This is a genomic window from Brevibacillus sp. AG, from assembly GCF_028369215.1.
Taxonomy (GTDB): domain Bacteria; phylum Bacillota; class Bacilli; order Brevibacillales; family Brevibacillaceae; genus Brevibacillus; species Brevibacillus porteri.
Genome location: NZ_JAQMYO010000001.1, coordinates 634,387 through 692,057 on the forward strand (window position 1 = coordinate 634,387; position 57,671 = coordinate 692,057).

Annotated in this window: 56 protein-coding genes and 1 pseudogene (2 of these 57 only partly in view); 12 read left to right on the plus strand and 45 right to left on the minus strand. The window is 46.9% G+C overall.

All coding sequences use genetic code 11. The annotated features are described in order from the left end of the window. Nucleotides 1-611, plus strand: partial view of a LysR family transcriptional regulator gene (locus POF51_RS02680; RefSeq protein ID WP_069845138.1) — the 3' portion only. 292 nt of this gene lie to the left of the window's left edge; only the last 611 of its 903 coding nucleotides appear in the window; the start codon falls outside the window, past its left edge; it ends in the stop codon at nucleotides 609-611. A 91-nt stretch (nucleotides 612-702) separates the two neighbouring features. Beyond that, entirely contained in the window at nucleotides 703-1,137 is a 435-nt protein-coding gene (locus POF51_RS02685) for a VOC family protein (RefSeq protein WP_069845490.1), read from the plus strand. Between the two features lie 52 nt (nucleotides 1,138-1,189). Here POF51_RS02685 and POF51_RS02690 read toward each other — a convergent pair whose 3' ends face one another. Genes POF51_RS02690 through POF51_RS02735 form a run of 10 tightly spaced genes read right to left on the minus strand, consistent with a single transcriptional unit; the run spans nucleotide 1,190 to nucleotide 9,505 of the window. Next, entirely contained in the window at nucleotides 1,190-1,708 is a 519-nt protein-coding gene (locus POF51_RS02690; protein ID WP_069845139.1) for a GNAT family N-acetyltransferase, read from the minus strand. Nucleotides 1,709-1,735: 27 nt separating this feature from the next. Further along, nucleotides 1,736-2,578 (minus strand): MetQ/NlpA family ABC transporter substrate-binding protein, encoded by an 843-nt coding sequence (locus POF51_RS02695; protein WP_271753687.1) that lies wholly within the window; start codon nucleotides 2,576-2,578, stop codon nucleotides 1,736-1,738. Nucleotides 2,579-2,619: 41 nt separating this feature from the next. Continuing rightward, nucleotides 2,620-3,288 (minus strand): methionine ABC transporter permease, encoded by a 669-nt coding sequence (locus POF51_RS02700; protein ID WP_271753690.1) that lies wholly within the window; start codon nucleotides 3,286-3,288, stop codon nucleotides 2,620-2,622. After that, nucleotides 3,285-4,070 carry a methionine ABC transporter ATP-binding protein gene (locus POF51_RS02705; protein ID WP_069845142.1) on the minus strand — a complete coding sequence of 262 codons (786 nt, stop codon included), beginning with the start codon at nucleotides 4,068-4,070 and terminating at the stop codon, nucleotides 3,285-3,287. Before POF51_RS02705 ends, POF51_RS02700 begins: the two co-directional genes overlap by 4 nt. 4 nt (nucleotides 4,071-4,074) lie before the next feature. Further along, a complete protein-coding gene (locus tag POF51_RS02710; RefSeq protein WP_271753694.1) occupies nucleotides 4,075-5,232 on the minus strand; it encodes a M20 peptidase aminoacylase family protein in 1,158 nt (385 codons plus the stop codon). 4 nt (nucleotides 5,233-5,236) lie between these two features. Further along, a complete protein-coding gene (locus tag POF51_RS02715) occupies nucleotides 5,237-6,586 on the minus strand; it encodes an LLM class flavin-dependent oxidoreductase (RefSeq protein ID WP_271753698.1) in 1,350 nt (449 codons plus the stop codon). Between the two features lie 24 nt (nucleotides 6,587-6,610). Continuing rightward, nucleotides 6,611-7,453, minus strand: a complete 843-nt coding sequence (locus POF51_RS02720; RefSeq protein WP_271753702.1) for a MetQ/NlpA family ABC transporter substrate-binding protein — start codon at nucleotides 7,451-7,453, stop codon at nucleotides 6,611-6,613. 30 nt (nucleotides 7,454-7,483) lie between these two features. Further along, nucleotides 7,484-8,134, minus strand: a complete 651-nt coding sequence (locus tag POF51_RS02725) for a methionine ABC transporter permease (RefSeq protein ID WP_069845146.1) — start codon at nucleotides 8,132-8,134, stop codon at nucleotides 7,484-7,486. Nucleotides 8,135-8,136: 2 nt separating this feature from the next. After that, nucleotides 8,137-9,156 carry a methionine ABC transporter ATP-binding protein gene (locus POF51_RS02730; RefSeq protein ID WP_271754188.1) on the minus strand — a complete coding sequence of 340 codons (1,020 nt, stop codon included), beginning with the start codon at nucleotides 9,154-9,156 and terminating at the stop codon, nucleotides 8,137-8,139. Nucleotides 9,157-9,214: 58 nt separating this feature from the next. Further along, on the minus strand, nucleotides 9,215-9,505 hold the full coding sequence (locus POF51_RS02735) for a glutaredoxin family protein (protein WP_069845492.1): 291 nt from the start codon (nucleotides 9,503-9,505) through the stop codon (nucleotides 9,215-9,217). A gap of 346 nt (nucleotides 9,506-9,851) precedes the next feature. Here POF51_RS02735 and POF51_RS02740 point away from each other — a divergent pair, with 346 nt between their 5' ends. After that, a complete protein-coding gene (locus POF51_RS02740) occupies nucleotides 9,852-10,868 on the plus strand; it encodes an LLM class flavin-dependent oxidoreductase (RefSeq protein ID WP_069845147.1) in 1,017 nt (338 codons plus the stop codon). A 76-nt stretch (nucleotides 10,869-10,944) separates the two neighbouring features. Here the strand turns inward: POF51_RS02740 and POF51_RS02745 are convergent, their stop codons facing one another. Then, nucleotides 10,945-11,235, minus strand: a complete 291-nt coding sequence (locus POF51_RS02745; protein WP_069845148.1) for a VOC family protein — start codon at nucleotides 11,233-11,235, stop codon at nucleotides 10,945-10,947. Between the two features lie 698 nt (nucleotides 11,236-11,933). Between POF51_RS02745 and POF51_RS02750 the strand changes: the two genes are divergently transcribed. The 5 genes from POF51_RS02750 to POF51_RS02770 are packed head-to-tail and all read left to right on the plus strand — an operon-like array spanning nucleotide 11,934 to nucleotide 14,251. Continuing rightward, entirely contained in the window at nucleotides 11,934-12,179 is a 246-nt protein-coding gene (locus POF51_RS02750) for a hypothetical protein (protein WP_017247078.1), read from the plus strand. 13 nt (nucleotides 12,180-12,192) lie between these two features. Next, entirely contained in the window at nucleotides 12,193-12,561 is a 369-nt protein-coding gene (locus POF51_RS02755) for a spore coat protein (RefSeq protein ID WP_271753712.1), read from the plus strand. 17 nt (nucleotides 12,562-12,578) lie between these two features. Next, nucleotides 12,579-13,715 carry a zinc-dependent alcohol dehydrogenase gene (locus POF51_RS02760; RefSeq protein WP_017247080.1) on the plus strand — a complete coding sequence of 379 codons (1,137 nt, stop codon included), beginning with the start codon at nucleotides 12,579-12,581 and terminating at the stop codon, nucleotides 13,713-13,715. A 31-nt stretch (nucleotides 13,716-13,746) separates the two neighbouring features. Next, complete coding sequence (locus POF51_RS02765) at nucleotides 13,747-13,941, plus strand: hypothetical protein (RefSeq protein ID WP_017247081.1); 195 nt, start codon at nucleotides 13,747-13,749, stop codon at nucleotides 13,939-13,941. 16 nt (nucleotides 13,942-13,957) lie between these two features. Next, nucleotides 13,958-14,251 (plus strand): spore coat protein, encoded by a 294-nt coding sequence (locus POF51_RS02770; RefSeq protein ID WP_017247082.1) that lies wholly within the window; start codon nucleotides 13,958-13,960, stop codon nucleotides 14,249-14,251. A gap of 731 nt (nucleotides 14,252-14,982) precedes the next feature. On the opposite strand, the gene POF51_RS32155 is transcribed toward POF51_RS02770, so the two are convergent. The 5 genes from POF51_RS32155 to POF51_RS02795 all read right to left on the minus strand — a co-directional run bounded on the left by POF51_RS32155 (nucleotide 14,983) and on the right by POF51_RS02795 (nucleotide 19,125). After that, nucleotides 14,983-15,126 carry a hypothetical protein gene (locus POF51_RS32155; protein ID WP_170831553.1) on the minus strand — a complete coding sequence of 48 codons (144 nt, stop codon included), beginning with the start codon at nucleotides 15,124-15,126 and terminating at the stop codon, nucleotides 14,983-14,985. Between the two features lie 74 nt (nucleotides 15,127-15,200). After that, the gene (locus POF51_RS02780) at nucleotides 15,201-15,992 is read right to left on the minus strand and encodes an SDR family NAD(P)-dependent oxidoreductase (protein ID WP_069845149.1); all 792 of its coding nucleotides are present in this window, start codon (nucleotides 15,990-15,992) and stop codon (nucleotides 15,201-15,203) included. A 188-nt stretch (nucleotides 15,993-16,180) separates the two neighbouring features. Beyond that, nucleotides 16,181-17,206, minus strand: a complete 1,026-nt coding sequence (locus POF51_RS02785; protein ID WP_069845150.1) for an AraC family transcriptional regulator — start codon at nucleotides 17,204-17,206, stop codon at nucleotides 16,181-16,183. Nucleotides 17,207-17,282: 76 nt separating this feature from the next. Then, a complete protein-coding gene (locus POF51_RS02790) occupies nucleotides 17,283-18,263 on the minus strand; it encodes an ABC transporter substrate-binding protein (protein WP_069845151.1) in 981 nt (326 codons plus the stop codon). Between the two features lie 145 nt (nucleotides 18,264-18,408). Then, nucleotides 18,409-19,125 carry a helix-turn-helix transcriptional regulator gene (locus tag POF51_RS02795; protein ID WP_318533222.1) on the minus strand — a complete coding sequence of 239 codons (717 nt, stop codon included), beginning with the start codon at nucleotides 19,123-19,125 and terminating at the stop codon, nucleotides 18,409-18,411. A gap of 386 nt (nucleotides 19,126-19,511) precedes the next feature. On the opposite strand from POF51_RS02795, the gene POF51_RS02800 reads away from it, so the two are divergent. Next, complete coding sequence (locus tag POF51_RS02800; RefSeq protein WP_069845153.1) at nucleotides 19,512-20,336, plus strand: hypothetical protein; 825 nt, start codon at nucleotides 19,512-19,514, stop codon at nucleotides 20,334-20,336. Nucleotides 20,337-20,376: 40 nt separating this feature from the next. Here the strand turns inward: POF51_RS02800 and ybaK are convergent, their stop codons facing one another. From ybaK to POF51_RS02880, 16 genes and pseudogenes are all read right to left on the minus strand, one after another. Beyond that, a complete protein-coding gene (ybaK, locus tag POF51_RS02805; RefSeq protein ID WP_069845154.1) occupies nucleotides 20,377-20,856 on the minus strand; it encodes a Cys-tRNA(Pro) deacylase in 480 nt (159 codons plus the stop codon). 115 nt (nucleotides 20,857-20,971) lie between these two features. Then, nucleotides 20,972-22,549 (minus strand): annotated as a pseudogene (locus tag POF51_RS02810) (ABC transporter substrate-binding protein). 173 nt (nucleotides 22,550-22,722) lie between these two features. After that, nucleotides 22,723-22,959 (minus strand): hypothetical protein, encoded by a 237-nt coding sequence (locus POF51_RS02815; RefSeq protein WP_069845156.1) that lies wholly within the window; start codon nucleotides 22,957-22,959, stop codon nucleotides 22,723-22,725. Nucleotides 22,960-23,051: 92 nt separating this feature from the next. Continuing rightward, nucleotides 23,052-24,992, minus strand: a complete 1,941-nt coding sequence (locus POF51_RS02820; RefSeq protein ID WP_069845157.1) for an AraC family transcriptional regulator — start codon at nucleotides 24,990-24,992, stop codon at nucleotides 23,052-23,054. Between the two features lie 144 nt (nucleotides 24,993-25,136). Next, nucleotides 25,137-25,427 (minus strand): hypothetical protein, encoded by a 291-nt coding sequence (locus tag POF51_RS02825; RefSeq protein WP_017248341.1) that lies wholly within the window; start codon nucleotides 25,425-25,427, stop codon nucleotides 25,137-25,139. A gap of 24 nt (nucleotides 25,428-25,451) precedes the next feature. Further along, complete coding sequence (locus POF51_RS02830; RefSeq protein WP_069845158.1) at nucleotides 25,452-27,110, minus strand: hypothetical protein; 1,659 nt, start codon at nucleotides 27,108-27,110, stop codon at nucleotides 25,452-25,454. Between the two features lie 2 nt (nucleotides 27,111-27,112). Next, nucleotides 27,113-30,580, minus strand: coding sequence for a DUF4132 domain-containing protein (locus POF51_RS02835; protein WP_271753721.1), 3,468 nt, complete (start codon nucleotides 30,578-30,580; stop codon nucleotides 27,113-27,115). A gap of 19 nt (nucleotides 30,581-30,599) precedes the next feature. After that, entirely contained in the window at nucleotides 30,600-31,739 is a 1,140-nt protein-coding gene (locus POF51_RS02840; protein ID WP_017248338.1) for a VWA domain-containing protein, read from the minus strand. Further along, complete coding sequence (locus POF51_RS02845; protein ID WP_069845160.1) at nucleotides 31,724-34,126, minus strand: DUF5682 family protein; 2,403 nt, start codon at nucleotides 34,124-34,126, stop codon at nucleotides 31,724-31,726. Before POF51_RS02845 ends, POF51_RS02840 begins: the two co-directional genes overlap by 16 nt. Then, a complete protein-coding gene (locus POF51_RS02850) occupies nucleotides 34,087-35,187 on the minus strand; it encodes an ATP-binding protein (RefSeq protein ID WP_170831554.1) in 1,101 nt (366 codons plus the stop codon). The genes POF51_RS02845 and POF51_RS02850 overlap by 40 nt, the downstream gene beginning before the upstream one ends. Nucleotides 35,188-35,386: 199 nt before the next feature. After that, the gene (gene kynA, locus POF51_RS02855) at nucleotides 35,387-36,247 is read right to left on the minus strand and encodes a tryptophan 2,3-dioxygenase (RefSeq protein WP_069845162.1); all 861 of its coding nucleotides are present in this window, start codon (nucleotides 36,245-36,247) and stop codon (nucleotides 35,387-35,389) included. Nucleotides 36,248-36,327: 80 nt separating this feature from the next. Then, a complete protein-coding gene (locus tag POF51_RS02860) occupies nucleotides 36,328-37,323 on the minus strand; it encodes an aliphatic sulfonate ABC transporter substrate-binding protein (RefSeq protein WP_069845163.1) in 996 nt (331 codons plus the stop codon). 30 nt (nucleotides 37,324-37,353) lie between these two features. Next, nucleotides 37,354-38,109, minus strand: coding sequence for an ABC transporter permease (locus POF51_RS02865; RefSeq protein ID WP_020477521.1), 756 nt, complete (start codon nucleotides 38,107-38,109; stop codon nucleotides 37,354-37,356). Continuing rightward, nucleotides 38,042-38,884, minus strand: coding sequence for an ABC transporter ATP-binding protein (locus POF51_RS02870; RefSeq protein ID WP_069845164.1), 843 nt, complete (start codon nucleotides 38,882-38,884; stop codon nucleotides 38,042-38,044). Before POF51_RS02870 ends, POF51_RS02865 begins: the two co-directional genes overlap by 68 nt. Nucleotides 38,885-39,072: 188 nt before the next feature. Continuing rightward, complete coding sequence (locus POF51_RS02875; RefSeq protein WP_271753730.1) at nucleotides 39,073-40,557, minus strand: amidohydrolase family protein; 1,485 nt, start codon at nucleotides 40,555-40,557, stop codon at nucleotides 39,073-39,075. Nucleotides 40,558-40,739: 182 nt separating this feature from the next. Beyond that, on the minus strand, nucleotides 40,740-41,351 hold the full coding sequence (locus tag POF51_RS02880; protein WP_017248330.1) for a DedA family protein: 612 nt from the start codon (nucleotides 41,349-41,351) through the stop codon (nucleotides 40,740-40,742). A gap of 246 nt (nucleotides 41,352-41,597) precedes the next feature. Here POF51_RS02880 and POF51_RS02885 point away from each other — a divergent pair, with 246 nt between their 5' ends. After that, nucleotides 41,598-42,425, plus strand: coding sequence for a hypothetical protein (locus tag POF51_RS02885; protein WP_069845165.1), 828 nt, complete (start codon nucleotides 41,598-41,600; stop codon nucleotides 42,423-42,425). Between the two features lie 74 nt (nucleotides 42,426-42,499). Here POF51_RS02885 and POF51_RS02890 read toward each other — a convergent pair whose 3' ends face one another. After that, on the minus strand, nucleotides 42,500-43,012 hold the full coding sequence (locus POF51_RS02890) for a GNAT family N-acetyltransferase (RefSeq protein WP_069845166.1): 513 nt from the start codon (nucleotides 43,010-43,012) through the stop codon (nucleotides 42,500-42,502). A gap of 279 nt (nucleotides 43,013-43,291) precedes the next feature. Between POF51_RS02890 and POF51_RS02895 the strand changes: the two genes are divergently transcribed. Then, nucleotides 43,292-45,037, plus strand: a complete 1,746-nt coding sequence (locus POF51_RS02895; protein WP_083261557.1) for a cysteine desulfurase-like protein — start codon at nucleotides 43,292-43,294, stop codon at nucleotides 45,035-45,037. 40 nt (nucleotides 45,038-45,077) lie between these two features. Here the strand turns inward: POF51_RS02895 and POF51_RS02900 are convergent, their stop codons facing one another. The 5 genes from POF51_RS02900 to cyoE all read right to left on the minus strand — a co-directional run bounded on the left by POF51_RS02900 (nucleotide 45,078) and on the right by cyoE (nucleotide 52,138). Continuing rightward, a complete protein-coding gene (locus POF51_RS02900; RefSeq protein WP_069845167.1) occupies nucleotides 45,078-46,685 on the minus strand; it encodes a SagB family peptide dehydrogenase in 1,608 nt (535 codons plus the stop codon). 22 nt (nucleotides 46,686-46,707) lie between these two features. Further along, nucleotides 46,708-48,648: a TOMM precursor leader peptide-binding protein gene (locus tag POF51_RS02905; protein ID WP_069845168.1), complete on the minus strand. Its 1,941-nt coding sequence runs from the start codon at nucleotides 48,646-48,648 to the stop codon at nucleotides 46,708-46,710. Then, entirely contained in the window at nucleotides 48,645-50,588 is a 1,944-nt protein-coding gene (locus POF51_RS02910; protein ID WP_069845169.1) for a putative thiazole-containing bacteriocin maturation protein, read from the minus strand. Before POF51_RS02910 ends, POF51_RS02905 begins: the two co-directional genes overlap by 4 nt. 154 nt (nucleotides 50,589-50,742) lie before the next feature. Continuing rightward, nucleotides 50,743-51,039 carry a heterocycloanthracin/sonorensin family bacteriocin gene (locus tag POF51_RS02915; RefSeq protein WP_082192166.1) on the minus strand — a complete coding sequence of 99 codons (297 nt, stop codon included), beginning with the start codon at nucleotides 51,037-51,039 and terminating at the stop codon, nucleotides 50,743-50,745. A gap of 181 nt (nucleotides 51,040-51,220) precedes the next feature. Continuing rightward, the gene (gene cyoE, locus POF51_RS02920; RefSeq protein WP_069845171.1) at nucleotides 51,221-52,138 is read right to left on the minus strand and encodes a heme o synthase; all 918 of its coding nucleotides are present in this window, start codon (nucleotides 52,136-52,138) and stop codon (nucleotides 51,221-51,223) included. A gap of 180 nt (nucleotides 52,139-52,318) precedes the next feature. Between cyoE and POF51_RS02925 the strand changes: the two genes are divergently transcribed. Further along, nucleotides 52,319-52,918 (plus strand): TetR/AcrR family transcriptional regulator, encoded by a 600-nt coding sequence (locus POF51_RS02925; RefSeq protein ID WP_017248321.1) that lies wholly within the window; start codon nucleotides 52,319-52,321, stop codon nucleotides 52,916-52,918. Nucleotides 52,919-52,931: 13 nt separating this feature from the next. Here the strand turns inward: POF51_RS02925 and POF51_RS02930 are convergent, their stop codons facing one another. The 7 genes from POF51_RS02930 to POF51_RS02960 form a co-directional block, all read right to left on the minus strand. Beyond that, nucleotides 52,932-54,128 carry an MFS transporter gene (locus POF51_RS02930; protein WP_069845172.1) on the minus strand — a complete coding sequence of 399 codons (1,197 nt, stop codon included), beginning with the start codon at nucleotides 54,126-54,128 and terminating at the stop codon, nucleotides 52,932-52,934. A gap of 23 nt (nucleotides 54,129-54,151) precedes the next feature. Continuing rightward, complete coding sequence (locus POF51_RS02935; RefSeq protein ID WP_069845173.1) at nucleotides 54,152-54,526, minus strand: hypothetical protein; 375 nt, start codon at nucleotides 54,524-54,526, stop codon at nucleotides 54,152-54,154. Nucleotides 54,527-54,584: 58 nt separating this feature from the next. Continuing rightward, on the minus strand, nucleotides 54,585-54,920 hold the full coding sequence (locus POF51_RS02940) for a hypothetical protein (RefSeq protein WP_026043065.1): 336 nt from the start codon (nucleotides 54,918-54,920) through the stop codon (nucleotides 54,585-54,587). Nucleotides 54,921-55,076: 156 nt separating this feature from the next. Continuing rightward, on the minus strand, nucleotides 55,077-55,394 hold the full coding sequence (locus tag POF51_RS02945; protein WP_244521677.1) for a WYL domain-containing protein: 318 nt from the start codon (nucleotides 55,392-55,394) through the stop codon (nucleotides 55,077-55,079). 90 nt (nucleotides 55,395-55,484) lie between these two features. Beyond that, nucleotides 55,485-56,831, minus strand: a complete 1,347-nt coding sequence (gene accC, locus POF51_RS02950) for an acetyl-CoA carboxylase biotin carboxylase subunit (protein ID WP_017248316.1) — start codon at nucleotides 56,829-56,831, stop codon at nucleotides 55,485-55,487. Between the two features lie 14 nt (nucleotides 56,832-56,845). Then, nucleotides 56,846-57,295 carry an acetyl-CoA carboxylase biotin carboxyl carrier protein gene (locus tag POF51_RS02955; RefSeq protein ID WP_271753742.1) on the minus strand — a complete coding sequence of 150 codons (450 nt, stop codon included), beginning with the start codon at nucleotides 57,293-57,295 and terminating at the stop codon, nucleotides 56,846-56,848. A 20-nt stretch (nucleotides 57,296-57,315) separates the two neighbouring features. Next, nucleotides 57,316-57,671, minus strand: the 3' end of a protein-coding gene (locus tag POF51_RS02960; protein WP_069845176.1) for an acyl-CoA carboxylase subunit beta. It continues 1,210 nt past the right edge of the window; 356 of the gene's 1,566 nt are visible here — the last part of the coding sequence; its start codon lies beyond the right edge, outside the window; the stop codon is at nucleotides 57,316-57,318.

Here is a 57,671-nt window from a genome sequence, read left to right on the forward strand (position 1 = left end):
CGAGCAGCCTCGCCGCCAATCCCCTGCCGACGGTCATCTCCGGTTTTCGAGCTCGGTATCCGGACATCGGGTTTCAATTAAAGCAAGGCTCTTATCAGGGACTGATCAATTCGGTCATCAACGGTGAAATCGACTTGGCTTTTCTTGGACCTGTTCCCACTCAGGAAAAAAATGTGCGCAGCCACATCTTCTTTGCTGAAAATATCGTCGCGCTACTGCCCGCGAAGCACCCGCTATCAAAGCAACCGAGCTTGCGTCTCAGTCAGTTGCAGGAAGATACTTTTGTGTTGTTTCCACCCGGTTTCATCCTTCGCAATATCGCTGTCAATGCTTGCTCGCAAATGGGCTTTTCTCCTCAAGTTGCTTTTGAAGGGGAAGACATCGATGCCATTAAAGGGTTGGTGGCGGCAGGGTTGGGCGTCACTTTGTTGCCAGAGCTTACATTAACGGATAACGTTCCTCGTGAGACAGTGAAGATCCCAATCAGTGAACCGTTGGTGACACGAACAGTGGGCATTATCATCCCCAACAACCGTGAGCTCCCCCCTTCTGAAAAGCTTTTTTATCATTTTCTGAAAGAGTTTTTTGATGTGCTGAGTAAGTACAGTTAAGGGGAAAGAATTACAAACTACTGACAGACTGTTGTCAGTAATTGGTCCTTATAATCGGAAGTACCATCCATTTAAAGGAGGAACTTCGATGATGAGTCACAACCAAACCTTGCGGGGCTTTGCTACGATCAGTTATTGGGCGGATGATGTGCAGGCGGCAAAAAAGTGGTACACCGAACTACTGGGCATTGCGCCATACTTCGAGCGGTCTGGACCGGATGGACAGCTCGCCTATGTCGAGTTTCGCATTGGAGACTACCAGCACGAACTAGGCCTCATTGACCGCCGTTTCGCACCTGTTGCTGCGGTACCTGGTCCGGGTGGCGCTGTGATGTATTGGCACGTCGACGATATTGAATCCGTACTCGATAAGCTTTTATCCATGGGAGCAAGAGAGTACGAACCCCTGATCCAGCGTGGTGACGGATTCATAACGGCTTCGGTCCTTGATCCATTTGGGAATGTCCTCGGCATCATGTACAATGCACACTACCTGGAGATTTTCTGTTCGTTCCAATCAAAGTAAGCAAAGACAAAGTCCTGATGAACAGAGGCATCAGGACTTTTGTGTATCTTTCTTACAGTCGCAGCCAGTAGCTTTTCACAAGTGTCTCCCCGTTTGAAAAGTCTTTCTCTATGGCTCTCGTAAATCCCAGGCGTTCGTACAATTTGATTGCAGATGCCATCATGTCTGTTGTATGGAGATGAAGCGTCGTTGCTCCTAGTCTTTGCATGCGATGGATGCTTTCCGCAATTAGCTGTGCCGCAATACCACGCCCCCTCACTTTCGGTGAAACGGCCAGAAACCGTATGATGGGGGAATCGATGCCGAGTTCTGGCTTGGCATAAGCGGCTTCTGAGGAAACAAATAGCTGAACGCTGCCTACTATTTCGCTGTCCAAGACCGCAACGATGAAGGCGAGAGTCCTACTGTTTGTTACGGATTGCCTGATTTCTTCTTTATATCGCTCCCATTTCACGGCGGATAAATGCTGCTCATATTGCTGGTAGGCTTCGAGTAGATGCTCCTCAATCTGATCGCGGTCCTCGACTCTTGCATCACGAATGCATAGATTGCCTATGTGGATTCCTCTCATGTCTCACGCGCACTCCCATTCGATGAGTTAAAAGGCGGGTACGACGGCAACTCCGTATTTGTCCTCGATGAACTTTTTGACCTCGGCTGAAGTCAAGGCAGCGTCCAGCTTTTTGATTTCTTCCCGATTCTCGTCTCCTTTTCGCACCGTAATCACGTTCGCATAGGGGGAATTCGCACCTTCACGAAATAAAGCGCTTTTCGGATCAAGCTTTGCTTCGAGAACGATGTTCGTATTGATGACGGCTCCCGCGAGATCGGGTAGCACCCGGGGTAAGGTAGCTGCTTCTACTTCTACGAATTCCAGTTTTTTCGGATTATCTGCTATGTCTTTCGGAGTTGCGGCGTAATTGGTTAGACCGCCTTTTAACTTGATCCAGCCTTGTTCTTGTAACAGAATCAACGCCCGGTATTCGTTGGACGGGTTGTTTGGAATGCCGATTTTCGCACCTTCCTTGATTTCGTCCTTCGAACCCAATTGGTCCGAATAAAATCCGATTGGCTCCACGTGAACTTTCGTCGTGACGACAAAATCATAGCCTTGTTCGTTTTTGACCGAATCCAAATACGGCACGTGCTGGAAGAAATTCGCGTCGATTTGCTTCTCTTTTAGGGCGGGATTCAGTTGGCCCTCGTCGTCTAGCACGACCACTTCCAAGTTCACCCCTTGCTCTTTGAGCTTTGGCTTGATGAACTCCAATATTTCAGCATGCGGGACAGGCGCGGCTCCAACTTTCACGGTGACTTCTTTCTTCGGTTCTGTCGCTTGACCCGTGCTGTTACTAGAGGAAGCTGATGTTGAGCACCCTGCGACTGCCAAGCTAAATGCGGTAAATAATCCTACAATAATTCCGAGACTCTTTTTCCCCATGCTTTCCACTCCCCTGGTTTCATACAGCTTGAATCCTTGCTTTATTCAAACTTGTAGCGTTTCTTATGGATCGCTTTGACGATCGAATCCCCTGACCATTGAATGACTTGGACAAGCAGAATGATAATGATCACGGTTGCGATGAGAACATCTTCTCGAAAACGTTGGTAGCCAAAGCGAATGGCCAAGCTGCCTAGTCCCCCAGCACCGATTGCCCCAGCTACTGCGGTAAATTCCGTAATGCCGATAATCCCAATCGTGACACCTCGTACTAAGGCTGGCATCGCTTCCGGAATGAGCACGCGGAAAATGATTGTGATGGGCGAAGCTCCGACGGATTTGGCTGCTTCCATCTTCCCTGCACTTACTTCCTTGAGTGAGTTTTCAATGATACGCGCCAAAAATGGTGCTGCACCAATGGATAAAGAGACAATAGCAGCTGTCGGCCCGAGCGAAGTTCCCACAATGAGTCTCGACAACGGCAGTAGCAACACGATCAGAATAATGAAAGGAAAAGACCGAACGCCATTTATTATTGACCCGATCACTTTACTCAGTTTTGGTGATTCGAGAAGGCCGCCCTTTTCCGTCACGACGAGGGTGATTCCCAAAACCATTCCGATCAAAAGAGCGAACAAGGATGACCAAAACACCATGTAAAGCGTCTCAAGTAACCCTTCCCATAGTAAGTCAACCAAATCTGCGTTCATATACCCGCCCCGACTCCTTCCATTACATGGCGCTTGTCACGGTAATAGTCGATAATATGGACAAATCGCTTAGCGGTATCACTTTCCGGATGAAGGAAAAACTTCTCCACACTCCCGGTCTCGACGATTCTGCCGTTTTCGATGACCGCCATGTTGTTGCATACGTGCTGAAGCACATCCAGCTCGTGCGTGATGAGCACAATCGTCAGCTTTAACTGGCGATTGATCTCCTTCAACAGCTCCAGAATCGAATACGTCGTCTGCGGATCGAGCGCGGATGTCGCTTCGTCACTCAGCAGCAAATCAGGGGAATTGACCAGCGCCCTGGCTATCCCGACACGCTGCTTTTGACCGCCGCTAAGCTGGGACGGATATGCGTTTTCCTTGTCTCCGAGTTGTACGAGATCTACTATTTCTCTTACGCGCTGATGAATGTATGGCCTCGGATGTCCAGCTACCTCCAAAGGAAAAGCGACGTTTTGATAGACCGTTTTTGCATCCAGCAGATGAAACTGCTGAAAAATCATGCCGATTTTCTGCCTTGCCTGTCGCAGTTCTTTCTCGGCTAAATCAGTAATCACTCTTCCTCCGATCTCAATCGTCCCAGAATCTGGCTCCTCCAGCCGATTGAGACAACGAATCAGGGTTGATTTACCCGCGCCTGAAAACCCGATGATCCCGAAAATATCTCCTTTTTCAATTTGTAAATGGATGTCCTGCAAAACAGGGATGTCTCCTTTTGAGGTTTTGTATGATTTCGTGAGGTTCTGGATGTTTACCATTCGTTCACCTGTCCTTTAATGCGCTAGCAGCCAGTTCGGCAAAATAATGAGCGCCAGGTAAAAGTGCCCGTTCATCCAGCGTAAATCCGGGATGATGCCATTCCTCGGTACCGGATGTACCGAAAAAAACGAAGGAGCCCGGTATTTTCAATTGATAGTAAGCAAAATCTTCTCCAGCAGCAGACGGATCGGGCGTTACGACTTGCAAGCCTACTTTTTTTGCTACATCGATGGACAGTTTCGTCAGCTTCTCGTCATTGTGAACAGGTGGTGGTCCTGCAAACCAGCGCAGATGAACTCTGGCACCATAGGCTGACGCCACTCCCTCGATAATCGCACGCAAGCGATCGGGAATTCGCGCACGTACCTCCTCTTGAAAAGTACGGATCGTACCGCCAAGAACGACTTTGTCAGGTATCACATTCCAAGTCGTTCCGCCGTGAATGGTCGTCACGCTCACGACAGCGTTATCCAACGGACTTACATTTCTACTGACAATCGATTGCAAAGCCGTGACGATTTGCGAAGCTGCCACGATTGGATCGACCCCGGCATGTGGGATAGCTGCGTGCGTACCGATCCCTTCCACTTCGATCTCGAAGCCATCTACGCTCGCCATCAGCGGTCCCGGTTTAATCCCGATGGTCCCGACTTCCAGATCAGGTTTGTTGTGCAAGCCAAAGATCGCCTGAACCCCTTCCAGCGCGCCCCTCTCCACCAATTGCCTCGCACCTGTTCCCTTTTCTTCTGCGGGTTGGAAAAGAAGCCGCACTGTTCCTGCGAGTGTCTTTTCCTGTTGCTTCAATAAATAAGCGGCTCCGAGGATGACCGCCGTGTGGAAGTCATGACCGCAAGCATGCATTTGCCCTGGGATTTTCGATGCGTACGGCAAGCCTGTTTCCTCTTGAATCGGCAATGCATCCATATCTGCGCGTAGGGCAATGATCGGCCCGCTATTGTTCACGCCTATTTCTGCCACTACGCCTGTTTGCAGCGGGAGATCGATGATACGAATATCCGCTTCCTCTAGCCATTCACGAATAGCGCGAGTGGTTTCGAACTCTTCGTAGGCAACCTCGGGATATTGATGCAATTGTCTGCGTATCGCAATCAGCTTTGACTCCAGTTCGGTTGATCGTAATGCCTCTATACCTGTTCCCACTACGCTATCTCCTTTCTGTCAATTGTTTGTTTCGGACCTGGAACCGATTGAGCGGCTTTTTCAAATGCAGATGATCTCGTAGCGTATCGCCCTCGTAATCGAGGCGATAAAGCCCTCTTTCTTGCAAAATCGGGATGACCTTGTCGACAAACACCTCCAAGCCATGCGGGAGAATCGGAGCGATGAACATGAATCCATCTGCCGCCCCTTGGGCAAACCATTTTTCCATCGCGTCTGCGATTTGTTCAGGGGTTCCGATCCATTCCCGATTGCTTCCTCCTTCTAGTAGCGCATACAACTGGCGCAAGGTCGGATTCTTTTGACGGATCAGCTCTGTCATCCATTCGAAATGACTCTGGATGCCATTCTCTTCTGGAAAAATGACTTCCGCAGCTGGCGTATCGAGCGAATACTTGCTGAAATCGACTTTGCCTAAATAACCTGACAAAAATCGCAAGCCTTGTTCTGGCAGCAATAAGTCATGCAACTGCTCATAAATCGCCTCTGCCTCTTCCTTCGTGTCCGCAATGATCGGGGATATGCCTTGCAAAATGTGCAATTCATCTGGCGTGCGACCGTAATCAGGCATCTTACTTTTCAGGCTGTGATAAAACTTCTTGGCACGCTCGAAATCTTTAACGTGCGAAAAGACGACTTCTGCTGTTCGTGCTGCCAGTCGTTGTCCTGACTCCGATGCTCCCGCTTGCACGATGACAGGCTGTCCTTGCTTGGACCTGCCGATATTCAGCGGTCCTTGTACGCTGTAATGTTGCCCTTTGTAATGAAGTCTGTGCATTTTTTCTGGATCAAAAAACACACCCGTCGCTTTGTCTTGCACAAATGCGTCATCTTCCCACGAATCCCACAAGCCCTGCACGACATCGATGAATTCTTCTGCTTGCACGTAGCGTTGATCGTGTGGAACATGGGACGTACGGCTGAAGTTGCGCCCCGTTTCTCCTGTTGCATCACCCGTTGTGACCATATTCCAGCCTGCGCGACCATTGCTGATATGATCAACAGAAGCGAACAGCCGAGCCAGATTGTAAGGCTCGTGGTACGTGGTAGATGCAGTCGCGACGAGACCGATTTTGGACGTTGCCCCGGCTAGAGCTGCCAATAACGTGATTGGTTCAAAACGGTTGAGAATATTCGGATGCGAAGCTTCATTGACTGCCAAGCTGTCTGCAATAAAGGCGATGTCAAACTTCCCACGCTCTGCCGTCTGAGCCAGTTGCTTGTAATAATCGATGTCGATACTCGCATTTCTTTTCGCTGTCGGTAACCGCCATGACGATACATGTATGCCCGTACCAACTAAGTAAGCGGATAAGTGAATTTGTCGCTTTTCCATCTGCTCTTCTCCCATTCGTTCGCGTTATGACTTAGACTTAAACGATTGTTTAAAATCGTTCAGTTCTTCAACAGTTACTTGCGTCGGGATGTAGTTTCCTTTATACGTCTCCGTGATAAAATCCGATACGATTTGGGACTGGTAGATCGCCACCAGCTTTTTTACGTCCTCCCTGTTTGCCTTTTCTTTTGTCGTCGCAATTACGTTGATGTATGGCTTCGCCGTTTTGCTTTCGTGAAACACAGCGTCTTTTAATAGAAAACCAGCCTCGACTGCTACACCGTTATTGATAATGGAGGCCGCCACATCCTTCATGACACGAGGAGTCGTTGCACCATCGACGGGGACAATTTCTAAATGCTTGGGATTCGCCTTGATCTTATCCGCCCCGCCAAATCCATCGAAATTGTCCACGACTTGAATCAGTCCAGCCTCTTGGAGCAGTAGCAAGGCACGTCCCCAGTTGGAGTCATCGTTCGGTACGGCGATCTTTGCCCTGTCCGGTATTTCTTCGATTTTTTTGAACTTATCGGAGTAGATTCCGAGGGGTGCAATGATCGTGGAACCAACGGGCACGATTTGCGAGTTATTTTTCGTATTGAATTGGTCTAAAAAAGCGACGTGTTGAAATGCATTGGCGTCGATTTCCCCATCGAGCAAGACGGTATTCGGATTGACATTCGCGTTGAATGAAACCAATTCAATTTGCAGTCCTTCTTTTGCCGCCTGCTCCTTCACGAAGTCCCACGTACGGCTTTCCGACCCGCGAATGCCGATTGTAAGCCCTGTCTGTTCCTCTGTTTTTCCGCAACCGACTGCGAGCATGGCTATCAAGGCGCATAGTAGGGTAAGCGCTACATTTTTCATCGATGGTTCTCTCCTGTCTCTTCTGTTGCCTTAGTTCCGGCGAATTTTACGGGCAAGCACGTTGCCGAATGATTGAATCCCTTGGACTAGCACGACGAGGATGACGACGGTCGCAACAATTGTCACGGTGCTGAACCGCTGATATCCGTATGTAATCGCCAAGTCTCCAATCCCTCCGCCACCGATTGCACCAGCCATGGCTGTGGCTCCGATTAAGCCGATGGTAGCTGTCGTGATGCTGAGAATAATCGACCCGAGTGTTTCCGGGATGAGAAAGCGAAAAATGATCTGTAATGGCGTTGCTCCCATCGCTTCTGCGGCTTCGATAATCCCTACGTTTACTTCCAGCAAGGAGTTTTCCACCAAGCGAGCCATGTAAGGTCCGCTGTAGATGACGAGCGGCACAATCGCCGCTGTCGTGCCGATAGAGGTCCCGACAATCAGCCTCGTCAACGGGATAATCGCCACCAGCAATATGATAAATGGAACCGAACGAAGGACGTTGATGATCGGATTCAAGATCGAAAAAATCAACGGATTCTCTAAAATGTGGCCCTTACGCGTAACCACAAGCAAAATGCCGAACGGAAGGCCTATCAATGTCGCAAACACGAGCGATACGCTCACCATGTAAATCGTTTCGTATACGGCTTGGATGACTTGGTCGGATGTGACTTCCATCGTTATGAAATCTCCTTAACCGTGACGTTTTGTTGCAGGATGTATTGGTACGCGCGGGCAATTTCTCGTTCGCTGCCCTGCAATTCGACAATCAAGTTGCCAAATGGCACTCCTTGCAGCTCGGTAATGTTTCCGAATAGGACATGGACGTCACTGGCAAATCGCTTCGCTACTTGCGAGAGCATCGGTTGACCAGAGCTTTCTCCGATAAAACGAATATGGAGGATCTTGGATCTTCCTTGATTCGCTTCAAGAAGCTTGTAAACACTGGATGGAATGTCGTCACGTACCACTGATTTGACAAAATGGCGAGCCGTCTCTGTCTGAGGATTCGCAAATACCTCCAAGACATTTCCTTGTTCCACGACAGCGCCTTGCTCCATGACCGCAACACGGTTGCAAACCTCTTTGATGACATTCATTTCATGGGTAATCATGAGAATGGTGACGTTGTATTCCTCGTTCACTCTTGTGAGTAATTCCAGAATGGACGCGGTCGTTTGCGGGTCCAATGCCGAAGTTGCTTCGTCGCTCAGCAAAATGGACGGATTGGTCGCCAGTGCACGTGCGATCCCGACGCGTTGCTTTTGTCCGCCGGATAGCTGGTTGGGGTAGGTCTGCGCTTTTTCAGTTAAGCCAACAAACGACAAGAGTTCATTGACACGTTCCTTGATTTCCTTTTGCGAAGTGGTTCCGAGCCGCAGCGGCATGGCTACATTTTCAAATACGGTCTTCGTAGAGAGCAAATTGAACTGCTGAAAGATCATCCCGATGTTTTTCTTCAGGCTCCGCAAATGTTTGACCGACAAAACAGACAAATCATTCCCGTCGACAATCACTCTGCCAGATGTGGGCTGCTCCAATCGATTGACCGTGCGAAGCAACGTGCTTTTGCCAGCGCCGCTTAAGCCGATCACACCGAAAATGTCGCCTTTGTGCACGTTCAGCGTAACACCTTTTAATGCCTCAATCGTTGCGCCGCCACTTTCATATGATTTATGGACTTCGTGAAACTCAATCATGCTCTCTATCGGTTCAATCTTCTTCCCGTTGGACGGAAGAGATGCATGTGTCTCCTCCCTAATCGCTTGTACGCTCCCCATGTTGATCCCCCCTACCGACTGACAATCGCGATTGTAACTGATCCAGTTCTGTATGAAGCAATGCTTCGTATTTGCCATCCCCGCCGATTTCCACCACCGGGACCAGGCGCGTGCCGTATTTGACTTCCAGCACATCGCGGAGCACGTCTTTTCCTTCTACATCAATCCATTCGAAAGGGCGTTGATTCGCTTGTAAAATAGCCTTGACGTCTGTACAAAATGAGCACCCGCTTCTTCCCCATACAATCACTTTTTGTTTGGCTGACATGTACAACTCCTCCTTCTCCCAACGCTGTCTTCCGGCGCGATCCAAAAACAAAAAGACCCCCTACCCATTGGCAGGAAGTCTCCAGTTGTCTGGTCGACATTTTTAATTCGCATCGGATTACTTGGGATATTATCATTCGCAGCTTTGCCACGTCAACAGCTAATTTCACTGCATCACGATTACCAAGGATTGAAAAAGTCATTGACAATGAAATGGGGTTACCGATAAAATCCTAGCAAATAACTATGAAATTAGCCGACTGGACATCCAGAGGCCCCCTTTGTACATGAAAACGTACGATCAGGGGGCCTCTATTTTTACTTTACGAATAGGAGCGAACAACAACATGACGCTAAAACTAAGCATTTTGGATCAGAGTCCCATCCAAGAAGGAGAAACGGCAACAGAGGCCTTTTTGCATACCATTGCCTTGGTCAAGAAGGCCGAAGAACTCGGCTATCACCGATTTTGGGTGTCTGAGCATCATGACTTAGATCATGTGGTCGGCTCATCACCAGAGGTGCTCATCGCCCATTTGCTGGCGAAAACAGAACGTATCCGTATCGGTTCCGGTGGAGTAATGCTACAACACTACAGCCCGTATAAAGTAGCTGAAAATTTCCATGTACTGGCTTCCCTGGCACCTGGTCGCGTCGATCTCGGTATTGGCAGAGCTCCCGGTGGGCTTCCGTTATCGACAAAAGCACTGCAACAGGAGAGCACAGGAACCAACCGAACTCTTGCAGAAAAACTCGAAGAACTCGAGCATTTTCTCCACGACGAGCTAATACCTGCGCATTCCCTTTATGGATTAAAAGTCATTCCGACTCCGCCCGAGCCTGCTGATTTATTCTTATTGGGTACCAGTATCGAAAGCGCAGAATTAGCTGCTTCCCGGGGTATTCCATACGTATTTGCCCTGTTTATCAACCATGATGAGACGGTGAGTCAAGCCGCCATGGAAGCCTACCGAAAACAGTTTCGTCCAGGCAGAATCGCCAACCCGCAAGCACTCCTTGCTCTTTCTGTCATCGTAGCCGATACCGAAGAAGAAGCCGCTCAATTAGCAAAGGAAAGCAAAGTCGCCAAAATCCATTTGCAAAGCGGAAAAACCGTAACCGTCACCAGTCTGAAAAAGGCGGAAGAATTCGGGCTTCAATCCGTCGAGCCGTATACGATTGAGGTAAAGGAAGCGAATGTCATTCACGGAACGAAAGACACAGTACGTAAAAAGCTCATCGCCATCCAGGATCAGTACGACATCGAGGAAGTCATCATTACAGCCCCTATCAAAGACTTTCAAAAACGAATGCTGTCATATGAGCGGTTGCGGGAAGCATTTTCGGAACTGACTGTTTCCTGATTGGCGCCAGACAGATTCCAAAATGAATTTATCGTGGCTGACCCGCTTGTGAGGATATAACGGGTCAGCTTTTTTCCTATCCTTCCCTATTATCCCACTCCTCTAGCGTCATCATTTTGAAGGCTTCCTCAAAATCAATTCGTAAGGGTGCGATGAATTCCAATAAGTTACCATCAGGATCTTCAAAGTAAATAGCAGCGTGAGCTTGGGGGTTATTCGGCAATACAAGCGGCTGTTTTTCTGGTGGGAAACCGAAGCTAGTTGTTACCTCTATCCCCTTCTGTTCAGAGATAATAAAGTCTGTCACTAAATAATAGACTTTGTCACTAGGTAATAAAGTCTGTAACTGAGTAATGAAGTTTGTCACTTTGATGTTACGTAAAAAGAACAGTGAAACCAGTAAAAAAGTGTGAAACTGCTTAGTTTAGTCCCGATGATGGAGTTAATGATCATCGGGACTTCTTTTATTCCATCTAGGGGTGATACTATTTTGACTATAGGTAACCGAATAAAGTTTATAAGAAAAGCGAATAAGGTGGACCCAATAAACTCAGCCAGTCTAACACTTAATTATCGTGTTTTGACTGGCTTTTTGTACGGTAAGTTTGGATAGTCTAATACTATATTAGCCTTGAACAGCACAACAGAGCCCGTACAATCTTTAGTTCCCATGGATTAAGTACAAGTATGTCAAAAAGAGTAAGGAAAAAATGAAATATTTCAACGAATAATGATACACATTTTGACATACAGAATACGGTTTGTTTCCTGATGTGTCATAAAGCATGCTTTTTGACAGTGTTCAGAATTATGCTTACTCTTTGCAGCTAAAGATGCTGGTGGATGAACTGCGTGATCTTGAATTCGGATAGGTACCTTTTTCGCTTGTTTCGGCAACGCTTAAGTAGATGATTCGATTGACTAGAAAAATACATCAAATATTGGAGGCAGCCAAGCGAACGTAACTTCTACTAACCATTCCGACACAGTAGTTATCTCTGAATACCAATATACACAAAGGGCAGAATATAAAGGTTCATTTAACTGGAAGGAGGTCGTTACATAATGGATAGACAAACACTGGCTGCACATGAATCACTTGAAATCCATGAAGCACTCAACTTCAAGACACTCTGCCTTGCCAAGTCTAAATTGATGCAAGGCATCGTATTCGATCAGGATCTAAAAGCATTGATGCAAAAAGACGTAGAACAAACTACGCAAGCAATTGCCGAGCTACAGGCAGTCTATCAGAAAGCTCCATTTCAAGCCCCGGTTCCGCAAAATCGCCCTACTCCTATATTGAATTGAAGGTGATACTCGAATGAATAACGATTATCAAGATCCGATTAATGCGTTACACATGCCAGAGATGGCTGATATGACGTTTGCCATGGATTTCCTCGTCCGTTCCAAAGAGGACGTCCGAAACACGGCAATCGCCCTGACAGAAACAGTATCCCCTGAGGCTAGAGCGGTACTTCGCAAGCAGCTCCACCAAGGGATCGCTATCCATCAAGAAATTGCTGAGCTCATGATTAGTAAAAAATGGTTCCACCCTTACGAACTCAATGAACAATATCAATTGGACCAGCTTTCGGCCTTGAACACCATCCAAATTGGACAAATGAAGCTTTTCCCTGAGGATACCTCGCGCAAAGGCATGTTCGATCGGACGCCAGATGAACAATAATATTGGAGGAACAATGGATGAAAGCTGTTACATATCAGGGCATTAAGAACGTCGTGGTAAAAGAAGTTCCAGATCCAAAGATCGAGAAACCCGACGATATGATTATCAAGCTGACCAGCACAGCAATTTGCGGATCTGACCTGCATTTAATCCACGGAATGATTCCGAATTTGCAAGAAGACTATATCATCGGCCATGAACCAATGGGTATTGTTGAAGAGGTTGGCCCGGGCGTAACCAAGCTGAAAAAGGGAGATCGCGTCATTATTCCATTCAATATTGCCTGCGGGGAGTGCTTCTACTGCAAGAACCAGTTAGAAAGCCAATGCGATAATTCAAATGAGAATGGGGATATGGGTGCTTACTTCGGCTATTCAGGCACGACTGGCGGTTATCCTGGAGGACAAGCCGAGTATTTACGGGTGCCCTTCGCAAATTTCACCCATTTCAAGCTCCCTGAAAACTGCGAAGTGGAAGACGAAAAGCTGTGTCTGATCGCCGATGCCATGACGACCGCTTACTGGAGCGTTGATAATGCCGGTGTGAAAAACGGAGATACAGTCATTGTTTTGGGCTGCGGTCCAGTGGGACTTCTTGCACAAAAGTTTTGCTGGCTGAAGGGCGCAAAACGTGTAATCGCGGTCGACTATGTCGATTACCGCTTGCAGCATGCAAAGCGTACGAACAATGTGGAAATCGTAAACTTTGAGCAAGAGAAAAATATTGGAAGCTATCTGAAGGAAATGACAAAGGGTGGCGCTGATGTTGTCATCGACGCTGTTGGTATGGACGGGAAAATGTCCGATTTGGAGTTTCTCGCGAGTGGCCTAAAACTGCAAGGGGGCGCAATGGGTGCGGTGGTTATCGCTTCTCAAGCCGTGCGGAAGGCTGGCACGATTCAAATTACCGGTGTCTACGGAGGACGATATAATGCGTTTCCTCTTGGCGACATCATGCAACGCAATGTCAATATTCGTTCGGGACAAGCCCCAGTCATCCACTACATGCCGTATATGTACGAACTCGTGACGTCAGGCAAAGTGGATCCCGGCGACATCATCACCCACGTTATCCCTTTGAGCGACGCGAAGCGCGGATACGAAGTGTTCGATACGAAGACGGACAACTGCATCAAAGTTGTTCTAAAGCCTTAACTAGAATCGTGGAAAGGGAGGCTGTCCTTCGATGGCATACGGATTGCACGAACAGCTGGAGGTTCATGAGATTGCTGCTTTTAAAACCATTTGCTTGACCAAATCCAAGACCATGCAAGCATTGGTTGCGGACGAAGCATTAAAACAAATTTTAGCCGATGATGTTCATGTATCTACTAGACAGCTTCAGGAGCTGAGCTCGTTGCTAACAAATGCAGCTACATAGGAGGTGAAGACAAGATATGGCTGGTATTCTTCAAGATATGATCGGCATGGGTGGCATGACGGATCAAGTAGTGGCAATGGACTTGCTAATCTCAGCCAAGAGTGGTGTGAGAAATTACGCCATGGCTCTAACCGAAACAGGCACTCCGGAAATAAAAGCTACGCTTACCAAACAATTGGAAGAAGCGATTGATTTGCACGAAAAAATTAGTACGTACATGATCGAGCAGGGCTGGTACCACCCTTGGAATGTTAACGAGCAGATTAAGTTGGATCAACAGAATATCCAAACAGCGTTGAATTTGCCATAAAGCACCCTTCGAAGGGTGCTTTTTCTCACAAGAAGACCAGCATGGGCGTCATTTCTACGGTGGAAGTTGGAAGGGGTGACCCGGAAACCATCCAGGTAAAAAAATGATTTCGGCTTCATTTTATGAGACAGTAACATCCTTTTTATTTCCTTTACAAATGAAGTGAATAATCCCTTCAATTATTACTACCACAATTAAAGAAAGTCCAAATAGCGGCATAATTACCCCCGTTACGCTAACATGTTCATTGGGCAGAAGACATACGCTGTGAAAATGTTAGAGACGCCATGGGCGTCTTTTTTCATTATCGCTGATAATAAAAACACACAACAGAATGTACCTTCTGTCGCGTGATCGTGAAGAATATGACGCCTTATGACGATAATCTTCCTCCATTAATTCACTATTATCGTGGATTATAAAAATCAGACAGTCTGAGATAGGCATGAATAGCGTCTGAAAGTCAAAGTCAGTAGTAGTGACAAAGATTATTATTCGTGAATGGAGAAACTTATTATTATTAGTGACAGACTTAATATTTCAAACAACAGGATGTATTAATGAAAAGTCCAAATAACCATTGGATTCTGGGTGACAAACTTTATTAAACATGAACACCTTCTGTTCCAACCACTTCTTCGCTTCATCCATATCTTTGCGATCAATTTGAAAGGCAACATGACGTAACGAAACGTGATAAGGGGTATCTACACGGTCTGTCTCCCATAACCCTAACCAGCTGCTCCTTTTTCAATCCAAAAGAAAGCAATGGTATCAGTCTGATGAGCGAGTTCCAAATCCAGTTGTTTGTAAAACGCAATGGATCTCAAGAGATTTTTGACAGGTAAATGTGCTTCGTATAATCCTTTAATCATACTGGACATCCTCCCTTGTCTTTTTCAACATTATCGTATCATATGTATGATAATATTGGCAATTCTGATCGCAGTTAAAAAATAGTTGGCACCATGCCCCCGTCTATACGGATTGGTGAACCTTTAAATGCGGTTGCATAAGGGCTGGATACGAATGCTACGAGCCTGCCTATTTCAAAAGGCTTGATAAACCGCTGTAATTCGGATTGGGGCAGGTTTGCTGCCATAAATTGCTTTTCTTTTTCCGAAAATGCCATATCATCAGGAAACAAACGATCGATGATTTGATATACATTTTCGGAAAGCGTTGGTCCTGGCATGATTGTATTGGATGTGACTTCTGTTCCTACCGTTAATTTAGATAGGCTTTTTGATAGTGATAATAGCATCGATTTCGTCATGCAATACTGAGGCATTTGCCCTGAAGGCATGATCGCTTCTTCACTTGCTATAAAGATGATTCTTCCATAATTGTTCTTCAACATGTTCGGTAAGTAAAATTTAGATAATCCATTAGCGGCAAGGACGTTTGTTCGGAAGTATTTTTCCCATACTTCATCGTCCACGTCTTCATAGGACATGATTTCATAAATACCCATATTGTTAACGAGAATATCCACGTTGGGATATTTCTCAAATATAGCTTCTCTTTGCAGCCTATCCACAATATCAGCCGTAGCATTCTGAGGAGAAGTAGCCGGGAATTGCGACTTCAATTCATGTACGATTCGCTCTACCTCATCATTATTTCGTCCATTTACGAGGACATTGACTCCTTCTCTGGCAAGCTCAATGGCAATTGCTTTCCCAATACCTTTCGTCGATCCAGTAACGAAAGCAGTTTTGTTCCTTAATCCCATATCCATAACACTTGTCTCCTTTGTAGCCATTCACGGCAAGCTGACTAGAAGTTAATCTTGGAACATCCTAGTGCTCCGGATTGAGATTATCGTACTTTGTCTGGATCGTTCGGTAACTAGCGTACAACGCCAAATTTCTTGCTTTACCCGCCAAATAGTGAAACCGGGAAAATGGTAGCCCTGCTTGGAACGGGTTAGCTTGGAAATTCTTTGACGGCGGGATTGACCCTAAAGTATTCGGAACGCCAATTGGAAGGTGTATCGCCTTCCCAAAGGCGAAAGGCCCGGTAAAATGAGTTCTGATCTTCGTATCCAATTAAGAAAGCCACTTCTTTTATATCGAGCTTGGGGTCGGCCAAGTATTCTCGTGCCTGTTCATGCCGAGCCTGTGTCAACAGTTGCTTGAACGTTGTGCATTCATCCGTAAGACGGCGCTGCAAGGTACGATCGCTCATGCCCAGCTCGCTGGCAACAGCTCGAATATCAAGGCGGCCTCCGGTTAGGCTTCGCTTCAAGATCCACTTGACCATCTCCGCAATGGAATGACTGCACTGCTCATCCAATGATCGGTTCAATACAGGTGTCAATATCTCCAACAATTCTTTGTTATACGAAAGAAAGAGGCGGTCCAGATCGCGTCGATGGAGTGTTAATCGGTTAACGGTGGCACTAATCCGTATCGGGCAACCGAAGTAAGCTTCAAGAGCAGTGACATCCCCCATCGAGTGAGAAAATTCCACGGACTGTGCAGTTAAACGCGTGCCAGTGCCCCGTCGCCCAAGTTCTAGAAGAAAGGCTAGCGTGGTTCCAACCAAGACTGGTGGACCGGATTGCTCGGTGTGCATCCACTCCAATTCGATTGTACAGCGCTCGCCCTCCTCTGTTATACGCAGCCTTTCCGGAGGGCACAGTTGTTTGTATCGGGCCATTCGATTAAGCGCGTCGCGATAGTCACGAGCATGGTAGGTCGCTAAAACAGTCGGTGGGTATTGTGCCGCTTCAAAGGTGGTAGAAAGCTTGATGATTCCCATAGCAGTGTCACCAATTAGATCGGCGTACGCTTGCCAGATTCTGAAATATTGGGCAGTGGTGACTACAGCTGGTTCTGTAAAAATGGTGAGCGGCAGGCGCGCTCTGCGAGCTAGGTCGAGGGGGGCAATCCCTAGTCGTTGTAATCCCGCCCAAAATCCCGCCGGGAAATTTATACGGTCTGCTTTCATTACGTATGGATCTCCTTTAGTTGCTTACCGATTCGTTCCGATTATGATTAAGTATACAGGAAGGTGATCGTACCCGTTATTTATGCTTTCCCATCGCTTTCATGATTTCTTCAATCCCGTCTATTTTCGCAAGAGCCATCGGTCCAGGTAACGACGGGTCTGCCAATTCATAAACCTGGTTGTTTTTGACGGCGTTCAAGCTATTCCAGACGTTGCTTCCTTTCAAGGCCTCCTTCACTCCACCTTGGATCGGCGCTTGCCAATTATTGATGACGAACAGATGGTCTGGATTTAATTGAGCGAGGCTCTCCAATGAAAGCTGTCCATTTTCATTGGCCCCTTCTGTACGTCTCAATCCAAGTCCATCATAAAATGGATCGAAACGTCCATCGTTCCAAGTAATGAACTGCTCTTTCCCTCTGTACATGATGAACATGACTGACTCCTGACTGCGAAAGGCGAGCTCTTCTTTGTATGCCGCCGATTTTCGATCAAACTCAGCTAGCACATTCGTAGCCTTCTCCTCTTTTCCAATAATGGCTGCCATTTGTTGTATGGTTTCACGCCAATCACCAGCCTGTGTCAAGATGACAGTGGGTGCAATTTGCGATAATTTTTCGTATTGGTCGCGCATGTCATCAGCGGCAATGATGACATCAGGCTGAACAGCCAGCAGCTTCTCCAGATCAACCTCCATCCCCAGATCGATCATATTTTTATCCGCTACTCGTTTACTGAGACTGGGAAAATTCGCTGTAATCGTCGATACACCTTGGGCAGCAATCGGATACTCATCCAAAACGGCCAAATAGTCAACAAAAGCAATATACGGCGTTGCGATTTTTATTGGTTTTTCCTGAATGACCGTTTCACCTGATAGATGCGAGATCGTCCGTGGAAAAGCACTCTCGCTCTTTACAGGCGTTGAGTCTTGGTGTTCCTTTTGTTTGTTCGTAGTTGGTGCAGTTGTTTTTGGGCTCGCTCCTCCACTGCATCCTGCTATCATCAGAACGAAAATGATAGCAAGGGCCATAAAAACAGTACCTTGTCGCTGCATACTCCGTCTTCTCTCCTTTTTGAGGCTCTCCTACATAAAACATTATGTAAATGAGATTCGTTATCAACGCCCCAAATGATACTACTGGTCGGTCATCCATACTACCTGTAGACGGAATAGTTTGCTGGTTATCGGGATACTGAGCCTACCTATTAGAGGAACGTCTCACGAATACGCTTGGATTGACTCCATATTTCTCCCGGAATGCTTCCGCAAAGTAGCTCGTATTCGTATATCCGATAGCACTCGAGGTTTCGGTCACATTCATTTCCCCTTGTTGAAGTAAAAATAAGGCTTTTTCTAACCTCTTTTCTCGCAAGTAGCCAAAAACGGTCGTACCAAACATTGCTTTAAAACCTGTCTTCAGCTTGTAGTCGTTTAAACCAATCATTCGGGACAGCTCAGGTAATGAAGGCGGGTCTACCATGCATTCCAACATGATCACCCTTGCCTGCGCGATCTTTTCTTTGTCTCTTTTCGATAAGGGAACAGACGCCGTTTCGCTATCAAGCAGAAAGGATTGAAACGCCATCGAAAGCAGTCCCAAAACGCCTGTTTCCATCTCAATCTTTTTCGTTCCCGGTTTGGCAACGTACTGCATCACACGCTGGAGGGCAACGGAAGCGGCAGGAGACAGCTTTTCCTGAAAGATACGAAACGATTGTTTTCCAAGAACTTGTCCGAATTCAATGGAACGCTGTCCATTCGACTCCTCCATAAAATGATGAAAGGTCGACACAGGAATACCGATGCCAAGCATGTAGAACGGCTCATTTCCAACATATTCAAACCTTGCTTCCACTTCTGAAATGAATTGAAGCGAGCAAAGTCCTGGCAGCAGCTGGTGCTCTTTGCCTTGCACGCTTATGCCTCTCTCCCCTTTCAAACAAAAATTAAGCTCTACCATAGGGCTTTTCGTAGATAGAGAGATGCTCTGTGATCGGTAAAATGTATAGTCGGATACAACCACTTCCATATCATACCGAGGAAGAAACCGGCGAACATACCCCTCACCCATCTCTGGATGAAGGGTCAGTTTTGTTTTCTGATCCACATTTTGTGATTCCAGATTCATTCTGTCGAAAAAAAGATGAATGTTTTCTTGAATATTTGTAGAACTCAACTCTGTCCACCCCATCCGATGCGTAAAATGCACGTGATAATCATTCTCAAATTATAGCGGAATGAGGAAAGTTTTACTATGATATGGGAATAGTGGCTCATTTCAGCAAGAGAGGTGTTGTTCTAATGTTAGATTTAGCAAGTCCATTATGGGGTAAGCTACAAGGTCCTTATGGTTTGTCTGATCGCGTCCCTGCGCTCATCCAGCATGTTCAGCACGACTATTTTTCCGAAGAAAAAGAAGAGTTGTATTGGGAGCTTCTCTATCATCAAAATACGATTTATCCATGTACATATGCTGCAGTCCCCTATTTAGTAGAGATCGCTTTAAAAACAGAGAGCGCTGATATTCTGTTGGACATCTTCATAACCTGCGGCATGTTCGAAGCCAGTAGCGAAAATGCGCCTCAGATGGATGTACCATCGGAGTTTTTACGAGATCACACACCGTTATTGGATCAAGAGACCATCAGAGAGATCTATCGTGAATACCGACGTGCCATTCTATCACTGACAGAGCAAACAGAATCAATCCTTCACCTAGCACAGATGGGAGAGCATGATGCAGACAAGCGCTACATACTGGCTGCGGACGCTGCGTTTCGTGGGGACAAAGACATTGCCAACATGCTTCTCACCTTTTCAGCGGGAGACGAATATGTAACGGTGTGTCCGACGTGCGATCAGTCTATCTACATATGGCCCGATGAGGAGGAGGAGATCTTGTTCGCTTACGAAGACGATCCCGTTTCTCACGGTACAGCGAAACGATTTTCAATCATCGCCAAAAAACCGGACATGACAAATAACAGCGGACTTCAGAAATTATACCGCCGTGCGCTTGAGATTGAGGATAAAGAGCTGCTTGCCCATCTTCCTTATCTTGCTGGTGAATTGAACTGCTGCTCATGCGACACCCCTATCCAGGTTTGGACGGGACTCTTTCCATAAATAGCAAAAAGGCCACAGTTAATGCCGTGGCCTTTTTGCTTTAGATTGCAGATACATCTGCCAAGGAGCCTTTCGTTGCTTGTAACAAGCCCTCTACTGCCATCTCGATCTGGACGCCAATGTTTCCGCCACTGACGATGATCGTCTCTAACGATTGTGCTCGTTGATCGATCACCGTTGGAAACAATTTCTTCATCCCCACCGGCGAACATCCACCACGAATATAGCCAGATACTTTGGTGATCTCCTTCACGGGAATCATCTCGATCTTCTTCTCTCCGACTGCTTTGGCCGCTTCTTTGAGATCAAGCTCGGCTTCAACGGGAATGACAAACACATAATACGATTTGCTCGACCCTTGCGAAATCAATGTTTTATAGACAACATTCTTTTCGCGACCGATCTTTTGGGCGACGGCAATTCCGTCGATTTTCCCATCATCCGTCGCATATGTCAGCATGGTGTATGCGATTTTTTCTTTATCCAAAATCCGCATCGCATTCGTTTTTCCTTGCTTCACGCTAGTCCACCTCCGCTACACGCTGGTCAACAAAATATAATCTATCTTAGGGGATGGCGTTCTACTTTTCAACCAAAAAACGCCACTGACACAAGCATGTCAGCGGCGTCTCGTATTATTGAATCGTTACTTCATCAATCTCGATATGGCCTGCAGGGCTAATCCATACACCCTGTACATTCTTTTGAATCGCCGCCAAGTTCTCGGAGAATCGGAACGGAATAAGCGGAGCTTCGTTCATTTCGATTTGTTGTGCTTTTTCATAGATTTGTTTGCGTTTTTCTGCGTCTGGTTCTCTGCGTCCTTCGTCAATCAGCTTGTCCACTTCCGGATTGTTGTAAAAGGAATGATTTCCTGGTGCGCCATGTGCTTTTGAGTGATACAGGTTGGCCTGGTTGTAATCGGGATCGCCCGTAGCATTCCCCCATCCACTCATGAACAGGTCTGTCTCCCCTTTGGATGCTGCTTCAATATAAGCCCCGAATTCCATAACATCCAGTTGCAGGTCAATGCCGATTGGCTTTAGCTGTTGCTGCAAAACCTCGGCTACGCTAATTCGTGCTTTGTTGTCATTCAACGCGATTTTTGCTTTGAAGCCGTTCGGATATCCAGCCTCTGCGAGCAATTGCTTGGCTTTCTCGACGTCATACGGAATGTCTTTTACATTCGGGCTGTACCCAACCATCGCTGGTGTAATCGAGGAGTGAGCTGGCGTTCCTACGCTATTGTAAACGCCTTCAATAATGGTTTTCTTGTCGATTGCGTGGGCAATGGCTTGGCGGACACGCACATCGTCAAAAGGCTTTTTCTTTGTATTCAATCCGATGTGATCGACAGAGAACCCAGGGTATCGCCCCAACTGCATCGATGGAGAATTTTGCACGCGATCGATGTCCGTCACAGGCAGGTTTTCTGCCACTTGAACTTCACCTGTCTCAACCATGGCGAGGCGAGTCGTGTCTTCTGGTACGGTTTTGAAAACAACTTTATCCAAATTTGGTGTACCGCCATAGTAGGTATCGTTTCTCACGAGAACCACTTCTTGGCCCGGCGTCCATTTTTCGAACTTGTACGGACCCGTACCGGTTGGATGCTTGCTCAAATCTTTTCCATATTGTTCAATGGCTTTCGGGCTGATGATGCTTCCCTCTGCACTCGCCAAAACAGACAAGAGCGGTGCTTACGGGTAATTCAGAAGAAACTGTACTGTGTACTCATCTACTACTTTCACTTCTTTGATTGCTTCAAACATATTAATCCGGCTGGAGCCAACGACAGGATCTTGAACGCGAGCGATCGTTGCCTTTACCGCTTCCGCATTGAAAGGTGCTCCATCATGGAACGTCACGCCTTGGCGCAGCTTGAACTCCCACGTCAAGTCATCGAGCTGCTTCCACTCACTTGCCAGAGATGGGACGTATTTGCTTTCTTTATCCATGCGGACAAGCCCCTCGTATACTTTGTGATGAACGATTGCTGCTGAAGGGATTTGGGACAGGAAATGCGGATCGAGGTTGTTCGCATCGGACAGACGAGCGATGACGAGGGTTCCTCCTGTTTTGCCAGCTTCCGCAGTACCCCCTGCTTGTCCAGCGCTAGTGGACGCATCCTGCCCCGACGAACACCCAGCCAAAGCCGCAGATACCGCGATTGTCATGGCAATCAGCGTGTGATAAAAGCTCTTCTTTTTCATCTGTGTTCCCCCAATTCTTGTTGCAAATGTTTTAGCATTCAAACATGTTTTATTTTAGATAATATTCAGTCATTATATTTTCACTTTATTTACCTTTATTTTCAGTTTCTTTACAACTTTGTATATAAACAAAAAACTCTCCCCGGTGGCAGCGAGAGAGAGTGATTCAAAGATTATCTGACAAATTCACTTTTTAACAACCCATATTGAAAATTTCCATTCCGGGGATCACAGTGATGCGAGTTGATCGTCCCTACCAATTCTCCATCCAAGGTTTCAATCGCAAGCCGCATATTGTCTCCGTCAGGGACTTTGGCTACTTGTTGCTCTGTACACACTCTCGCTCCCGCTTCGGATCTAGGAAAATAAATGGCATCAGAAGCTCTTGCTACCTGGCGAATCTTGATCATTTTCGTGAAACTTCTCCCAATCGTCGGGAACAACGGTGCGTAATCTGACCTTCTTCCCTTCCCACAGGTTCACAGGCAGCTCTAGCTTTCTCCTATTTCTTCTGCGTGGTCACAAGCCAATCTGCTAGCTCTTCTGTTTGCGATAAGGTTGCAATCGGATCGAAATACCAAGATTTATCCTTTTTCCAGATGTACACGCGATTATTTTTTACAGCATCAAGGGTTGCCCAAATAGGATCTGCCTGCAAATCGGCCAAAGTTCTTTCATCGGATGTCAGGATGATGTAATCACCCGAAAAAGTAGGCAGCACCTCGCTCGATACTTCCACAGACTGTTGCTCCATAACCTCTTTGGCAACCGCTGCGGGTGGTTTGTATCCAAGCGCTGAATAGACGGCTTGACCGCCTCTTCCGAAATTATCCCCAAACACGCCGGTGTTTTTACCCCAATCCTGCATGATCGAGAACGTAGCATCTGCTGGGATTACCTTCGCAACCTTTTCTCGGGCTTTGGCGATACGCTGATCGTATTCTGCCAACCAAGCAGTTGCCTCTTTTTCTTTCCCCAACAGGTTTCCTACAAAGGTGATCTCTTCATGCACGTTTTTCAGTTCTCCAAAGGGAACGACTACCGTAGGCGCGATTTTTTTATATTGCTCATAGGCTGCTTCATTTCCCGTTACAATTAAGTCTGGCTGGAGCTCGAGCATTTTTTCCAGCGATATGTTTTCGTATTCCCCGATATTCTCAACGCCTGCCAAAGCCTCAGCAAAGTACGGATTTTTTAGATTCAGCTCTGGCGTTCCAATTGGCTTTACATTCAAGGCGATGAAGCTTCCCAAATACAGATCCACGATGATTCGCTTCGGTTCTGCTGGGATCTCGATTTCCCCTCTTATGGTCGAAACTTTTCGGGTAAGGTTGTTGTTTTCAACTGCATCTGTTTGTTGAACGGCTTGTCCGACTCCCGTCGTGCTAGTTGTAGTTGAGCTCGTGGTGCATGCACTCAATACGAGCGCAAAGCAAAACAACAAGGTAGCCACCATGGGTACTTTCCGACTGTACATGGATGAATCTTCCTCTCCATCATAACGATAATGATTCTCATAATCGTCATTACTATACCGTCGAACACCCATCATAACAATGGACAATCCACGCGATCTGTATGGACGATTTTCCGTATCGATCTCCCTTGCACCTCGTTGTCTGAAATGTCCAGGTGAAATTCCCGTTAGCTTTTTAAAGATTCGCGTGAAGTATAGCCTGTCCGTATAGCCTATTTTTTCAGCAATTTCTTGGATTGGTGCTTCTGTATGATGCAATAGCTCCTTGGCCTTTTGAATTCTCACTTGGATCACGAAGTCAATTAAGCTGTTACCCGTCTGTTTTTTGAAGAGCCTGGATAAATTCTTGGCACTATACCCAAAATGCTGCGCAAGTGAATCAAGTGTAAGTGGCTCATGGTAATGAGTATGTATATGGGAAATGACAAGCTCGACCACATCGGGCTTATCTGTATAGCCTGCTTGCTCTTGCAATTGTCGCAAGATATGATGAACAAACAGGTGAAAAAGCGCCTTCACGTGGAACTTTTGCAATTGATTGGAGCATTGCCATTCCTCGTAAATCTGATGAACGATGTCAAACATCTTCAATGGATGATCTGGCTTCATCTGATAGATTCGCTGAAAAGCGCTCGCTTCTTCCCGTAGAATGACACGATCATTTCGCCATGGCCAAGGAAATGACACAACAGCCTTATACAAAATGAGATAATAAGTGAACTCCTCGGCGGTCAAATGAATGTCCAGGCGAGCACCTTTGCCCGCATGCAAGACCGTAAACGGTTTGACGTCAACATTCAAACCGTCCAAAAAAATGTGAGCACTCCCCTTCGTGCTATAGAGAAACCCGCTCGTCGGCAATCGATACGAAGTCAGTTTTTCGCCTCCATTTTGATACTGCTTTCGAACATCTATGATTTTGATTGTGGAATAATTCCAGTATAAAGCGACGTCTTCTAGCCTCATCCCATCTATCCTCCATTTCCTTCTGGTGGCCCATTCCTCTCTTTTCTACTATTTTATTGATAATAATTCTCATCGTCAAATTAGTTTAGACCATAGAAAAAAGAGAGACTCTTCAAGAATCTCTCTCCTTATCCTACACCCGAATTACAATGATCGAGTCATAGGCTTTTTCATCATATTGACGTACTGCACCACATACAAATACTGCTGCGTTAACAACTCCGCATCCGCTTTTACTTCCTGCAAATAGCGATTGCCTTCCACTTGTAGGTCTTCGATCAATGAGGCGAGGAAGCTCATATCGTATTCGGTCGCGAGTTCTTGCAGCTTTTTCAGCTCCTGCAAATCTTGCCTGTCAAACTTATGGATTCCTTTGAGTAACAAGCGTTCCTGCCAATCAGTCAGGTTTTCGGTAAAGGAATATAACTCCTCCATGATTTTACGTCCACTCCCTCACCGTTATAGGTCTAACTTAAAGCTCGTCAGCGATTTGCCCTGCATGATGCTAATCGGATAAAGCCCATCTCCTATTTTTTGCACAAGCAAATACACATCGCGCAACTCTAGCAGCCGCTTGTTTTGTTCGAGATGACGTATATTGCGGGCGAATTCCCCCTGATAAGAGATGCTCAATTGGAGGGAATGACATTGCTCGTCTTCGATCGTCAGAAGCAACTGCTGTGTCTTCTGATCGAATTCGACTTGATTGAACTTGTTCGCTTTCAATATAAAAACCGAGTCCAACGCAGTCTCAAACATATCGCCTGCCGTGTCCTTCCAGTCACTTGACCAGTCGCCAACGAGCACCTTGCCGAGATCCAACTCTTCGATATTGTCCCTAGGAACGATGGTTAGCCGTGTATCCTCGCTGGAAGACAAGCGCTGCTCCCGATTCGTCTTCGCCTGTGTCAGGATGACCTGTGAATGAGAGAGCTCCTCCATCGAGATCAACTCGCCCCAGGGTACCTTGCCTTTATAACTGTCCTTAAAGGAAAAGGATATGCCTTCATAATACACGGGGCGCGCTTCTGTATACGTGTAGATGCGCTGATCAGAGAGCGAATAAAAGTAATACGTAATCCCCTTGTACCCTGACCGCGTCTCCCATGGATTTGCTCCCAAAGCATACAAACTTAACTGCGGAACCATATGGTACTTACTTTTGAAGCTGCCGAGCAGCTGCTTTTTCGCTTCGGTGTGATCGATCTTCTCTAGAGCAATCAAACTAAGATACACCCGGGAAAGTCGATCGAGCAGCGCTTCCGTTGAAAACTTGACATGGCGCTGAAAAAATAAGTTCAGCTCCCCATGAATGCCGCGAATGTCCTTTTCCACGCGGGGAAGATTGCCGTTATGCGCAGCAATAGCAAGCAGCTCCAGCCGTGTACAAATCGTCTGGGATAGCTTCGCCAAGCCGATGCCAAGAATCTCTGCGATCAGCGATTTGGCTTCCGCTACGACATCAGTTTCGTAGCTGACATCGGTTACGGATGCTTGTAACTGCTCACGATCCTGTAGCTGATGCATGGCCCGATAGCGTAAAATGACCTCCAGCTTGTGCAAGCAATTACCTTTCGCCTTGCAGGTGCACATGCTTTTCCCGATCTCCGATTCACTGTCAAAAGATACGGATATATCTTGGGTGCGCAATGTCATGGTTAAAAAGGATGTTTCAACGATCTCCATTTCCTCGAAATAGTCGAGGCGAAACAACACTTCTTCCAACTGCGCTGGGGTAAAAGCCTTGCTAATGTGAGTCGGCTGCAATTGCAAGAGCCAGCTAAAGTCAGGCTTGTAGGTCTCCAGCTCTTCCGCGGTCTCTGCTCCTGCTTGCAAATGGTTTTGGGCATAGTAGACGATGGAGATGATGACATGCTTGCATATCTTGTCAGATGGACATGAGCAGGAAAAACGATTAATATCTGCATGAAGTCGGCATACGCTGTCATCTGACAGCGCACACTCGACGTAATCGTCCCCGAACTCGTAGGAAACGTTCATTCCTTTTTCCATTTCCTTGATGGAACGATTGTAAATTCCTTTATTCGCGTATTTGATCAGATACTCTTCGTTGCACAGCGCGATAAACCGATGAAATTCTGATGTAAAATCCGCCATCGTTATTTTCCTGCTGCTCGCATGACATCATAGACGGTTTCGCTGAAAATGCGTGTTGGAATATCGGTGAGCTTCAGTCGATCCACTGGCTTGAAGTAAAAATGCTTGTACTCGGCATCTTTATTCGGAAAGAAAGCCAACGCTTCCAGCTTCACATCCTCCATGCCCTCCCAATACGAAATGCTCGCCCCGCTGATTTTCAGCTCAGCCACCATTCCGTCATACAGTTTGTAAAACTCATAATAATAACCGGCATCGAGCGGCGTACCTTTGACCCAGCCGAATTTCTCCATCATTTTCGCAAAAGCGGTAGGTGAATATGATTCAACAGGTAGGCGGAGTAATTCATTGGCTTTTATTTCTTCTTCCGTAGGCAGGAACGCTTCACGATTCAACTGCTCGAATGGTTGGGTAATTTCGTAATCTTCCAGCTGAGTACGCCAGCCGTTCAACATCTCTTCGTCCAGCTCCAGTGGGTGAATCAAACCAATGAGCTGCTCATCTGCCAACTCATACTCATCCTCGTCCACGGTGTTAAATGTCCCATCGTCCATATAGCGGAACGTATCTACGAGCTTACCATCCTCGTATACACCCCAGATGAGCCCGATTGCGAATTTTTGCATCAACACGTTCTCCACAAAGAGACGTTTCCATGCTGCCGTTGACCAATAACGCGATTTGGACAGGGACTCCTCCAGACGAAGAGATTGCACTTTCACCATATTTTTTAGGTCTTTTTTCAATTGAGCAAAAGTCAAACGTGCTTGTTCTGCCTTCTCCTGATCGTCTTTCGCGGACGGTGCAGGCAGATTTTTGACTGCTTTTCCTGTGCTGTCGTTCGTGACTTCCAGCTCCAGCTCGTTGCTGACTTTGACCGTGAAGGTGCGGTCCCCGTAGTCAAACACTTGCTTGCCGGACGCATCGAAGCCGAGCGTGGTAACCAGTCGGTCTTCCAGTTCCATCGCGGAAATGTTCTGATTCGCAGCCGCCATGGACAGCGCCTCTTCTGCTGCTGATTTGACTTGCCTGTTTTTGATCGTACGCTTGATCTGGTCAATTAGACGCAGCGCCGTCAAATCATTCGAGAACGACAGAGCACGCACACCATCCGCAGCCAAGGCACCGCGAGAGTGATCTGTCCAATCCTTGATCATCTGACCAATGGTATCGACTATACGTCGATCTCCGAAAGCGACGCAGAGCGGCATGACCCATTTTTCTTTGGCGACTGCTCCATTATCGAGCCATGTGCGCAAAACTTCTACGGTAAAGTCAGCAACAGATGCCGCTTGCAGAGACGGTTTCAAGTCAAGTACCAACTGGTTTGGCGCTGTCGGGAAATCGATCGAAGCGGTTAGCATGTACTCCATTACTTCCTGACCCAGCTCGTTGCCGTCTTGGTCGCGAAGGACTGGCATGCGCTCCAGTGGCATCCATTTAATTCGTGTGAGCTTGCGCTTGTCGGTCAGGTTGCCTAAATGGGTCAAGCTCGCATCTGGCCCTTGCTCCTCGGCGTCGATAAATGTTTGTAGCAGCGTTTTAAATTTGCTGCTCTTTTCTGTTGTCAACATCTCTTGGAAAATTTCCTTGTTATTGTCCAAGGAGCGAATCGCATCAAGCGCCATTTCCTTGACCTTTGCTTTTTTCTCGGTTTGATAGACGTGCAAATAAAGTTCCTTGTCTTTGGCCTGAAGAAACGCTGCACCAGCAAAGCTGCTCACTTTCTTCGAGCTGTCACCCAATCCGAGCAGAATCGCTTGGTTGCGCAATTCCTCTGACAGCTTCTCCTTTGCCGCTAATAGGGTCTGCATCACAAACACGCGAAGCTCTGTATCCAGCTTGTCAAAATGAGCCAGACTCATTTCCGGATTCGCTACGACCAACGAACGATACACCTCTTCATTGACGTCTGTGTAATAATAGTGCGTCTCCTTGATCGACAAAATCTGGTAGAAAAGTGTCTGGATATCTACAGCTTCGTCCTTCTGGTAATGATCGATGATACCGGTCAATCGATCCTGGAACGCATGAGCGAAGCACATATGGCCTACTCTGCGATTGGACTTGTCATTGTATTGGCACATGAACGGAATCAAACGCGCAATAAACGAATGGTCCACAGGCAAGAAGCTCAGCAGGATCATCTGCTGCCTTACAAGTTGTAAGTCCTCCAGATGCACATGCTCGAGCACATCCTCTAGGACAGCTTTGTCATCCAAATAGTTCGCCAGCTTTGTCGAGCCCTTCGCACGACGCAGCGCGTCTTGAATAATCCCTTCCAAAGAAGGCTGGAAATCGGAGAGATCCACACCTTCTGCCGCCAGCGTTTTGTGTAAAAATCCTTTGACCATTGGGATCGAAGCAAGCTCAAGCGCTCGTCTTGATCTCGTTACGTCTTCTTGCACCAGCTGCTTCACTTGCTCCCAATTTGTCGGCGGGGATAGCAAATGCTCGCGCAGGCCCAGCAGTAGATCGTAAGGCTCATCCATGTGTACGAGTCCAAACAGTCTCTTATCTTCGGACAAGATATCAAGCGGGAACATGTCAAAAAGGATTTGCAAGGTGTTGTGCAGCTCCCGATCCATCTCCTCTTCCTTCTTCAGGAATGCACTGATCCCGCCTTTGACGTGAATGCGGAAGTACAGCAAGCTGATGACTAGCTCCATATAACGTTTCAAATGTTTCTGGTTCAAAAGGGAGCCTTCCTTGACCTGCTCTCCTGGATAATACTTATCTCGCAGTGCAGCCTTTTTCTCTTTGACGTATGAAGGATACAACGACTCGTTGGTTAGCAAATTGTTGCTCGAAAACTGCATGGTCACGACTTCTTTGGCAATGGTATGCAGCTCTTTTATATATTCGCGCGTATCACCTGTAACCAGGTAATAATAGATCGGCATCAGCTTTTCTTTTGCTTCTTCCAATAAGCTCGGAGAAATCGTGTACGCATACGAAATGAATAGCAAAAATTCGGCCCGATCAAATGTCGAGGAGTAATCACGGCTGATGCTTGCGCGATAATCCTCCGCAGCTTTTAACAAAAATTCGCCAAATAACGCATGCCCGAAATGCTCGACCGTTTTTCTCATGGCCTCCAATGCCTTCTGATCTTTTGCACGGATGTCAGCATCATTGATTTCCTTCATACCTTGCAGTTCGATCTGGTCCAGGAAGCATTCATCCATCACATTTTTCTTATCGTAAAAACGGTTGCTTGCCTTGTAGATCAGCACAGCTGCTCGATAGAAAGCCAGCTCTTCTCCGCGTTTTTTTAGCTTGTCAAATTCGGATCGAACCGTATAGCTGTAAAACCGCGGGTCCTCTGCGATTGCCGGGCATTCGTCTGTGTCACCTGCAACGTAATCAGCGACTTGATCGTACAAATGCTTGTTTCGATCACTTGCACTGATAAATTCCTCCACAAATTTCTTCGTAACCGGATTCAGATCTGTCTTTCGTAAAACCATTCCTTACTCCTCCTTCTCTCTATTTGATAACCTTACCAATCCACTGCGCGAGCTCATCAGGCGTGATCGCGGCGACATTTGCTCCCATATCGCTCAATACCCTTGCAGCATGCTGGTTGTACGTAGCGTTGCCCTCGAAATCTAAAGCCGTCAGCACTAAAAACTTGCAGCCCGCGTCTATAATTTCCTTGCTTTGGCGATACATTTCCTTGATCGGATAGCCCTCCTCCAAATCGCTGACGAGGATAAATATCGTTTTCGATGGATTTTCGAGCAGTGTTCTTCCGTATTTGAGCGCTTGGGCAATATGAGTCCCCCCACCAAGTTGCACACTCATCAGCACATCGACCGGATCATCCAGTCTATCGCTCAAATCTACGACCTTTGTATCAAAAATAACCAAATGCGTCTTCAAGGCAGCGAGCTTGTAAAAAATACTTGCCATAACGGAGCTGTAAATCACAGAGTCCATCATACTGCCGCTCTCGTCCACGACAATGACGATGTTCCATTTGTTGTGATGCTGGATATTGCTGTGGAAATACAGCTCATCGATGATAAAACGGCTTTTTTTGCGATCGTAGTTTTTCAAATTTTTGCGAATCGTTTTATGCACATCCAGATTTTTCATCGACTTCGTATAGCCGCGTTTGTGGCGATTGCGTTTGCCGACAATGCTGGTCTGCACCTCATTTTCCAGCTGACGCCGCAGATCGTCTACGACCTTGCGTACAATTTCCTTTGCACTTTTCACGACCTCTCCTTTCATCCTGCCTTTAAATTGGAGGATGTTTTTCAAGAGGGTCATGTTGGGCTCCATGCTTTCCAACACTTTTTTGTCTGTCAACAGCTCTTTCATGTTATAGCGGTCCAGAGCTTGCCGCTCGAGGATTTCTACCGTCTTTTTGGGAAACAGCTTGCGGATTTTATTCAACCAGACGGGAACCGTCAATGCCGAATCTCCCCGGCCACCTTCTTTTCGATAGCCTTGCTCTTCGCCGTATTCACGGTTGTATAAAAATTCAAGAATCGAGTCCAGTTCCTGATAGGAAAACTCGGATGATTGATAGACCCCGCTGCCTTCCAATGATTCCTCGGCATGAGAGCCCAATAACAACCGCCAGCGGTTCAAGGCTTCGCGGCTCAAATCAGGTTCCATTTGGCAAACTCCTCCTTGATCGCTTCATCGAGCATGCGGGCATCACGCAAGGTACGCTCATCGATGACTGGATTCGTGACTTGTTCCACCGTCGTTTGGAAGAGAGTTGCCACTTTTTCCGAGAGCATACTAATTTCCATTGGGCTAAAATATGTAAACGCTAATCGCAGTTCAGGCACCACTTGCAAAAAGTCGTCGTAGGCCAAGGATGTAATCATCTGATGCAGATCGCGCAATATTTCTTCTTGATGAAAGAGGTAGTCACGAGCCACGATAAAAACGCCATGTAAATACGCGGCGGTATGCAGCATTTGCTCAGGCGAGCCGAACATATAGGCACGCGCACGTCTGGAGATTTCTGCGCGTTCTATCACTTCGAGATTGCACAAGATTGCGACCACCACCCCCTCCAGTTTCGCGGGGAGCTTGTCGTTACGCAGCAATTCCAGCAGTTGATCACTGAATACCTCTTGGGAGTCATCCGCCTGTCTCTTTTCACTCAGCATGTACAGGAATTTGAGCTGATCGGCCAACTCATCCAGTTCGTTGGGGTTCGGGTTTCCCTGCTCGACGATTTTGGTCACAGCCTGGTAATATACTTCTTCCACCAAGTTCTCCAGCCGTTCTGTCTCGATAAGACCGAACAACCTTTTTTGCTCCAAAAGAATCGTGAGTGTCTTCAATGTTTTGCAAAGAGAGAGAAAATGTCCATCCTGCCTAACGGACCCTTCTACAGATTCAAAGAGCCTTTCCGACAACTCTTCCAATCCCATGACGACCGCCATCATAAGCCATTTTGCCAGCTCATGGCTCTGGTGCTGCGGCATTTCTTTTACCATATCGGCTAGCTTTTGCGCAGCTGCCTCCTTCACAGTCCCGCCATAGACCGAGCTTTCGATCAGACGGGCTTCGACGAAGGAGGAATAGCTGTAGCGCCATATTTCTCGGACAAGATTGACATTTCGATTGTTCATCCAGTCTGGTCCGGATTCTTTCGCGCAAAATTCTGTACCCAAGAACTGCATGCAGTGAAAAAACTGGCTGGCTTCGCGATGTGACTTCTTGGCATACAGCTCTAGCACCTTCTGATTGCGCCCTGTTGTCGTGATCGCGAGCTTTAGTGATTTACATCTGTCTTTGCAATCGCGAACGATAGGCACATCCAGTGAATTTGGAGCAACCTCACCAATTCCATCTCCTGTCAACAGCTCTCGCAATGTCTCGATCGGCTGTGAGGTTGCAATCGAGCGCTCGCCTTTTGTAAAAGCAGAGAGAACGGAATCGATCAACTCATAGGCGCCGCCCTCAGCCTTTTCCCGCATGACTGCCATGCCGTTCATGAGGCTGTACGCTTCAATCGCATCCGCAGTCGACGTCGTTTCTCCTTTATCACGTAGCCTTTTAAGCAGTTGCGGGAGGTACACCAAGGCGCTTTTCGAGAAGGGAGCACGCTCCTTCTTCTCCAGTGCCTTCCACACACTCTCGTAGTAGTGAACGTACGGCATCCCGCTTGCGTATCCATTCAACTGATCCGCTTCCTGGTACGTGTACACCATCGGATATATTTTTTCTTCCTGCACCTTTTGTATCTTGTAGGAAGTCTTGCGCTCCTCGATGAGTCCGTATGTATGAAATCCCCCGGTAACCACGAGAATTCTCGCATGCTTTTGCTTTGCCTCTGCAATTTTTTGACGCATGTGCGCCTCGCGAATGAAATCGCCTTCCGCTTCCAAAGTAGCGTCATCATAGCATTTTCGAGACAGGTAGCAGTAGGCAAAGACATCCTTGACGAAATCCTGCGTCTGTTTGCGGATACCATCAATCTCAAAAACTTTTTCCCACAGCTCATCGAAGTTCCGGCATTTCATCGTCTGGCACAATCGCTGAATAAACTGCGAGCCTGCCAGCATGCGCTCATCGTGATAGGACAGCTTTTCATTCTTCTTTTTCAAATCATGGCCGTCTTCCAAGCTTTCCAGGCGACTTCCGTAGCTTAGATCAATGAAAGCAGCAGGTATCTGACGGCGTTTTGCTTCAACCAAGGCTACATATTCCGGCGAATACAGAAGAAACGGAAAGTAACAGACGTATTTTTGCTCCCCTGAGGCGTACGCGTAATAAATGCTCACAGGAGGTTTCGTCCGTTCATCCGTCAAGATCGGAATGATATGATTACTATGGTCCGGGCCTTCAATCAGAATGATTTCCGGTTGATACTCTTCGATCGTTTTTTTCAAATGAAACGAGCAGGCAGGACTATGATGACGAACCGGGAAATAGACGACCTGTTTGCTGAGGTTGTAGACCTCTTCTTCGACGAATGATTTTATGAAGCGGTCTTGACCGTTTATTTGATCCATTTCTTCTCGCTGTAATAAGTTCCCCATAGACCCTCTTCCTTTGCCCGTTCTTTGACCACTTTGGTAAAGTAGGTTTTCAGGATATTTGCGTCCTTTTGGTTTTCCTTGACGACCGCTCCCAGCATGTTCTGTACCAGTCGATCCATGGAAATGGGCCTGCCATCATAGTAATGGGACGTCATTGCACTTTGGACATAGACGGAGACGGCTTCGGCTGTACTCATCACGGATTGAGGGGAATCGATTTTGAATCCTTCCTTGGTCTCGCCCATACGCAGTTCCATGAAGGTCGTCGCCAATATCTCAACCACATCCCGATCGATTTCGATGTTTACGCCACTTTGCTCCAGAATTACTTTTGCTTGAGATTCGATAATTTGTGCTTCCATTTTCACATGATTAATCGGCGCGATCGTCTCGAAGTTAAAACGACGTTTGAGCGCGCTGCTCATTTCATTGACGCCTTTGTCCCTCAAGTTCGCTGTTGCAATGATATTAAAACCGGGCTTGGCAAACAGGATGCCGTCTGATAGCTCGGGAATGTTCATCACCTTGTCGCTCAAAATACTAATCAACACGTCTTGAACCTCAAACGGACAACGGGTAATTTCTTCGAATCGCGTAATAATCCCTTTGCTCATACCGGTGTATAGCGGCGAAGGAACCAGCGCTTGCAGCGAAGGACCTTTGTCCAGCAGCATCGCGTAGTTCCAAGAGTATTTGATCATATCCTCTGTCGTGCCAGCGGTGCCTTGGATCGTATTCGTGCTCGTACCGGAGATGGCCGCAGACAGCAGCTCAGACAGCATCGTCTTTGCCGTTCCTGGTTCACCGACGAGCATCAAGCCGCGATTGCCTGCCAACGTGACGATCGCACGCTCAATAAGCACATCGTCTCCATAGAACTTCTTCGTAATCGGTATACTTTCGCCCTCATAAGAGAGAGGTTCATCCGTTCCTAAAATAAAATCGCGCACAGCTCTTGGCGACATCAGCCAATTGGGAGGTTTTGTCCCTGTATCATGGGAACGCAGCGCATTCAGCTGTTTTGCATATAACACTTCCATAGGTGGTTTCATTGTTTCCATCCAAATGCCCACTCCATTTCTGGTTGTTCTTGAAATATATGTATACCACTAAAAATGAAAACATATGTTTGTTAGGAAAAGAAGGGTATTTGTACCCAATATTAGGAAAGATATGTGAAAAGATGTGAAAAGAGTACTACATGCTAAAAAGCGCCCTGGGTCCCCAAGACGCTTTTCTCGCTTTTTTTGAAGAGTTTTTTTACAACAGCGTCCGCAAGCTCCAAAGCTCCGGGAAAAAACGGTGATCGAGTGCTCTGCGTAAGTACATGACGCCTGATGACCCTCCTGTTCCCGGCTTTTGGCCTATGATGCGTTCGACTGTCGTCATATGGTTAAAACGCCATTGTTGTTGCTGGCTGGCGATATCCACCAGCTTTTCTGCCAACTCGTACAGATCCCAATACTGGTTCACATTTCGATACACGGTCAGCCAGGCATGCTCTACAGTCTGATTTGGTTGATATGGTTGTGACCAATCGCGATTCAAACATTCCGGATCAATCGGCAAGCCACGAGCAGCCATCTCCCTGATCGCCGCATCATAAATGCTGGGCTGCTGCAAGGCCGTACTCATTTGGGAATGAAGCTCTGGTTGATGTGCATACACCGCTAGGACATGCTGGTTCTTATATCCTAGCGTAAATTCGATGAATCGGTTTTGATAGGATTGAAATCCGGAGGAATGACCCAGCTTGTCACGGAACTGGAGGTAATCGGCTGGCGTCAATGTAGAAAGGACATCCCACGATTTAATCAATTGCTGCTGGATACGCGAGACTCGCGCGAACATTTTGAAAGCAGGCTCCAGATCATGATTGCAGATGCATTCATATGCTGCTGACAGTTCGTGCAAAATTTGTTTCATCCATAGCTCACTCACCTGATGAATGATAATAAACAGCATTTCATCATGATGCGTGGATTGACATTGTTGACTCGACAAGATTTGATCAAGCTGTAAATAATCGCCGTACGTCATTTCTTTTTGGAAATCCGTGTGAATCTGTGTCTCCAATGAGGTGTCGTTCGGTTGATTACTTCCTTGTTCATGTGGTCTCATCGCGGCATGACCTCCTTTCCCATCTAATTCCTTTCTACCTCTCGTTACTCCTGCTGAATCTCCATCCTTCTCACCCGATATTATTTCGCTGCTTCTAAATATTTCAAATCGATCAAGCCGTCGATTTTATTACTGGAAATATAGCCGGCTTCCTGGCTGATATCTGCCATTTCCTGAATAACTTTTTCATTGACCTCCGTTGTTACTTCCAAACGGGAAAAGGCTGCCTGCACTTCTTTTTTGCTCAGCTCTTTGCCAGTCAGATTTTTCAAATGCTTGATGATCAGTTCTTGGCTTTCTTCGGGATTTTCCTGAATGAATTTGACTGCTTTTTTATGTGCTTGCAGATAGGCGGTTGCCAATCCTTCTCTTTTCAGAAATTCATCGCTGGCTGCTACCACCGTATTGGTTGATTCTTTCCCCCAAGCGAATTGATCCCAATCCAGAAGCAATTTTCCTTCGGCCTGATTTTCCAGTACATATCCCCACGGCTCCTGAGTTGCTGCACCATCGACGGATTTTTGCACGAATAATGCTGCCGTATCTGCTGGAGCCGCAGCATACAGTTCCACATCTCCACCATTCGTCGTCGGTTTCAGACCAACCTCACTCAGTGCTTTTCTGAGCATGACATCCTGCGTGCTTCCGATTACCGGAATCGCGATTTTTTTGCCTTTTAAATCTTTTAGTTCCGTAATATTGGTTGAACCGTTCATGACGAGCACAGCTCCACCATTAACTGCTCCTGAAATCAAACGATACCCAGGATGCTTGACATAAAAGTTCAATAGCGGCCCTGGCCCGACTGTCCCTACGTCAATCGCCTTCGTTGCCATTGCTTCCATAAACAATCCGCCATTGGCGACCGTTTTTGTTTGAATCTTCATATCAGCACCGAAGGCTTCCTTAAAATAGCCTTTCTCCAGCGCGATGATCGTGGCACTATGGGTCAGATTTGGGAAATATCCAATCCTTACTTCCTTCTCAGAGGATGCTGCTCCGCCAGTAGAGCAGCCGCTCGCAATCCCTATCAATAATAGGGATGCGACAACGGTCCTGAACACTTTTTTAAGCATGTGACGACACACTCCTTAGCCATTTTTCTTTTATGAATGGACTCCCCACTTCATCTGAACGTTGCGTTCGATGCGTGAAAAGACAACATTATCGACGATGGTACCGATGATCGCAATAATGATCATGACTGATATCACCAAATCCATTTGTCCAAGTGAACGTCCCATCTCGAGCAGTTGCCCAAGACCACCGCCACCCCCGAGCAATTCACCAGCCATGAGTGCCCGCCAGGAAAATGCCCAAGCGATTCGAAGTCCAGAGATGATCTGCGGTACAGATGCAGGAAGAATGACTGTTCGTACAAAGTGAAAGCCAGACGAACCGTAAGTCTTGGCCACCCGCTGATATAATGGCGGGACATTTTTAAAACCGCTGGTCGCGTTGACTGTCATCGTCCAGGTCGCCCCGATCGTCACAATGAACAAAATGGAGAAGTCATTTAAGCCAAACCAAATAATCGCAAGCGGGAACCAAACAATGCTCGGGATAGACTGAAGCGCCGTCACCACAAAGCCAAGCGTATCTTCTACGAGTTTGTACCTCCAAATGAAGTAACCCAATATCAGACCGACAATAATGGCAATGAGAAAGCCCAACAGGATTCGTCCCATGCTTTTTCCAATCGCAGCGGTAATTTGTCCGCTTATCAATCCATTTACGAGTGTTTCGAAAACCTGGGTCAAGCTGGGAAACATGAAAGATGGCAGCCCAGATAATCTAGATGTGACTTCCCATATCGCCGCTATCATAGCGATGAAGATGACCCGTCTTAAAGCTGTAGTCATTGCCCATTTCCTCCTTCAGCACCTTTTCTATCTCTTCTTGCAGGATCGACAGCACCTTCTGCTCCGTGTTTAATGTCACACTGTCCGGCATGACTCCATCGCGCAAGGCAGGAACCGCAATGATTTCCTTGATTTTTCCGGGGCGTGTGGCAAAAACGACGATCCTCTCCGCAAGTTGAACGGCCTCCCGGATATTATGGGTGACGAAAAAAATCGTGACCTTGGTCGTCCGCCAAATCTCAAGCAACTCCTTATGAAGAACCATCCGCGTCTGTTCATCCAGCGCCGAGAACGGTTCATCCATCAGCAAAATATCGGGTTCCATGACAAGTGCCCGAGCTATGGCTACACGTTGCTTCATCCCTCCTGAGAGCTGATGGGGATAGGAATGAACATACTTGCTTAAATGAACCATTTTGAGTACTTCCAACGCCTTTTCGTTGGCTTTCGCTGTAGACATTTTCTTCAACTTGAGCCCGTATGTAACATTTTCCAAAACCGTCAGCCATGGAAATAATCCCGCTTCTTGAAAAACGACGACTCTATCGGGGCCGGGCTTATTCACTTTGTTGCCAGCAACGTATATGTCACCGCTGTCCGGTTGATCCAATCCGGCAATTAAGTAGAGCAGCGTCGATTTTCCACAGCCAGAGGGGCCTACAATAGAAACGAAGCTGCCCTTTTCCACTTCCAGATTGATATCATCCAGCACCTTTACTTTTTGTTTCTGCTGATTCACGAAATGTTTCGTAACATTATCAATAGTCAGATACATGGCTGCACCTCTTTTTATTCCAACTTTGTCGATGGGGATTATGAATAAATAATGATTAATCCTATCGTTTTTGTCAACTATAATCCAATAAAAAAGGGAAGGCGGCGGGCACCTTCTCCTATTCAATGCGAGATCCAAGTTTTATGTGCAGCATTAGACGTCGTCTTCTTTACCTACTCCTTTTTCCCCTACAACTTCGTCGGATCAAATCTTCTCTCATCCAAATAAGCTCGCGCATGCCCCCAGAAATATTTGCTTGGCTGCATGTAGATTTCTAGACCTGCCCGCTCAATTGTGCGATTCGCCTCTTCATTCGCTTCTTTGAGAATTTGCTTTTCATCCACAGTCAAAACACGGCGCTCGTCCATAATCAGCTCACCATCGACAATGACATGGTTCACATCTCCACCGACTGCCTGATAGACGATACGATGGACGTGCATGTTCTCTGGATTTAAGTGGGCCTGATGCATATTTACGGTAATGACATCCGCTTTTTTACCAGCCTTAAGCGACCCCAGCTCGTCATCCCAGCCGACACAGCGTGCCGCATCAATCGTTACCATTTCCAGCAGCTTGCCCGGCGGGAGGTAATAATAATCCCGCAGCGCCGCTTGTTGTAGCAGCTGCATTCTGCGCATGGCCTGGAACATGTCAAAAGGAGTCATCGGCGAGGTGCCGTCTGTCGTAATCGCAACAGTCGCTCCCATCTCCAGCAATTCCGTAATAGGGGTGCGTGCATTGATTTGACCAAAACCAGGAGAAGCACTCACATTCGTTCCGGTTTCGGCCAAAATTTTCGCCTCGTCAAAAGAAATTCCCCGACAATGCTGCAAGTGTACGTCTGGACCGAGCAGCGCGTACTCTTTGTCTTGAATCGCGAGGTGAATCATGCCTCCAAAAGCATCGGAATGGATGCGCGTGTCGTACTTTTTCGCAATCTCCCTGATTTTCCGTGCTTGGTACCGGTCGAAATCGGTTAAGCCAAACAATTGGTCAGCTGGTGTCGGATAGGATGGATTGACAGAGGTCACGATGACAAATGGAGTTATGTATGCTCTGGTTTTAGCGTTATTCGCGTGATTCAGGGCTTCGATCACTGCTTCTGCTCCAGCGAGCACCTGCTCATAGGTGACTTCCTTCGTTACTTTTTGTCCATCGACCCAGCGGCTGAAGGGATGCGGCCAAGGTGGATTACATGGACCAGTCGCTACGATTTCGCGAACACCGACCTCGTTGTACGCTTTGGCGTGATTCAAGGCAAAGATCGGATCATCTGAGCGCGGCATCGAGCCCAAGACGCTAACACCTGTCGTAATCCCTGCTTTAAGCCGCTCCAGTGCTGACAGCTTTCCCTCGTAATACCAGAAATCGTCTGTCACGTAGTGCTTGTATGTGTTGGTCATGATTGGCATCCAGTCATTAATATTGTCCGTCGCAATCGTTTTGAACAAGGAATGTCCGCCATGACCATGTGCGTCAATGAAGCCTGGCAGTATACAATGATGCGCGCAGTCGACTACCTTTTGCGCGGGATACTTGTCTTTTAGCAGTGGAGTGTCGCCTACCTCCAAAATTCTTCCTTTATCGATGGCGACTGCCCCGTCCTGTAATACACGACGGTCTTTGTCCATCGTAATGACTACGCCGTTTACGAGTAACAAATCGATCAAGTTGCATCTCCCCCAGCCTCAAGAATAAGGGCGGTGCCCATGTCACCTACTTCCCTCCCTACACCTTACCGCAATTTCGACATCTTGTATTTGCAAGAAAATTACAACTTTTTATAATATGTTTACCTGTTGGTTCTAAATGGAAAAACCACCTTTCCTAAAGGAAAGATGGTCTGAAGGTTTTAGGCATCTGCTTTTCGTTTGCGGAAGAAAAAAATGAGAAAGGCTATCCCCGCAAATGCGAGTACAACATAAACGACATTGGAATATAGATCGAAATAGTACAGAATGTCTTCCCACGATTCCCCCAATAAATGACCAGCCATCACTAGGACGATGTTCCAAATAAACGTACCGAGTGTTGTAAACAACAAAAACAGCGGGAAATTCATTTTGGTCATACCAGCAGGAACGGAAATCAGGCTTCTGATTAATGGGATCATGCGGCAAAAAAAGATCGTCCAGTACCCATATCGGTCAAACCATTCGTTCGCTTTATGGATATCTGCCGTTTTAATGCGCAGAATATGCCCCCATCTCTCTACGATCTTCTCTATTTTTTGGACGTCTAGGTAATAACCGATTCCATAAAGCATGATTGCTCCGATCACCGAACCGATTGTAGCTGACAAGATTACACCAAAAACCGTTAACGATGATTGCGTCGTCATAAATCCACCGAAGGTCAAGATCACCTCAGAAGGTATGGGTGGAAATATGTTTTCCAGTGCCATCATGAGTAAGATACCGAAGTAACTATATTGTTCAATAATTTGGGTCATCCAGTTCTGCATGCTATCCCTCACAATTATTTACCAATGCTTATCTCTCCAGTATAGAGACACGCGTTGTATAGTTCAATGAAAAGCAATAATCTTTTCCTTTATTTCAATACGAAAGAAGGAACTCTTGGGTTACCTTTCCTTTGAAACTTTTCATTTCGACTTTTTTTGATAGAAAAATATTATAAAGAGAGTTAATATATGGAAAAGGTGCCTCCATGCTCATTTTAAAAAAATGAATCGTTAGGGGTGAACTGTGTGTTTCGCAAGATTGTCCAATCACTCGTATGTCTTTTACTGGTTATGACTGCTAGCGCCGTTCATGTAAACGTGGCCGAAGCAAAAGAAACCGGCACACTATTCATTGAGAAACCATTTAAGAAAGAAGGACTTCGGTTTCAAACGACCGTTACTGAAATCGACAATCCAAAATACGACTCCCCAGAGTACCACGTAAATACGATTGTCACGAATATTTCGCGGAATCCGATCACATACACGACTGGTCATTGTTATGGTGTGACAACACGACTAGAAGCGTATGCCTCTGGAGACTCTTGGGAGCTTCCCTACCCTGAAGACGAACCTGCCTGTACCCCGGACATCAAGGAGAGAACCTTAAAACCTGGGAGAACGATTGAGCAAGATGAATATTTCCGAACAAATGAACTGCCGGATGATCTTACGCCAGACTATTTTCAATTGAATTCTTCCGTACGTATCCTCGTTGGACCTGAAGATAAGGAACGCAAAAAGGAAATCGTAAAGATGCAGACGAAATTTCTTCCAGGGCTGGCCCTCAATCCAGATGAAATCGAGCTACAGTCTGAATCGAGCGAGCTCTCTAAATCGTATTACGAACTCAAAGTGACAGGGAAAGCCTCCAATAAAGATATCAAACGCGTATCGATTCAGGTCTTCCATTCGACCATTACGTTGCGAATCGACTCGAAGTCAGGAGAGTTTTCCACAAAGAAAAAAGTAAAAGCAAAAGGCCCGTCCCTTCCATCAGGTGTACTCGAAGTGACGTATAAAGATGGAACGAAACACATCTACAACATACCCATAAAAAATACTAGCAACTGATGTTCTCCATAAAAAAAGGACTGCCATGTGTGCGTCCTTTTTTTTCGTTTTATATCTGATTCTATTCTAGCTTGCTATTGCTTCTGCTTAGACCAGTAAATCATGGTGTCGTCTCTCTTTATTTCTGCAAAGCCCATTTTGACTAATATTTTTGCGGAATCTATGTTATCTAGCAAGCACTTCGCCGTAATCTTTTTCACATCTGGCTGCAACAACGCCCAATTCGCTAGGCCTTCAGCCGACTCGTACGCGTAGCCTTTTTTTCGCTCGGCTTCAATAATTCCATAGCCGATGTCCACTTCTCCCTCCGCATTCGGGACTCCCTTGAACCCTACATCCCCGATGATCTTCATGCCATCTTTTGTAATGATCATCCACGATTCAAATCCTGTCGGTTCACCTGTGAGTTCGAGTGCTTTGATGATTTTGGGTATCGTTTCCATCGCATCCTCATCAGGCCAGCCTTTGCCTAATGTAAGCCCCATATCCAATAACTCTTCGTAATTTTCTTGCAAAATATTCGTCGCTATACTATGCGTAAATGGAATCAATATGAGCCGTTGTGTATGGATGCTTTTTTCATTCATGAACAGGTACCCCTTCCCTTTTCCTTCAATGTCCGTGACGATATTTACGTTGGATTTACTCTCCAAATGTTTTTTCAGAAAGGGTCTATTCCTACACCTCAGCTACTTTATACATACTCCGATAATAAGAATCACTCGGGCACCAACCATTATAGCATAATTTTCCACCCCGTTTTCTCAAACGAATTGAAGATTGATTAATTGGAATCTTTTCCGAATAATGAGAGATAACGAATGAGGATGGACACCACGGAAATCCAGTTGGTAAGGAGTGAGAAAATGTCCACAACGCTAAATACTGAGCTTGTCCGCATTCACCCCTGGGCGGATCACGATCTTCCCTTGCTGCGTCATTTGAATGCACCAGCCATGATGGAACATCTTGGAGGCCCGGAGACAGAAGAGCAGCTACTTGCTCGGCACGAACGATACGTCAATAAAGCCGGACAGCTAACGAGCAAGATGTTCAGCATCGTACTGCTGCCAGATTACACCCCTGTCGGAAGCATCGGCTATTGGGACCGCATCTGGCAAGGAGAAAACGTATACGAAGTAGGCTGGAGCGTCCTGCCCCCCTTTCAAGGGAAAGGCATCGCCTCTGCGGCTTTAGCCTCACTCATCACACGCATCAACCAAGAACGAAGACACAAGTTTATTCATGCCTATCCCTCTGTGGACAACCCCGGCTCCAATGCCATTTGCCGTAAGCTAGGTTTCACCCTGCAGTCAGAATGCGTCTTTGAATACCCTCCTGGAAGTTTTATGCGCTCCAATGATTGGCGATTAGAAGTTGCATCGGAACAATTCCCCATTGAAAAAGTTCGGGAGCAATTCCCCGCACTACAACGAACGTACAAAGGCAAACCAGTTGTTTATCTGGATGGCCCAGGCGGCTCGCAAGTCGTAAAATCCTCCATGGACGCGATCTATCGCTATATGGCGAACGGTGGGGCCAATTTACACGGCTCCTTTCCAACGAGTAAGGAGACAGAAGCTATCCTCGCAGATGCCAAGCAAGCTATAGCAGACCTCTTCCACGTGAAGCCGCTGGAGGTAGCCTTCGGTGCGAATATGACCACCCTGACCTTTGCCATTGCGCGTGCATTAGGTCGACATTGGAATGAAGGGGATGAGATCATCGTCTCCGAGATGGATCACCGTGCTAATGTTGACCCGTGGTTGACTGTTGCTGCTGATCGCGGAATGACCGTTCGGTGGTTAAAGGTGAATAAAGAGACACTTACATTACAATTAGATGAGCTCGACACCCTACTTACTTCCAGAACCAGACTTGTGGCATTCGGGCTTGCTTCCAATGCTGTCGGAACGATCCATGATCTCGCTGCCATCTCCCAAAAAGCACGTGCAAAAGGAGTCATTGTCGCTGTCGACGCCGTGCATGCGGTCCCTCACTTCTCTATCCATCGGGACGAGATTGGAGCCGATATCCTACTCTGTTCCGCCTACAAATTTTTTGGCCCTCATGTGGGAATCGCTGTCATCCGCAAAGAAATTTTTGAAGCACTCGATGTTTACAAATTGGTTCCCGCCCCCTCTTTTTATCCAGATAAACTGGAGACCGGAACACAAAATCATGAAGGAATCGCAGGAATCAGACCCGCTATCGAATTAGTTGCTTCGCTTGGTTTCGGTGATAGCTTCTCTGAAAAAATCCGCTCTGGCTACGAATGGATTGAAGCCTATGAAAATCAGCTGGCAGAAAAGCTGCGAAAAGAACTAGGCGCAATGAATGGCGTCACACTCTATCAAGCGGGTGAAGATGTACCGAAAACACCGACGATCGCTTTTCGGATCGAAGGGTTTTCTCCCCAAGAAATATGTGAGCGATTGTGTGAGGAGCATAGCATATTCGTTGCGGACGGGGACTTTTATGCGACAACACTCGCCAATTGTTTGGGAATCAATGAAAGTGGCGGTTGGATACGAGCGGGGCTGGCACCGTACAATACCCACGAGGAAATTGACCGTCTCATTCAAGGTATCAAAGCCATCATAAGGGCATAATTCAAGACCCGGGTCAACGCGACTCGGGTCTTCCACGTTTTTATCCATGAAGCCCGCCCTGAAATCTGGCGCGGGGGCGATAGTGCCCGACCGGAATTTGAATCAGGCAGGTTTTCTCTTCAGTCTCTAGGTTGTAAAGGTCATCGCAATTCTCCACGTCAAATCCGAGTAGCGGATGGCCGCCCATTCCACACGTGAATGCTGCCAAAAGCAAGTGATGCACGACGATTCCCGCCTCCATCTGCTGAATGCGATACCCTCGGTAACCTAACTGGTTGAACAGATGATCTCGTTTACCCACCACATGAAAGCAGAGCGGCACTTGATACAAATTCACGTTGTCCAGCGTCATTCCGTCTTGAAGACGTGCTCGAAAATCTCCATAGACAATCGGATAAAGAGCGTGCTCCAGCGGTTCGTACGTGTATGCGCCATCTTGTATCCCTTCTACCTGATGGATGCTTACGAAGAGAGAAATCCTACTCAACGCTACCTCCAGATTATTTCCTAAATCATTTTCATACGATAGAGCACTCATCGTCATTTCCATGATACGCGCTACCTGATTCTGATCTGTTTTCCTCCTGATAAAATCCACTTCCGGCGAAAAACGCTCCCGGCAATATTGCGCCAGATCATAGTTTGGTTTCTGCGAACGAGGGAGAAGGATTCGCTCATCGGAACGACGAGGCCACTTGCTTTCCAACTGATCCGAATAACGTGTAAACGCATGGGTAGATTCCTGCATGGCAGCCTCATTCATTTCCAGGAGCGCAGGATATTGTCTCATTCTTTTTGAGCGCATCACATGCACATGCTTTTGCTCAGGCAGCTCTCTGATTAGCTCGATTGCCGTCTTCTCTCCTCGCTCTGTCCATTGTGCCGGTGAATGCGAATGCCTCTCCCCTTCTGTTTGGAGCGATAAGGGAACTACCGCGTATACACTCTCTTGATCGGCAGACAATCCTAGCAGTGCATTCATCGCTCTATCTAGGAACTGGTAATGTACTGCAGTCGTCACACCGAGTTGGTTTGCCATTTCCTGCAATTGTCCTAGTAGTACACCAGCATCGAGCCCCTGCAATCGATAGGAAAACTCATCGTACTTAAAAAAGTTCTTCCAAAAATAGATGGATACGAAAGCAACTCCAAAACATGCATGTACCGGACAACTGCCATCAAGTGCTCGGCTAAGGACGTGATCAAAATTCCCTTCGCGCAATTGCACGAGTCTGTGATGAGCCACATCGTAGTGGTATAGACCTGAAGGAATACTCGACAGCTTCAAATACACGTACAGCTCACTCGGATAGAGCCCTCCCCCAGACGGAACCGGTCTTCGATTCGTTACAAGCGGCAAAAACGACTCAGATCCTGCATCTGCCGTAGTCGTGGTTAAAAACGATTGGCTGATTTGGATGAGTCCGTAGCTATACCATAACCAAGCGCCCAATTGAGAAAGAGACATCTCTTGTGAAACCGTTTGATCTACGAGCGATAGAGGCACATCTTCTGGCAGTGGAATGACAGGTAGCCCCCTGTACAGCTTGTATGTCAGTGGCGCATCTCCCCAATCCACTTCAAGGTCACTTGGTCGGGAGTTTTCTGTATCAAAATGAAGGCGGTACAAGAAATTTTCGAGACTCATCCGGCTCACTCCCAGATGCATGTTATGGAAACGGATGCGGAAAAGGATTCAACTCGTCTACATGCAGTGGTTGTTTCGCGTAACCCAGCTTCACAGGGACCTCCAATACTCTTTTCAATCCCGTTACTCGCGTGAGATGATGGCCAAAAGTCATCGGAAGCATGCCAGGAATCAATACGCGCACGCAAGATAAGCCGTGGCGCCCGACCTCTGGTGTCGTTTGATCTACCACAATGACATCGAGATCTAACTTTTGGAACACGCCGAGCAACTCACGCAAATCGTCTGTTAGATCACGATGCTGGTTTCTTCTAGGAAATTGTTCAGCGAAAGAGACCATCGGACGTGCATCATCCAAAAGAAAGGATAAGCGCTCTGCTGCTTCCGGCAAGCTGTAAAGCATCGCATGATCGTCCATCTTTTTCACCAAGGACGAATCCTGGAGCATACGCAAATATTTGCCTCGGTTCGCTTCGTACTTGTCTGTCAAAGGAAGGAGCATGGCAGCTGTCTCGTAAATAGAGCTTTTTACGGCGCGGATGGGATCTGGGTGCGCTCCTGCTGCACAAACAAGGTGTATCCCTTCCTTGCTTCGGTTTTTCGCAATCGTCCATACACTCGGGATGCCATTTTCCATCGTCGCATCGAACAAGTACAAATCGTAATTCGCAACTGTCTGCATTCGATCGATCAACAAAAGCAATTCACGATCATGAATAGTAGCCGGATCGAGGCGCGGCAATGGCAATCTAGCATACCAGGTCAACAAGAATGCATCACGCTCAACCACTTCCAGGATGCCGTAAAAAATCGCTTCCTCCAAGCTGCCACCCAACGCACAACCATTTGAAGTCTCAAATACAACTCCCTCCCCGAATCCCATACTGTAGTAGGCCATGAGTTCAGGTACAAGAATGGGTCGCTCTTCCTTAAAGGAATAACCCCATACCCAGTTCATTTCTCGCTTGGGATCAAATGGCTGAAACGGAAAATCTGGAAGGGCATACTGTTCTTCTGAATGGGTTCCTGCCGTCGTCGGATCAAGGGCATGGGGTGCAAGATTTGCATAGCAATCGCGAACCGTCGTCCTCTTGCCACGCGGCATTACACCGCAATATCTTTCCATTCCCTCCAGAATCGCCGTTAACTCGCTATCCGCGTACGAAACGGATCTGCCTGCTGTGCCCTCATTATGCGAAAATAAAGGCAAATTGACACTTACATCTGCAAAAACAGACACGAGATCACGGACTTTCCCGTTCAAAAATCCGGTTCGGGAATCCAAATACTCGGAGGTAAGTGCTTGTTGCAACTCAGCAATGGATTTTGTGCGGTAACTATCAGGACTTCGCTTTATGTTGGGCTTCAAGCATATTCTTGCCCGATCCTCTGAATCCTCAGGCAACCGACTACATACCGAACATAATGGATTTGGCAGAAAGAAATGACGGGTACTTGTCAATGTTTGTAAATCAATGAATTGGATATGCTCCGATAAGTGGGCTTGCCTGCCCTCTACGAAACGTAACACCTCCGCGATTACGTGGTGTGCCACCTGTAGCAAGCCAGTGCGGGATGACCACGGATCACGATGTGTTTCGCCTTTTTCGCTCAGCATTTTTTGTACCTTCCACATCTCTTGCCGATCGCGTCCCGCCATCAAACGACGCATATCTGCGCACTGAGAGCACCCTGTTTGACCTGGTCGTACCAACGGGCCTACAATCGCTTCTCCGAATGAAACAAAACCGCGCAGCCATGGAATATTCGCTTGTTGGAAATGTTTCTCTGCATGCAGATACAAGGAAGGATGATAGGTATCGTGTAACAGAAGTGCCAAGTCTGCTACCCTTGTCGCCGATTCCATTTTCTCACTCCGCCACACGCGGTAATCCGTCATGAGACGTTCTGAAATCAGCTCTGCTAATACACCGTCTCCGATTACAAGAATGTCAGCACTCATTGAAGCACCTCCCGAGAGAGCAGCAAAGCGAATACCCCGCCAAGGTCTTCCTCCAAGAAAGGCTCTATCGCCGCATTTATGATCAGAGGTTTTTGGTGGTGAAGAGCTAAAACTTCGACAGCGTGCTGCCAGACTTCATGTTCAGATTCTTCTTTGCTAGGGATGAATGCCAATTCCAATGGTTCACCCGTCAATGCTACAGATTGCGCTGTAAGTACATACTTAGACAATGGTGTTGCTTGATTCTGGATACGATGCAAGGCATACATTAACGCTTTTTGCAAAGCGTCTAGCTCCTGTAAGCCAACACTTCCAAACCAACCGGAGCGCGTTCCCACCCAAACAACCGGAAAACCGCATACATCATGGCCTTTAGCAATCTTCGGTTCTTCACGCCATGTAGCGAATGACCGCAAATAATACTGAGACTGCTCATCCGCAATCGTTCCAGCGTGCACAGGTCTAGCTGTTGGTTGTCGTCCTTTCATTTCTGACACATACGTGAGTGTTAAATAATGCAGTAACGCCCGACTTAACCCTTCTGCTGCCGTTTCTCCTGCTCCAATTCCGATGCTTCCATCTATCCCCATTTGAAAAGCCGTGTTTTGGGTAGCGAGATGGTTCACCATTCTTCCGACATACATCTCTGCCCCAAGTAATCCTGCTTCTCTTCTCGCCTCGTCATGGTTATAACCTGCGCATACAACCGATGGTAAAAGCTCTGCGGGTCCATCTGCGACGGGATCGACTGCCGTAACGATACACTGAGTGAGCGGCAATTGCGTTAGCTCACCCTCATCCCAACTGTTAAAAATTCCCGTACCCGATGAGGTCCATGATGGGAACAGAGACAGTAGACTTTCCTTTTGTTCTGCCTCTTTTGATAGACGCGATTGGAGATCACGTTCATCCAATACCTCCATGCTCATCTCTTCACTCAGCATCGGATGCCGCATGAATGACTGCCAGCTTCCTTCTAACGTCTCTAGATTTAGCAAATAAACCTTGTTGGGGACCTCTGTTTCTATGGACCCTGTAACGTATTTGAACCATTCAAAAACAGCGATATTCGCCAACATGGCTGCTGCGGTCATAGAAAATGCATGATGATCAGGGTCCGCACTCAAAGCCTGTCGATGCAACCGACGCCAAGCCGATTCAAAGCAAGCCTCTGATTGCGGATGAACCAGCGGCCCTACCATTCCTTTTTGGAGTACGAAAAGCGCCGGAATAAACACCTTCTCTTGCTCTCTGCATACAGAATGAATGACACTTATTTCATCCTTGTTTGTATGTGCCGATGTGTACAAAACAGCAGCGAATGGCTCGATTGCCTCCGACCACTCTACCTTCCCCCACGACGCTGGTTCTAGCTCTTCCAACTTTACATGCGGGTCTTTCCTGCGCGAATTCTCGATGATCGTCTCTAGCCGCTCACGATCAGTCGAAGTCTCACCCGTCATTGCATAATGGAATTGAACGCATCCCGATTCTAACAATGCATGGATGGCAGAAAGGAGAAATAGGCCCGCTCCGATTACCAAAACGTTCTCTGCTCGATATTTTTGAAACCGATACCCTCCCGAACCGCCAAACTGGTCCAAAAATTCAATCTGCGCTGCATACGTTGACATCATTTCTCGGGATAAATCATGTGGTTTATCCTGACTCACGTCTTGGAGAAATCCATTTTGAAAAAGAGTCCCCGCTACCTGGTATATTTGCTGTTGGTATTCATCCGGCAAATCGTCGGTCAATTGTTCCAGTGTATGCTCGCCATTAAACATGGGCATTAATTGGTCTACCCATCGTTCGATCATGTCACCCTTCATGCGGAAGGTCCCGATGTTATTCCGAAAAAATACACTTCCATCTGCATCGGGTATATAAACGGTATCCCGTTTCACTTTTATACGCATCGAAGGATTCAACCTTTCCATTCTTCTCCCCCTCCCTTTGCGAAATCAATCTATTTGTGACGAGACATGTCACTCCCATTTTATGTAGGACTATTTGTCTCACATTCCTGTTCGTAAAAACAAAGCTCCTGCCAAAACAATACTGTTGGCAGGAGCATAATGCGGGGTGTGATCATTAATCGTTATCAAATATGACAAAGCATGGGAAGAAGCAAGAGCAACTGCAAGAGCAACTGCAAGAACAAGAGCAACTGCATGAACAGCTACAGACGCAAGAACAGGAGCAAGAGCAACTGCAACGACTGCAACGACTACAACTGCATCTACTGCAGCCACCGCATCTTCCACATCCGCCACACCGTCCGCGAACGAGCGTAGCTTCATTCATTTTTTCTTTGTCCCAACGCTGTACTTTATCCGATTTTATTTCAGATGCCTTTAGTTTTTTTAGCTCTTTTTTGAAATCATCCATTCATTTTCACCTCCGTCACATCATGGGAGCTACTCTAGATTTATGAAGTGACATTGGGTATTTGTTCCATGATCATGCGCCCATTTTTGGTTGAACATGAGAAGCACCCGCTATACTGCAAGGTTCCCAGACAAAAAAAGAAGCCGCCCTCAAAGTGAAGGCAGCTTGTATGATCACTGATTTACAACTTGAAAATAATCCCCATCAGCGAGTAAATAATCACCGTCGAGAACAGCACCGTCATATGAATCAGTGAATAAATAAACATCGTTTTTGACCATTTCTGCGAATCCATTTTCCGGTATCCAAATACACTCAGAACCAGCCATAAAATATTCAGGAGCAGGGCCATCAACGTAAGACCAACGCTTAATGACCAGAATAAAAAACTGCTAGCAATTAAAATAACCAAATAAACATTTGTTTGAATGTAGGTACGTCTTGCACCTTTGACCACAGGCAACATAGGAACTCCAGCCGCCTTGTACTCATCATACTTGCGAATCGCGATCGCATAAAAGTGAGGCATTTGCCAAATGACCATGATGATAAACAGACCAAGGATAGCAGGATGCGTGATATCTGGGTGAATAGCAGCCCAACCGATGAGCGGCGGCATTGCACCAGAAATACTCCCTACCTCCGTATTGTAAACCGTTCTTCTTTTGGTCCACATCGTATAAGGCACGACATAAAAAAACAGTCCGAGAAATCCCATAATAGCAGCCAAAGGTGATGCCAAGACGAGCGACACTAAGCCAAAAATCGTCATCAGGGATGCTAGCCATAAAACTGTCTTCGTTGATATTTCTCCTGTCACTGTAGGTCTGTTCTTCGTCCTCTCCATGACAGAATCGATATCGCGATCATACACGTTATTAAAAGCACCTGCTGCACCCATGATTAAAATAGAACCGATTGTAGCAAATAAGATTTCTGGCAACTTATCTATTAGACTGAAGTGATACGTATATAAAGCTAATGTTAATCCGGCAAACATCGGAATCAGATTCGATTTGATAATCCCCGTCTTAACCGTTTGCGCCAAAATATTGGACATAGGCCGATTCCGCGTTGCTACGCTTTCTTCCCTCTGCATTCGTACACTGTCCCCTCTTACTAGATGATCTATATCTATCGTACTCCAAAATAGCATGACATAGTAGACGGTTAAATCCTACAAAACTGCCATTTGTATCTTACATACCAATAAGGATTTAAATACTATATGGAATGTTAATTCTATATGGTATGCTTGTCAAGAGAAGGAGGCGGACGAATGAACAGACGCAGGTTAACCCAAGCAGAGCGTAAAAAGGAAACACGGCAATTGCTCATTGATGCAGCTATTGAAACCTTTGCTCAGTTAGGCTTCCACGGGGCTTCCGTTGATAAAATCGCAGACCATGCTGGATTTACCAAAGGAGCTGTTTATGCTCATTTTCAGTCCAAAGAAGATCTCTTTCTCGCTATTTTGGAAGGTCAGATGCAATTACATGTGTCCAATATCCATCACGTAATTGATCACCAGCCATCATTATCGCATTTTATAGAAGCCATGGACGCCTATTTTATGTCCGTTCAGCAACAAAATCGCACGTGGAGCATGCTGAACCTAGAATTTTTGCTTTATGCCATGCGCGAAGAGTCAGTTCGAAAGCGATGGTCAAACATGATCTTAGAGTCGGTACAGCATCTTTCCAAGGCGATACAAACATTGATGCCAAAAGAAAGTGACTCTACTCTATCTGCGGATGAAATGGCATGGACGATTCTTGCTCTAGAGAATGGCATGACCATCTTTTCTTACATTAGCGGTGACCAGGCACCCCTGTCTTTATACGGAAAAGCTTTGCAAAACATGCTATCGTCAAAATAGCAAGTGCCTTATGTTAGAGCGATTCTAACTGGGCGGCCCGTCGCTTCATGATTCGATTGACTCTCTCAGAACCATAAAGCATGAACGCAATGTAGAAAGCGATAAAAAACGGTAAAATGGAAACTGTCGTCTGTGCAGCAATCCACCCTAGCAACGGAGGCAAAAGTGTGGCACCCGTGTACGCAACCGCCATCTGATAGCCCATCAGCTTTTGTGTTTGCTCTTTCCCAAAGCGTTCAGGGGTATCATGCAGCATACAGGGATAAATCGGAGCGAAGCCTAACCCGAGTAACAGAAAACCGATTAGCGAACAGTAGGTTGGTAATGGCAAAATCAACAGCGCTGCCCCAGCTATTGATACGAGAAGTCCGCTGCGAATCAGGACGCGGTTGCTCACTTTGAAGGTTACAAAGCCAGTGATCAGTCGCCCCACGGTAATGCCACCGTAATACATGGCTACCCACTCCGCCGCTACAGCCGCAGGTAGCTCTTTCACATTTACCAAAAAGCTGCTCCCCCATAATCCCACCGATGCTTCAGCCCCACAATAGAAGAGAAAGGTCAACAAAGTCAGCTTGACGCCTTTTGTCCGTAACGGTTGTTCGCTCTGCCCACGAAACGGCTCACCCTGTGACTCTTTGGCAGTATGGCTCTGCAGGTTCTCCATTCGTTTCCACAAAGGAAGTGTAAACGCTAGAAGTACGACTAACGCGAATTGAATGAGCGAAATGGTCAAGTAGCCATTCCGCCATAAATCATGATCGCGCATAAAGCCAGACATAATAATGGGGCCAAGCGTAGCGCCCACACCCCAGAAGCAATGCAGCCAGCTCATGTGATGGGCTTGAAAATGCGTAGCAACATAATGATTCAATGCTGCATCCACAGAACCAGCTCCTAGTCCCAGTGGCAATGCCAATACCATTAACCATAAAATCGAAGGGGCAAAAGAAAATCCGAGCAAGGCTGCCGCCGTCATCAAGCAGCTGATCAGCGTGATCCGTCCTGTTCCCAATCGTTTTAATAATGCACCACTCATCAAGCTAGAGACGATCGTACCAGACGCAATCGCAATGTTGATCACACCTGCCATGCCAAATGCCGCGCCATATTCTGCTTGCATGACCGGCCAAGCTGCCCCCAGTAACGAATCAGGAAGGCCCAAGCTGATAAACGACAAGTAAATCATGATCAAAAAGAATGTTGCCACTATCCCCCGCCTCCTGCTCGTTTTTACATTCTTCCTGTGAGTCTATTCAGCAATTTCTCTCCCTCTGTTTTGAACCGTTTGTTCTTTTCGAGAAATTCGTTCACTTCATGTAATTGGGCTGGCCGGTAGCCTGGGCCATCACAGCCACAAGAATGATAGGTAAACCCATGCTGATAGAGGATTTCAACCTTTTTCCACTGCTTCACATCCGTTTGCTTCGGAGCCTTGAAATCATGCCCCATCGCCTTCATTCCCTCACCACATTGCGGACAGCTATGCTTGATCTTGTTCCATTCTTCCTCCGTCAGCTCATTCTTGGAGGTTTGCTTGAACACTTTTCTGCAAGGGAAACAGGCGTATATTTGTTTATACGGACCATACATCCCATATCGACACATGATAGATCAACCCCTATCCAATTGTTCTTCAATCTAGACAATTCCCATTTCGGTATTGCTATGTATCCCCTTTTTTGACGAGCGTACTACCGATGAAGTCAAAGCTCAAAGGCGCCCCTTTTTTGTCGGGCTGCCATCCCAGCTTGATCGCCTCTTCAATGATAGCTGCGACGTCAGCTGGCTTTATCGCTCTCATATCCAAATGCTGCACATGTGGAAACTCCGTCCAAAAATCATTTACATCTGATTTTACATACACGCGAATCAATTGACCCATACCTTCGTTGTGCTGGATCGTCAACGCGAGTAGCCCCTTTGCTGCTGGACTAATAACCCAACGATATCGCTGCTCTCCTACCGTGATACCCCGTGTTCCTTTTTTAGGTAATGCCATAGCTACCTCCTCATTGCGAGTACATGTTTATCAGTTCTGCCAAATACGTTTTTATACCGTCCACTATTTCGGGTGAATGCTGCACAGTTACTTCTTTCCCCAACACAATCAAGAACTTTGCAAAAAATAAAATGTCTCTTCTCGCTACATTTCCTTCTAACCAACCACTTCCATCCTGCCGCAGATGCAGCATGGATGCAAGCCAAAGTTCAGCCTCACAAGCCTGCACACCTTCATATCCAACGGCTTCGATGCCGAATGTTCGACTGCATGAATACGGTCACAACGAAACACGCGAATATCTTGATGTTGATAACAATAAGCCGGGCTGTACCATAAACCGTTTTTTGTATAAATGCCAATCGGCTGCATCTCCCGCTTGGATTGTTGTCCGCGCGTTTCATAAGTGATAAGGAGTACTTTTTGTTGGATAGCAGCATCCAGCAATATGGATAAATGCGGAAAGCTGCTCATTTACATGGCTCCTTTTCGCAGTTTACCTCGTTTTATGATAAAGAAAAACAAGCCACGATAACCCCGCAGCTTGTTCCCTCTTTTCTTTCTTTACAATTCCAGCTTATGTTTCTCCAAGAAGTTCGTAGCAAAATTCCCTGCGACAAAGTCAGGGTGCTCCAGCAGCTTCTCATGGAAGGGAACCGTCGTATGCACGCCCTCGATGACAAACTCACCTAGCGCCCGCTTCATACGAGCCAATGCTTCGTTGCGATCTGTACCCCAAACGATCAGCTTGGCGACCATCGAATCATAGAAGGGAGAGATTTCGTAGCCGGGATAAACAGCACTATCCACGCGCACACCGTAACCGCCAGGCGGCAAGTAATTGATGACCTTACCTGGTGATGGCATAAAGTTTTTCGCAGGATTCTCCGCATTGATTCGGCACTCGATCGCCCATCCATTGATTTTCACGTCTTCTTGTGAAAAGGATAACGGATTGCCTGCTGCGACAGATATTTGTTCTTTGATCAAGTCGATTCCTGTGATCATCTCTGTCACGGGATGCTCTACCTGAATCCGTGTATTCATTTCCATGAAGTAAAATTGGCCATGCTTGTCGAGCAAAAATTCAACAGTACCCGCTCCGTGGTACGAAACCGCTTTGGCTGCCGCCACCGCAGCTTGCCCCATTTGCTCGCGCAGCGTTTGGTCTAGCGCAGGAGATGGCGCTTCTTCTACCAGCTTTTGATGACGTCGCTGAATGGAGCAATCCCGCTCTCCCAAGTACACTGCGCTGCCGTGCTTGTCGCCCATGATTTGAATCTCCACATGCCGTGGCTCTTCCACGTATTTTTCCAAGTACACGCCAGCGTTACCGAATGCCGTCTCCGCTTCTTTCTGGGCTTGCCGAATCGCCTTGGACAAGTCATCGGCATCAAAAGCGACCCGCATGCCTCTGCCGCCACCACCAGCCGTTGCTTTTACGATGACAGGATAGCCGATTTTCTCCGCCACCTGCAATGCCTCATCGATGTCATCAATCAAGCCGTCTGTGCCCGGGACTAATGGTACATTCGCTTGACTCATCGTTGCTTTTGCTACGGATTTGTCACCCATTTTTGTGATCGCTTCAGGATCGGGACCGATAAAGGTAATCGAGCAATCTTGGCAAAGCTGGGCAAACGAAGCGTTTTCCGCCAAGAAGCCATAGCCCGGATGGATAGCGTCTGCCTTCGTATAAAGAGCGACCGTCATAATCCGTGCCATGTTCAAATAGCTGTCCTTGGACGCCGTGGGTCCGATGCAATACGCTTCATCCGCCAATTCTACGTGCAATGCTTCCCGATCCGCCTCAGAAAAGACAGCGACTGTACGTATCCCTAGTTCCTGACAAGCGCGAATAATGCGGACAGCGATTTCGCCGCGATTGGCAATCAATACTTTCGTAAACATAGGCGCACTCCTCCCTACTGAGTTTTGACAACGAGCAATGCTTTTCCGTAATCGACAAATTGACCATCCACGACGAGAATTTCCGTAATGATGCCGCTAACGGGGGCCGTAATTTCGGAAGATAGCTGAAGAGCATCAGCCGTGCAGCGTCCAACCTTTTCGCCTACTTGAACAGTCTGCCCTACTGTCACTTCTGCATAGAACAGTCCTACTCCTGGTGACATGACTTGCTGTGTCACTTCCTTGCGTACCTCAGCAACGACATCGACGGACTCAGCAGTGGCGGCTGCCTCCTGATAGCCATGCTCCACTTCGCCCACCTGTACAGGCGCATGGACAGCCACGACTTCGACTGGTGCGCTTTTCTTGATCACGATGCGGGTCTTGCCTTTCTCCCATTCCAGCTCCTCAATGGAAGACTGATTCACCAGCTTGATGAATTCACGCAGTTCATGCAGCTTCATAGCACGATCAGAGCTCCTTTCTAAAGTGGGATATTCCCGTGCTTTTTGTACGGACGATCTTCCTGCTTGTTTCTGAGCATCTCCAAGGCTTGCGCCACCTTTTGGCGGGTTTCGCGTGGATCGATGACATCATCTACCATCCCGAGACTTGCTGCGACATATGGGTTGGCGAACTTTTCTCGGTAGAGGGCAATTTTCTCTGCGCGAGTCGCAGCCGGATCCTCACTTTGTTCAATTTCCTTTGCAAAAATGACGTTAGCTGCCCCCTCGGGACCCATGACGGCAATTTCTGCATTCGGCCAAGCATACACGATATCTGCACCAATGGATTTGGAGTTGAGCGCCACATAAGCGCCTCCGTAAGCTTTGCGCAGAA

Bases quoted from the DNA above. Each gene is read 5' to 3' on its own strand.
- POF51_RS02925 (WP_017248321.1), top strand. From the start codon at position 52,319: ATGAACAGACGCAGGTTAACCCAAGCAGAGCGTAAAAAGGAAACACGG.
- POF51_RS02935 (WP_069845173.1), bottom strand. From the start codon at position 54,526: ATGTGTCGATATGGGATGTATGGTCCGTATAAACAAATATACGCCTGT.
- POF51_RS02835 (WP_271753721.1), bottom strand. From the start codon at position 30,580: ATGGTTTTACGAAAGACAGATCTGAATCCGGTTACGAAGAAATTTGTG.
- kynA (WP_069845162.1), bottom strand. From the start codon at position 36,247: ATGAGACCACATGAACAAGGAAGTAATCAACCGAACGACACCTCATTG.
- POF51_RS32155 (WP_170831553.1), bottom strand. From the start codon at position 15,126: ATGATTAAAGGATTATACGAAGCACATTTACCTGTCAAAAATCTCTTG.
- POF51_RS02780 (WP_069845149.1), bottom strand. From the start codon at position 15,992: ATGGATATGGGATTAAGGAACAAAACTGCTTTCGTTACTGGATCGACG.
- accC (WP_017248316.1), bottom strand. From the start codon at position 56,831: ATGTTTACGAAAGTATTGATTGCCAATCGCGGCGAAATCGCTGTCCGC.
- POF51_RS02770 (WP_017247082.1), top strand. From the start codon at position 13,958: ATGGCTGGTATTCTTCAAGATATGATCGGCATGGGTGGCATGACGGAT.
- POF51_RS02830 (WP_069845158.1), bottom strand. From the start codon at position 27,110: ATGGCGGATTTTACATCAGAATTTCATCGGTTTATCGCGCTGTGCAAC.
- POF51_RS02820 (WP_069845157.1), bottom strand. From the start codon at position 24,992: ATGAGGCTAGAAGACGTCGCTTTATACTGGAATTATTCCACAATCAAA.
- POF51_RS02870 (WP_069845164.1), bottom strand. From the start codon at position 38,884: ATGTATCTGACTATTGATAATGTTACGAAACATTTCGTGAATCAGCAG.
- POF51_RS02765 (WP_017247081.1), top strand. From the start codon at position 13,747: ATGGCATACGGATTGCACGAACAGCTGGAGGTTCATGAGATTGCTGCT.
- POF51_RS02945 (WP_244521677.1), bottom strand. From the start codon at position 55,394: ATGAGCAGCTTTCCGCATTTATCCATATTGCTGGATGCTGCTATCCAA.
- POF51_RS02865 (WP_020477521.1), bottom strand. From the start codon at position 38,109: ATGACTACAGCTTTAAGACGGGTCATCTTCATCGCTATGATAGCGGCG.
- POF51_RS02725 (WP_069845146.1), bottom strand. From the start codon at position 8,134: ATGGAAGTCACATCCGACCAAGTCATCCAAGCCGTATACGAAACGATT.
- POF51_RS02720 (WP_271753702.1), bottom strand. From the start codon at position 7,453: ATGAAAAATGTAGCGCTTACCCTACTATGCGCCTTGATAGCCATGCTC.
- POF51_RS02700 (WP_271753690.1), bottom strand. From the start codon at position 3,288: ATGAACGCAGATTTGGTTGACTTACTATGGGAAGGGTTACTTGAGACG.
- POF51_RS02845 (WP_069845160.1), bottom strand. From the start codon at position 34,126: ATGGGGAACTTATTACAGCGAGAAGAAATGGATCAAATAAACGGTCAA.
- POF51_RS02880 (WP_017248330.1), bottom strand. From the start codon at position 41,351: ATGCAGAACTGGATGACCCAAATTATTGAACAATATAGTTACTTCGGT.
- POF51_RS02730 (WP_271754188.1), bottom strand. From the start codon at position 9,156: ATGATTGAGTTTCACGAAGTCCATAAATCATATGAAAGTGGCGGCGCA.
- POF51_RS02750 (WP_017247078.1), top strand. From the start codon at position 11,934: ATGGATAGACAAACACTGGCTGCACATGAATCACTTGAAATCCATGAA.
- POF51_RS02900 (WP_069845167.1), bottom strand. From the start codon at position 46,685: ATGAGTCTCGAAAATTTCTTGTACCGCCTTCATTTTGATACAGAAAAC.
- POF51_RS02840 (WP_017248338.1), bottom strand. From the start codon at position 31,739: ATGGAACCTGATTTGAGCCGCGAAGCCTTGAACCGCTGGCGGTTGTTA.
- POF51_RS02735 (WP_069845492.1), bottom strand. From the start codon at position 9,505: ATGTCAGCCAAACAAAAAGTGATTGTATGGGGAAGAAGCGGGTGCTCA.
- POF51_RS02825 (WP_017248341.1), bottom strand. From the start codon at position 25,427: ATGGAGGAGTTATATTCCTTTACCGAAAACCTGACTGATTGGCAGGAA.
- POF51_RS02705 (WP_069845142.1), bottom strand. From the start codon at position 4,070: ATGGTAAACATCCAGAACCTCACGAAATCATACAAAACCTCAAAAGGA.
- POF51_RS02895 (WP_083261557.1), top strand. From the start codon at position 43,292: ATGTCCACAACGCTAAATACTGAGCTTGTCCGCATTCACCCCTGGGCG.
- POF51_RS02905 (WP_069845168.1), bottom strand. From the start codon at position 48,648: ATGAGTGCTGACATTCTTGTAATCGGAGACGGTGTATTAGCAGAGCTG.
- POF51_RS02940 (WP_026043065.1), bottom strand. From the start codon at position 54,920: ATGGCATTACCTAAAAAAGGAACACGGGGTATCACGGTAGGAGAGCAG.
- cyoE (WP_069845171.1), bottom strand. From the start codon at position 52,138: ATGCAGAGGGAAGAAAGCGTAGCAACGCGGAATCGGCCTATGTCCAAT.
- POF51_RS02800 (WP_069845153.1), top strand. From the start codon at position 19,512: ATGTTAGATTTAGCAAGTCCATTATGGGGTAAGCTACAAGGTCCTTAT.
- POF51_RS02715 (WP_271753698.1), bottom strand. From the start codon at position 6,586: ATGGAAAAGCGACAAATTCACTTATCCGCTTACTTAGTTGGTACGGGC.
- POF51_RS02915 (WP_082192166.1), bottom strand. From the start codon at position 51,039: ATGGATGATTTCAAAAAAGAGCTAAAAAAACTAAAGGCATCTGAAATA.
- POF51_RS02760 (WP_017247080.1), top strand. From the start codon at position 12,579: ATGAAAGCTGTTACATATCAGGGCATTAAGAACGTCGTGGTAAAAGAA.
- POF51_RS02860 (WP_069845163.1), bottom strand. From the start codon at position 37,323: ATGCTTAAAAAAGTGTTCAGGACCGTTGTCGCATCCCTATTATTGATA.
- POF51_RS02785 (WP_069845150.1), bottom strand. From the start codon at position 17,206: ATGAAAGCAGACCGTATAAATTTCCCGGCGGGATTTTGGGCGGGATTA.
- POF51_RS02685 (WP_069845490.1), top strand. From the start codon at position 703: ATGAGTCACAACCAAACCTTGCGGGGCTTTGCTACGATCAGTTATTGG.
- POF51_RS02815 (WP_069845156.1), bottom strand. From the start codon at position 22,959: ATGATCAAGATTCGCCAGGTAGCAAGAGCTTCTGATGCCATTTATTTT.
- POF51_RS02890 (WP_069845166.1), bottom strand. From the start codon at position 43,012: ATGAATGAAAAAAGCATCCATACACAACGGCTCATATTGATTCCATTT.
- POF51_RS02695 (WP_271753687.1), bottom strand. From the start codon at position 2,578: ATGGGGAAAAAGAGTCTCGGAATTATTGTAGGATTATTTACCGCATTT.
- POF51_RS02740 (WP_069845147.1), top strand. From the start codon at position 9,852: ATGACGCTAAAACTAAGCATTTTGGATCAGAGTCCCATCCAAGAAGGA.
- POF51_RS02910 (WP_069845169.1), bottom strand. From the start codon at position 50,588: ATGGAAAGGTTGAATCCTTCGATGCGTATAAAAGTGAAACGGGATACC.
- POF51_RS02955 (WP_271753742.1), bottom strand. From the start codon at position 57,295: ATGAAGCTGCATGAACTGCGTGAATTCATCAAGCTGGTGAATCAGTCT.
- POF51_RS02850 (WP_170831554.1), bottom strand. From the start codon at position 35,187: ATGGAAACAATGAAACCACCTATGGAAGTGTTATATGCAAAACAGCTG.
- POF51_RS02690 (WP_069845139.1), bottom strand. From the start codon at position 1,708: ATGAGAGGAATCCACATAGGCAATCTATGCATTCGTGATGCAAGAGTC.
- POF51_RS02790 (WP_069845151.1), bottom strand. From the start codon at position 18,263: ATGCAGCGACAAGGTACTGTTTTTATGGCCCTTGCTATCATTTTCGTT.
- POF51_RS02755 (WP_271753712.1), top strand. From the start codon at position 12,193: ATGAATAACGATTATCAAGATCCGATTAATGCGTTACACATGCCAGAG.